At 75.2% G+C, this 45,579-nt stretch carries 38 protein-coding genes and 1 pseudogene; 21 read left to right on the top strand and 18 right to left on the bottom strand.

Annotation, left to right across the window (positions count from 1 at the left end; genetic code table 11):
- Window positions 1-168: 168 nt before the first annotated feature.
- A pseudogene (locus tag ACZ6AQ_RS28185) lies at window positions 169-307 on the top strand (peptidase C39 family protein); the annotation flags it as partial.
- Between the two features lie 479 nt (window positions 308-786).
- Entirely contained in the window at window positions 787-936 is a 150-nt protein-coding gene (locus ACZ6AQ_RS28180; protein ID WP_468763512.1) for an SCO1431 family membrane protein, read from the top strand.
- 855 nt (window positions 937-1,791) lie between these two features.
- Here the strand turns inward: ACZ6AQ_RS28180 and ACZ6AQ_RS28175 are convergent.
- Window positions 1,792-2,160, bottom strand: coding sequence for a hypothetical protein (locus tag ACZ6AQ_RS28175; RefSeq protein ID WP_468763510.1), 369 nt, complete (start codon window positions 2,158-2,160; stop codon window positions 1,792-1,794).
- 225 nt (window positions 2,161-2,385) lie between these two features.
- On the opposite strand from ACZ6AQ_RS28175, the gene ACZ6AQ_RS28170 reads away from it, so the two are divergent.
- The 4 genes from ACZ6AQ_RS28170 (at window position 2,386) to fxsA (ending at window position 6,490) form a co-directional block, all read left to right on the top strand.
- On the top strand, window positions 2,386-2,826 hold the full coding sequence (locus ACZ6AQ_RS28170) for an Lrp/AsnC family transcriptional regulator (protein WP_015032222.1): 441 nt from the start codon (window positions 2,386-2,388) through the stop codon (window positions 2,824-2,826).
- A 118-nt stretch (window positions 2,827-2,944) separates the two neighbouring features.
- Window positions 2,945-4,588, top strand: a complete 1,644-nt coding sequence (locus ACZ6AQ_RS28165) for an amidohydrolase (protein WP_468763508.1) — start codon at window positions 2,945-2,947, stop codon at window positions 4,586-4,588.
- Between the two features lie 435 nt (window positions 4,589-5,023).
- On the top strand, window positions 5,024-5,800 hold the full coding sequence (locus ACZ6AQ_RS28160) for a polyprenol monophosphomannose synthase (RefSeq protein ID WP_468763507.1): 777 nt from the start codon (window positions 5,024-5,026) through the stop codon (window positions 5,798-5,800).
- Between the two features lie 90 nt (window positions 5,801-5,890).
- Entirely contained in the window at window positions 5,891-6,490 is a 600-nt protein-coding gene (gene fxsA / locus ACZ6AQ_RS28155) for an FxsA family membrane protein (RefSeq protein WP_468763505.1), read from the top strand.
- Window positions 6,491-6,616: 126 nt separating this feature from the next.
- On the opposite strand, the gene ACZ6AQ_RS28150 is transcribed toward fxsA, so the two are convergent.
- The 4 genes from ACZ6AQ_RS28150 to yczE all read right to left on the bottom strand — a co-directional run bounded on the left by ACZ6AQ_RS28150 (window position 6,617) and on the right by yczE (window position 10,191).
- Window positions 6,617-6,991, bottom strand: coding sequence for an RNA polymerase-binding protein RbpA (locus tag ACZ6AQ_RS28150; protein ID WP_026278069.1), 375 nt, complete (start codon window positions 6,989-6,991; stop codon window positions 6,617-6,619).
- A gap of 254 nt (window positions 6,992-7,245) precedes the next feature.
- Entirely contained in the window at window positions 7,246-8,610 is a 1,365-nt protein-coding gene (locus tag ACZ6AQ_RS28145) for an MFS transporter (protein ID WP_468763503.1), read from the bottom strand.
- 73 nt (window positions 8,611-8,683) lie between these two features.
- The gene (locus ACZ6AQ_RS28140; protein ID WP_468763502.1) at window positions 8,684-9,448 is read right to left on the bottom strand and encodes a glycerophosphodiester phosphodiesterase family protein; all 765 of its coding nucleotides are present in this window, start codon (window positions 9,446-9,448) and stop codon (window positions 8,684-8,686) included.
- Window positions 9,445-10,191, bottom strand: a complete 747-nt coding sequence (gene yczE / locus ACZ6AQ_RS28135) for a membrane protein YczE (protein ID WP_468763500.1) — start codon at window positions 10,189-10,191, stop codon at window positions 9,445-9,447. Before yczE ends, ACZ6AQ_RS28140 begins: the two co-directional genes overlap by 4 nt.
- Before the next feature lie 102 nt (window positions 10,192-10,293).
- On the opposite strand from yczE, the gene ACZ6AQ_RS28130 reads away from it, so the two are divergent.
- Window positions 10,294-11,790 carry an SCO1417 family PLP biosynthesis transcription factor gene (locus tag ACZ6AQ_RS28130; protein ID WP_468763499.1) on the top strand — a complete coding sequence of 499 codons (1,497 nt, stop codon included), beginning with the start codon at window positions 10,294-10,296 and terminating at the stop codon, window positions 11,788-11,790.
- A 40-nt stretch (window positions 11,791-11,830) separates the two neighbouring features.
- Here ACZ6AQ_RS28130 and ACZ6AQ_RS28125 read toward each other — a convergent pair whose 3' ends face one another.
- Window positions 11,831-13,498 carry a hypothetical protein gene (locus tag ACZ6AQ_RS28125; RefSeq protein ID WP_468763497.1) on the bottom strand — a complete coding sequence of 556 codons (1,668 nt, stop codon included), beginning with the start codon at window positions 13,496-13,498 and terminating at the stop codon, window positions 11,831-11,833.
- A 37-nt stretch (window positions 13,499-13,535) separates the two neighbouring features.
- Window positions 13,536-13,730, bottom strand: a complete 195-nt coding sequence (locus tag ACZ6AQ_RS28120; protein ID WP_030215129.1) for a hypothetical protein — start codon at window positions 13,728-13,730, stop codon at window positions 13,536-13,538.
- A gap of 309 nt (window positions 13,731-14,039) precedes the next feature.
- Here ACZ6AQ_RS28120 and ACZ6AQ_RS28115 point away from each other — a divergent pair, with 309 nt between their 5' ends.
- On the top strand, window positions 14,040-14,432 hold the full coding sequence (locus ACZ6AQ_RS28115) for an ankyrin repeat domain-containing protein (RefSeq protein WP_388698690.1): 393 nt from the start codon (window positions 14,040-14,042) through the stop codon (window positions 14,430-14,432).
- Window positions 14,433-14,711: 279 nt separating this feature from the next.
- Window positions 14,712-16,127 carry a HEAT repeat domain-containing protein gene (locus tag ACZ6AQ_RS28110; protein ID WP_388698693.1) on the top strand — a complete coding sequence of 472 codons (1,416 nt, stop codon included), beginning with the start codon at window positions 14,712-14,714 and terminating at the stop codon, window positions 16,125-16,127.
- Between the two features lie 135 nt (window positions 16,128-16,262).
- Here the strand turns inward: ACZ6AQ_RS28110 and ACZ6AQ_RS28105 are convergent, their stop codons facing one another.
- From ACZ6AQ_RS28105 to ACZ6AQ_RS28095, 3 genes are all read right to left on the bottom strand, one after another.
- Window positions 16,263-17,126, bottom strand: coding sequence for a 5-oxoprolinase subunit C family protein (locus tag ACZ6AQ_RS28105; RefSeq protein WP_468763495.1), 864 nt, complete (start codon window positions 17,124-17,126; stop codon window positions 16,263-16,265).
- Window positions 17,123-17,758 (bottom strand): 5-oxoprolinase subunit PxpB, encoded by a 636-nt coding sequence (pxpB, locus tag ACZ6AQ_RS28100; RefSeq protein ID WP_468763493.1) that lies wholly within the window; start codon window positions 17,756-17,758, stop codon window positions 17,123-17,125. The genes ACZ6AQ_RS28105 and pxpB overlap by 4 nt, the downstream gene beginning before the upstream one ends.
- Window positions 17,759-17,832: 74 nt before the next feature.
- On the bottom strand, window positions 17,833-18,603 hold the full coding sequence (locus ACZ6AQ_RS28095; RefSeq protein WP_468763491.1) for a LamB/YcsF family protein: 771 nt from the start codon (window positions 18,601-18,603) through the stop codon (window positions 17,833-17,835).
- Window positions 18,604-18,776: 173 nt separating this feature from the next.
- Between ACZ6AQ_RS28095 and ACZ6AQ_RS28090 the strand changes: the two genes are divergently transcribed.
- The 4 genes from ACZ6AQ_RS28090 to ACZ6AQ_RS28075 all read left to right on the top strand — a co-directional run bounded on the left by ACZ6AQ_RS28090 (window position 18,777) and on the right by ACZ6AQ_RS28075 (window position 27,277).
- Window positions 18,777-19,544, top strand: a complete 768-nt coding sequence (locus tag ACZ6AQ_RS28090; RefSeq protein ID WP_468763490.1) for a GntR family transcriptional regulator — start codon at window positions 18,777-18,779, stop codon at window positions 19,542-19,544.
- A gap of 10 nt (window positions 19,545-19,554) precedes the next feature.
- A complete protein-coding gene (locus tag ACZ6AQ_RS28085) occupies window positions 19,555-21,099 on the top strand; it encodes a hypothetical protein (protein ID WP_468763488.1) in 1,545 nt (514 codons plus the stop codon).
- 571 nt (window positions 21,100-21,670) lie between these two features.
- Window positions 21,671-22,582 carry a hypothetical protein gene (locus tag ACZ6AQ_RS28080; protein WP_388698707.1) on the top strand — a complete coding sequence of 304 codons (912 nt, stop codon included), beginning with the start codon at window positions 21,671-21,673 and terminating at the stop codon, window positions 22,580-22,582.
- 63 nt (window positions 22,583-22,645) lie between these two features.
- Window positions 22,646-27,277, top strand: coding sequence for a coiled-coil domain-containing protein (locus ACZ6AQ_RS28075; protein ID WP_468763486.1), 4,632 nt, complete (start codon window positions 22,646-22,648; stop codon window positions 27,275-27,277).
- A gap of 138 nt (window positions 27,278-27,415) precedes the next feature.
- On the opposite strand, the gene ACZ6AQ_RS28070 is transcribed toward ACZ6AQ_RS28075, so the two are convergent.
- Complete coding sequence (locus tag ACZ6AQ_RS28070) at window positions 27,416-27,784, bottom strand: hypothetical protein (protein ID WP_468763485.1); 369 nt, start codon at window positions 27,782-27,784, stop codon at window positions 27,416-27,418.
- Between the two features lie 434 nt (window positions 27,785-28,218).
- Between ACZ6AQ_RS28070 and ACZ6AQ_RS28065 the strand changes: the two genes are divergently transcribed.
- From ACZ6AQ_RS28065 to ACZ6AQ_RS28050, 4 genes are read left to right on the top strand one after another with little or no spacing between them, the layout of a single operon-like run.
- Window positions 28,219-31,050 (top strand): sensor histidine kinase, encoded by a 2,832-nt coding sequence (locus ACZ6AQ_RS28065; protein ID WP_468763483.1) that lies wholly within the window; start codon window positions 28,219-28,221, stop codon window positions 31,048-31,050.
- Window positions 31,047-31,484 (top strand): roadblock/LC7 domain-containing protein, encoded by a 438-nt coding sequence (locus ACZ6AQ_RS28060; RefSeq protein WP_468763481.1) that lies wholly within the window; start codon window positions 31,047-31,049, stop codon window positions 31,482-31,484. The genes ACZ6AQ_RS28065 and ACZ6AQ_RS28060 overlap by 4 nt, the downstream gene beginning before the upstream one ends.
- 10 nt (window positions 31,485-31,494) lie before the next feature.
- Complete coding sequence (locus ACZ6AQ_RS28055) at window positions 31,495-31,920, top strand: DUF742 domain-containing protein (protein WP_468763479.1); 426 nt, start codon at window positions 31,495-31,497, stop codon at window positions 31,918-31,920.
- A complete protein-coding gene (locus ACZ6AQ_RS28050) occupies window positions 31,901-32,506 on the top strand; it encodes a GTP-binding protein (protein WP_388698722.1) in 606 nt (201 codons plus the stop codon). The genes ACZ6AQ_RS28055 and ACZ6AQ_RS28050 overlap by 20 nt, the downstream gene beginning before the upstream one ends.
- A gap of 42 nt (window positions 32,507-32,548) precedes the next feature.
- Here ACZ6AQ_RS28050 and ACZ6AQ_RS28045 read toward each other — a convergent pair whose 3' ends face one another.
- On the bottom strand, window positions 32,549-33,397 hold the full coding sequence (locus tag ACZ6AQ_RS28045) for a M15 family metallopeptidase (protein WP_468763478.1): 849 nt from the start codon (window positions 33,395-33,397) through the stop codon (window positions 32,549-32,551).
- Here ACZ6AQ_RS28045 and ACZ6AQ_RS28040 point away from each other — a divergent pair.
- A complete protein-coding gene (locus ACZ6AQ_RS28040) occupies window positions 33,396-33,956 on the top strand; it encodes an NUDIX domain-containing protein (RefSeq protein ID WP_468763476.1) in 561 nt (186 codons plus the stop codon). The two genes, ACZ6AQ_RS28045 and ACZ6AQ_RS28040, sit on opposite strands and share 2 nt — an antisense overlap.
- A 155-nt stretch (window positions 33,957-34,111) precedes the next feature.
- Here ACZ6AQ_RS28040 and ACZ6AQ_RS28035 read toward each other — a convergent pair whose 3' ends face one another.
- Window positions 34,112-36,481: a glycoside hydrolase family 31 protein gene (locus ACZ6AQ_RS28035; protein ID WP_468763474.1), complete on the bottom strand. Its 2,370-nt coding sequence runs from the start codon at window positions 36,479-36,481 to the stop codon at window positions 34,112-34,114.
- Between the two features lie 214 nt (window positions 36,482-36,695).
- Between ACZ6AQ_RS28035 and ACZ6AQ_RS28030 the strand changes: the two genes are divergently transcribed.
- Entirely contained in the window at window positions 36,696-38,666 is a 1,971-nt protein-coding gene (locus ACZ6AQ_RS28030) for an acetoacetate--CoA ligase (protein ID WP_468763472.1), read from the top strand.
- Window positions 38,667-38,731: 65 nt separating this feature from the next.
- On the opposite strand, the gene ACZ6AQ_RS28025 is transcribed toward ACZ6AQ_RS28030, so the two are convergent.
- Complete coding sequence (locus ACZ6AQ_RS28025; RefSeq protein WP_468763471.1) at window positions 38,732-38,953, bottom strand: hypothetical protein; 222 nt, start codon at window positions 38,951-38,953, stop codon at window positions 38,732-38,734.
- Window positions 38,954-39,152: 199 nt separating this feature from the next.
- Window positions 39,153-40,472 carry a GntR family transcriptional regulator gene (locus ACZ6AQ_RS28020; RefSeq protein ID WP_468763469.1) on the bottom strand — a complete coding sequence of 440 codons (1,320 nt, stop codon included), beginning with the start codon at window positions 40,470-40,472 and terminating at the stop codon, window positions 39,153-39,155.
- 88 nt (window positions 40,473-40,560) lie between these two features.
- On the opposite strand from ACZ6AQ_RS28020, the gene ACZ6AQ_RS28015 reads away from it, so the two are divergent.
- Both ACZ6AQ_RS28015 and ACZ6AQ_RS28010 read left to right on the top strand, forming a co-directional pair.
- On the top strand, window positions 40,561-41,868 hold the full coding sequence (locus tag ACZ6AQ_RS28015; RefSeq protein ID WP_468763467.1) for an MFS transporter: 1,308 nt from the start codon (window positions 40,561-40,563) through the stop codon (window positions 41,866-41,868).
- A 23-nt stretch (window positions 41,869-41,891) separates the two neighbouring features.
- Window positions 41,892-42,794, top strand: a complete 903-nt coding sequence (locus ACZ6AQ_RS28010; RefSeq protein WP_468763466.1) for a hypothetical protein — start codon at window positions 41,892-41,894, stop codon at window positions 42,792-42,794.
- Window positions 42,795-42,864: 70 nt separating this feature from the next.
- On the opposite strand, the gene ptsP is transcribed toward ACZ6AQ_RS28010, so the two are convergent.
- The 3 genes from ptsP to ACZ6AQ_RS27995 form a co-directional block, all read right to left on the bottom strand.
- The gene (gene ptsP, locus ACZ6AQ_RS28005) at window positions 42,865-44,535 is read right to left on the bottom strand and encodes a phosphoenolpyruvate--protein phosphotransferase (RefSeq protein WP_468763464.1); all 1,671 of its coding nucleotides are present in this window, start codon (window positions 44,533-44,535) and stop codon (window positions 42,865-42,867) included.
- A gap of 81 nt (window positions 44,536-44,616) precedes the next feature.
- Entirely contained in the window at window positions 44,617-45,066 is a 450-nt protein-coding gene (locus ACZ6AQ_RS28000; protein ID WP_388700366.1) for a PTS sugar transporter subunit IIA, read from the bottom strand.
- 252 nt (window positions 45,067-45,318) lie between these two features.
- The coding region (locus ACZ6AQ_RS27995; RefSeq protein WP_468763463.1) for a hypothetical protein at window positions 45,319-45,579 on the bottom strand (261 nt) is incomplete at its 5' end.

Below are 45,579 nucleotides of genomic sequence, written 5' to 3'. Positions count from 1 at the left end.
CGTCGTCATGGCCCCGAGGAAGATCGCCCCGCAGATCATCGAGTTCATCAAGGGATGAGCTTGTCGTTCGAGCGGTTCGGCGGCGCTGGGCACCCCTCCTAGCACTCGAAGCGGAGCACGGTGTTTGTGAGGGAGAGCGCCGCGTGGCGAGCGGCACCCTCCCATTTGGAGAACATCTGGCTGCGTACGAAGAGGTACGACGCGAACGGCAAGGTCAGAAGCGGTACGGGCGGCGTCTGCTACGTCTTCTGGCCGGTCAGGACGGCGTCGAGTCAGCACCGCGCTGCGGTCGCTCGGTCTGCTGTGAGCGTGTGCGGCCCGATCCGCCCTCCACGCTCCCGCTCATGGCCCCGATCCCGCTCCTCGGCCCGGCGGTCGTCCGGCCCGGCGCGACCACGGCCGCCCTGTGCTTCCCCGGCTGATCGCCGCGCCGGTCCCGTATCCGACGGCCTTCGCCGTCACCGGTACCGTTGGCGTCTCCCTGAATGAACGACCGACTCGTGAACGCCGGCGATCCCGACAGTGCCGGAAGGCCCGGCAGAAGTCCGCGCGATACGTGCCGCCCCGCGCGGAGGGCATCCGGTTCCGGACCGCGGCGCACAACGCGCGCGGGAAAGTGGTGTCCGGCACAGGCGGGGTCCGCCGCCTCCGCTCCCCGACCGCCTCCCGGCCGCTCGGCGCAAGGCTCCCGGAGCTCTCGGCCCCCTCCGGCGCGGCGGCCGGGCCCGGGGGGACGTGACGGACATCTCTACCCCCGGGCCGCCCTCGTGACGCATGGTGGTCGCCATGACTTCCACCACCTACGGCCTCGCCCTCCTCCGCGCCCGGACGGGCGGTCCCCGGGACGACGACGGCCCCAAGCTCCTGGAGCACGTCCTCGGCTGGACCCTGGTCGTGCTGCTCGCCGTCCTCGTCACCCGGGCCGGCCTCATGTGACGGCTCCCGCTGTCCGGCGGAGCCCCGCGCGGGCGCCCGGCGGACACGGGGTCGCACGGCGATCGTCCCCGTGGAGCGCGGTGCCCGCGCGAGGTGAAGGCGTCCCGGACCGCCGGGGTCCCTCAGATCCGGCGAGCGGTCATCGTCTGTCACCCGATCGGACCAGGGACCCGTTGACGCGGACGGTCCGGTCCGCCCAGACGGGACCGGCCGCGAGCCGGGTCCACTCCTGGTCGCGGTGGCCGGGCAGGGTGCGTCCCTGGCTCGCCCAGAGGGCCAGTACGTCCTGGTAGATGGGCGGATGGGCCGGGACGGGAGCCGGGGCGGGGAGGGGGACGGAGACCGGAACCGGCGGAGGGGCCGGGACGGAGGGCGGCGGGGGGCCGGGAACGGGCTGCCTCGCCGTGGCCGGCTGGTGCCGCGCCTGGGCCTGTGGCTGTGCCCGGCCCCCCGGACCGGTCCGCGCCCGTTCCTCCGGCCGCGACCGCGCCCCGGCCTCCCCCTGCGCCGGTACGGGCACGGGGACAGGCGCCGGAACCGGGAGAGGAACCGATTCTTCACCGTGCGGTTCGGCCTGACGGTGCCGACCGTAACCGCTGGAAGTCTTGTGCAGCGTGGTCATGCCCCGACCAACGCGCTCCGGTCCCCGGGGGTCACCGTCGAGCGGAATCGGGCGACAGTTCGCCCGGTACCCGGGACGGAACCCCGGCGCCGCCGCGGCGCCTCACGCGGCGGGCCCGCCCCGGGCGGGATCCTTCCCGTACCGCACCGCGGCGTCCTCGTGACGCGGCGCAGCACAGCACGGCGCGACACGGCACGTCGCGCTACGGAGGAGGGGTGGGGCGGCCGGTGGTCTCAGGCCGCGCGGCGCATCTGCGGCACCCGGATCGGGCGCGAGCCCGGACCGCCGACGTGCGAGAAGGGCTGCGTGCGCCAGTCGAGGCCCTGGGGGAGCGTCAGGAGCAGCGCGGTGTCCTGCTCCTGGACCTCCAGGGTGTCGTCCGCCGGACGCGCCCCGGAGGCCGCGAGCCCCGTGCCCGGGCAGACCGTGAGGACGAAGGGGTTCCACGGCGTGGGGCAGAGGGCGTGCTCCGGCAGCACCTCCTCGTCCGCGAGCAGCGCGATGGGCTGCACGCACTCCGGGCAGATGACCCGGAACATCTCAAAGGTGTCGTACGCGTCGAGCTCGTCGGACGTGTCGACCGAATCAACAGGCTCCTGCATGGAGAATCTCCCCCTCGGGTGGGTCGGCCGGATCTGTGCGGCCTCGACCACAGCAAGCACTTCCCATACGGAACTCCGCATAACCGTGAGACGACGGTTCGGGACCGGACCATACGTGTGGCGTTCGTCACACCATCGTCGCAGGTGCCCCGCAGCCGCCCATAGCGCCCCATACGGGTCGGCCCCGGCTGTGCCCCGGCCCTTCCGGGCCACTAGGGTCACCGCATGGAGGAGCTGGATCGTCAGATCGTGGAGTTGCTCGTCAAGGACGGGCGCATGAGCTACACCGACCTGGGCAAGGCCACCGGCCTGTCCACGTCGGCCGTGCATCAGCGCGTCCGCCGCCTGGAGCAGCGCGGTGTCATCCGCGGCTACGCCGCCGTCGTCGACCCGGAGGCCGTGGGCCTGCCGCTCACCGCCTTCATCTCGGTCAAACCCTTCGACCCCAGCGCTCCCGACGACACCCCCGACCGGCTCGCCGACATCCCCGAGATCGAGGCGTGCCACAGCGTCGCGGGCGACGAGAACTACATCCTCAAGGTCCGGGTGGCCACCCCGCTGGAGCTGGAGCACCTGCTCAGCCGCATCCGGTCCCAGGCCGGCGTGTCCAGCCGCACGACGGTCGTCCTCTCCACCCCGTACGAGGCCAGGCCGCCGCGCGTCTGACCCGTCCTCGCGCACGCGGTCCACCCGTCCTCGCGCACGCGGTCCACCCGCCCTCGCGCACGCGGGCCGACGGGGACCTGCCGGACAAACCGGAACCCCCAGGTCCTAGCCTGGGGGCATGAGTGAGCCCCTGCCTGTCGCGTCTCCCGGCGAACACCGCACCGTGCTGCTGCGCGGTGGAGAAGTCCACAGCCCCGCCGACCCCTTCGCCACCGCCATGGTGGTGGAGCGCGGGCACGTCGCCTGGGTGGGTTCGGAAGGCGCGGCCGACGCCTTCGCCCCGGGCGTGGACGAGGTGGTCGACCTGGAGGGCGCGCTCGTCACCCCCGCGTTCGTCGACGCGCACGTGCACACCACCGCCACCGGCATCGCCCTCACCGGGCTCGACCTCTCCTCCGCCGCCTCGCTCGCCGCGGCGGCGGAGCTGATCCGGGCCCACGCCGCCGCCCGGCCCGACGACCGCGTCCTCATCGGCCACGGCTGGGACGCCTCCCGCTGGCCCGAGCGCCGTCCGCCCACCCGTGAGGAGCTCGACGGCCTCACCGGAGGCCGCCCGCTCTACCTGACGCGGATCGACGTCCACTCGGCCGTCGTCACCACCGCCCTGCTCGACCTCGTGCCCGGCGTCCGGGACCTCGACGGGTTCCACGACGGCCGGCGGCCGCTCACCGGCGACGCCCACCACGCCGTGCGCGCCGCCGCCTTCGGCGCGGTGTCGGCGCGCCAGCGCACCGAGGCCCAGCGCGCCGCCCGCGCCCGGGCCGCCTCCCTCGGCATCGGCACCCTGCACGAGTGCGGCGGTCCGCGGATCTCCTCCGAGGAGGACTTCACCGGCCTGCTCGACCTGGCCCGCGAGGAGGCCGGACCCCGGGTCGTCGGCTACTGGGCCGACCTCGACGTGGAGCGGGCGCGGGCCCTCGGCGCGCTCGGCGCCGCCGGGGACCTGTTCGTGGACGGTTCCCTCGGCTCCCACACGGCCTGCCTCCACGAGCCGTACGCCGACCACGCCGGCCCGGGGCACACCGGCGTCGCCCACCTGGACGCGGCCACCGTCGCCCTCCACGTCGTGGCCTGCACCGAGGCGGGCCTCCAGGCCGGTTTCCACGCCATCGGGGACGCCGCCGTCACCGCGGTCGTCGAGGGTTTCGCGGCCGCCGCCGAGAAGCTCGGTCCCGCCCGCGTCCGGGCCGCCCGGCACCGTGTCGAGCACGCGGAGATGCTCACCCCCGAGACGATCGCCGCCTTCGCCGAACTGGGCCTCACCGCCTCCGTCCAGCCCGCCTTCGACGCCCTCTGGGGCGGCGAGGAGGGCATGTACGCCGACCGGCTCGGCGCCGAACGGGCCCGCACCCTCAACCCGTACGCGGCGCTGCTGCGCGCCGGTGTGCCGCTGGCCTTCGGCTCCGACAGCCCCGTCACCCCGCTCGACCCCTGGGGGACCGTCAGGGCCGCGGCCTTCCACCGGACCCCCGAGCACCGCGTCTCCGTCCGCGCCGCCTTCACCGCCCACACCCGGGGCGGCTGGCGGGCCGCCGGCCGCGACGACGCCGGGACGCTCGTCCCCGGCGCCCCCGCCGACTACGCGGTCTGGCGCACCGAGGAACTCGTCGTCCAGGCGCCCGACGACCGGGTCGCCCGCTGGTCCACCGACCCGCGCTCCGGTACGCCCGGCCTGCCCGACCTGTCGCCCGGCGCCGAACTCCCCCTCTGCCTGCGCACGGTGGTGAACGGACGGACGGTGTTCGCGCGGCCGGGCGAGTGACACGGGGCGTCCCGCCCCTCCGGCTCCGTTCGGCGCGCTCCTCCCCGACCTGCGGGTCTCCCCTCCGACCTGGCCTTTCGGGGAGGGCTCGCAGGCCGGAGGGGTATTGACAGTCGCCCGCAGGGGACGGGTAGGTTCTCCGAGTCCACCACAGGACGTCCGACCGGACCGCGCCTCCGCGCCGTGACCGAGCGCCGCCCGCGCCCCGGTCACCGGGAAGGCCCCTCCGGCGGAAGGTGCGACCCGGGTGGGGCCCGGACGTTCAGTAGACAACGGCTCCCGGTCGACCCGCAGCCAGCGGCTCCCGGACCGGACCGAAGGACGTCGGGCCCCGCACCGCACCGGACGTGGCCCGCCCCGTCCGACCCGCCGCGCCGGAGCACTCCGGGGACCTCGCTATGGTGGGGGCCTGCGTTTGTATCCGAAGGGGCAGTAGTGAACGACGGTGGCCAGAGGCGTTACGGCCCGCTCGGCAAGGCATTGGTGATCATTCCGACCTACAACGAGGCGGAGAACATCAAGCCGATCGTCGCGCGGGTGCGGGAAGCCGTACCCGAGGCGCACGTTCTCGTCGCCGACGACAACAGCCCCGACGGCACGGGCAAGCTCGCGGACGAGGTCGCGTCCGGGGACGACCACGTGCACGTCCTGCACCGCAAGGGCAAGGAGGGGCTCGGCGCCGCCTACCTCGCCGGCTTCCGGTGGGGCATCGAGCACGGCTACGGCGTCCTCGTCGAGATGGACGCCGACGGTTCCCACCAGCCCGAGGAGCTTCCCCGGCTGCTCACCGCCCTCAAGGGCGCGGACCTGGTGCTCGGCTCCCGCTGGGTCCCCGGCGGCCGGATCGTGAACTGGCCCAAGTCCCGCGAGTTCATCTCCCGGGGCGGCAGCCTCTACTCGCGCGTGATGCTCGACGTGCCGATCCGCGACGTCACCGGCGGCTACCGGGCCTTCCGCAAGGAGACCCTGGAGGGCCTGGGCCTGGAGGACGTCGCCTCGGCCGGCTACTGCTTCCAGGTGGACCTGGCCCGCCGCGCGGTCGCCGCGGGCTTCCACGTCGTGGAGGTCCCCATCACCTTCGTGGAGCGCGAGGTCGGCGACTCGAAGATGAGCCGCGACATCCTCGTGGAGGCGCTGTGGCGGGTCACCGGCTGGGGCCTGACGGCGCGGGCGGAGAAGGTCGGCAGGATGCTCGGCCGCAAGTCCTCCTGACCTCCCGGTGACCTCCCGGGACTGCTCGTCCCGGTCGTCCCGGTCGTTCCTTTACGCCGTTCCGGCGCGGCGCCGGGCACACTGGTGACCATGACGACCGGCGCACCGCCTCCCCATGCCCCCAAGAAGCGCTCCCGCGCGCGTACGCTCCTCCCGCTCGCCGTCGCCGCCTGGCTGGTCCTGGAGATCTGGCTGCTCACGGTGGTGGCGGACGCGGCGGGCGGCTGGGCCGTCCTCGCCCTGCTCGTCGGTGGCGCCGTCCTCGGCGCCGCCGTCGTCAAGAGGGCCGGCCGCCGCGCCTTCCGGAACCTCGCCTCCACCTTCCAGCAGGCCCAGGAGGCCGTGCGGGCGGGCGGAGCGCCCGCCGCGCCGGAACGGACCGGCGCGGAGGACCGCAACGGCTTCCTGATGCTGGGCGGCCTGCTCCTGATGCTCCCCGGACCGCTCTCGGACGCGGCCGGCCTGCTCCTGCTGATCCCCCCGGTCCGCTCGTTCCTGGGGCGGTACGCGGAGAGGGCCGTCGAGCGCCGGATGAACGCCGTGTCCCCCGGAAGCCTCCAGGGCGCCTTCCGGCAGGCCCGCATCCACCGGCCGGACGGGAAGGTGGTCCCGGGCGAGGTCGTCCGCGAGGACACCCCCGGGGAGCCGCGCCGGCCCGACGGGGCGGCCCGTCCGCCCCTGACGCCCTGATCCGCCGACGCCCCGATCCGCCCGCGTGCCCGCCGGACGACGGCCCGGAGGGCACGCGGAAACGCCGCGGGGCCCGGTACACGGTTCGTGTACCGGGCCCCGCGGCGTCGGTCGTCCGGTGGCCCGCTAGGCGGACTTGCGGCTGTCGCGCGGATGCACGGCGATGTTCATGGCGCCGGAACGCAGGACGGCCAGCCTCTCGGCGAGGACCTCCTCCAGCTCCTCGCGGGTGCGCCGCTCCATGAGCATGTCCCAGTGCGTACGCGCCGGCTTGCCCTTCTTCTCCTCGGGGCCGTCCCCGTCCACCAGGAGTGCCTGGCTTCCGCAGACCTTGCACTCCCACTCCGGCGGAATCTCCGCCTCCACCGAGAAGGGCATCTCGAAACGATGCCCCTTCTCGCATGCGTACTCCACCGCCTGGCGCGGGGCCAGATCGATGCCGCGGTCGGTCTCGTAGCTCGTCACCACGAGGCGCGTGCCGCGAAGAGCTCGCTCACTCATGAATCGTGCCTCCCGGGCTTGTCGCCCACAGGACAGATGTCGCTGTCGTCGTTATCCGGTCAACGTCCGGTCGGCGGTAAAGATTCCCGTGCGGGACATGCGTCGCCCGTCGTGCCGCCCCTTGTTGTACCCACCAGTGCCCGTTTTGTCACATCTGACAGCAGGTGCGACTCGGTGTTTTCACCAGAGCAGCATGCAGTAACGGTCCGCCTGGCAGGCCAAACGCGTACACTACCGCCCTTTCACCGCCACGTCTAAATACGCTCCGGTACCGGATTCCCCGCCGCCTCGACCGCGCGCCGCACGGGGACCCGCGCGAGGAGGACGAAGCCCGCGACGAAGAAGACCACCAGGGAGATGATGGCATCCCGGTAGCTTCCGGTCAGCTGATACGCGAGACCGAACACGAGCGGACCGAGCCAGCTGAGCCCCCGGTCGCTCATCTCGTACGCCGAGAAGTACTCCGCCTCCTTGCCGCGCGGCACCAGGTGCGAGAACAGCGACCGCGACAGGGCCTGGCTGCCGCCCAGGACCAGGCCGATCGCGGCCGCCAGGGAGAAGAAGAAGAGCGGCGCGCCGGCCGACAGGACGCAGGCCGCCACCAGGATCGCCGTCCAGACCGCCAGCGATCCCAGGATCGTCCGCTTGGCGCCGTACACCCGGGCGAGCCGTCCCATGCCGAGGGCGCCCGCCACCGCGAGCACCTGGACCAGCAGGACCGCCGTGATGAGCGTGGTCTGGTCGAGGCCCAGCTCCTCCGAGCCGTACACGGACGCCTGCGAGATCACCGTCTGCACGCCGTCGTTGTAGACCAGGTACGCGAGGAGGAAGGAGAGCGTCAGCGGATGCCGGCGCATGTCCTTCAGGGTGGCCCGCAACTGGCGCCAGCCGCCGCCGACCGCGCCCCGGCCGGCCCGCTCCTCCGGGGAGGCCCGCCGGTCGCGCAGCCGCCGCAGGGGGACGAGCGTGAACGCGCCCCACCACACGCCGGCCGAGGCCAGGCAGATCCGGACCGCCTCGCCCTCGGTCAGGCCGAAGGAGTCGTGTCCCGAGTAGAGGACCAGGTCCAGGACGAGGACCAGCGCGCCGGAGGTGTAGCCGAAGGCCCAGCCGCGCGAGGAGACCGCGTCCCGCTCGTCGGGCTCCGCGATCTGCGGCAGGTAGGCGTTGTAGAGGACCATCGAGACCGACAGCGAGGCGTTCGCCACGACCAGCAGGAAGGCGCCGAGGAGGTAGCGGTCGCCGTCCAGGAGGAACATCGCCGCCGTGGCCGCCGCCCCCAGGTACGCGCTCGCCGCGAGCAGCGGCTTCTTCCGGCCCGTGCGGTCCGCCGCCGCGCCCGCCAGCGGCATCGCCAGGACCGCGACCACGATCGAGGCCGACACGGAGTACGCGAAGAGCGAGCCCGCCCGCACGGGTATGCCCAGTGGGTGGACGAACCCCTCCGGGTCGGCCGCCGCCCGTGCCACCGAGGTCAGGTACGGGCCCAGGAACACGGTGAGCACGCTCGTCGAGTACACCGAGCACGCGAAGTCGTAGAAGTACCAGCCCCGCCGCTCGCGCCGCCGTCCGGCGGGACCGGCGGCGTACTCCTCCGGCTCGGTGGTGCCAGCGGTCACGGCCGCGCCCCCTCGTTCGTCCCCGTGGGCCCGTGCCCCCGGCGGTCCGTCCCCGTGCCGCCCCGGCGCGCGGTCAGGTCCACGCGCCCCGTTCGGTCAGGACCGAACGCAGCGTCTCCAGGTGATCGGTCATGATGCCATCCACCCCCAGGTCGAGGAGAGAGCGCATCCGGGCCGGATCGTTCACGGTCCACACGTGGACCTGGAGCCCCCGCGCGTGCGCCTCCCGGACGAACCTCCGGTCGACTACCCGGACCCCGCCCCGGCGCTCCGGGACCTGCGCCGCCACCGCCCCGGCCCGCAGGGCCGCCGGGACGCCGAGGGAGCGCAGCCGCAGGCCGATCACCCCGCGCACCCCGTACGAGGTGGCGAGCCGGGGACCGGCCAGGCGGTGCGCCCGTGCCACCCGGGCCTCGCTGAAGGAGCCCACGCAGACCCGGTCCCAGGCGTTCGTCCGGCGGATCAGGCCGATCAGCGGCTCCAGGGCCGGCTCCGCCTTGAGGTCCACGTTCCAGCGGGCCTCCGGGAACTCCTCCAGGAGGTCGGCGAAGAGCGGCAGCGGCTCCCGGCCCGCCACCCGGGCCTCGCGCACCGCCGCCCACGGCAGGTCGCGGATGCGCCCCGCGGCGTCGGTCACCCGGTCGAGGGTCGCGTCGTGGAAGGCGACGAGCACGCCGTCGGCGGTCGTGTGGACGTCGGTCTCGAAGTAGCGGTAGCCCGCCGCGGCGGCCCGGCGGAAGGCGGTCGCGGTGTTCTCCAGGCCGTCCGCCGTGCCGCCGCGATGGGCGAACGGCAGGGGGACGGGGTGGTCGAGGTAGGGGTGGCGTACGCGGGTCACCGCCGCAGTATGGACCCTTCCGGCGACTCGGGGACGACCGCGGGGGAACCGGTGGCCGGCGCCCCGCCGGTGCCGTGCTCCGGCCCGGGAGCGGCCGGGGCGGCCGGCGGCGGGACGGCGGTGGTCCCGGCGTCCGGCTCCGGGATCGCGAAGCGGCGCAGGAAGAACTGCGCGAGCGGCCCGATGGCGAGCGCGTACAGCACCGTGCCGACGCCCACCGACCCGCCGAGCAGGAAACCGGTCGCCACCACGGCCACTTCGAGCGCCGTCCGCACGAGGCGGATGGAGCGGCCGGTGAGCCGGTGCAGGCCGGTCATCAGGCCGTCGCGCGGTCCCGGACCGAACCGCGCCGCGATGTAGAGGCCGGTCGCGACCCCGTTGAGGACGATTCCGAGCACGAGCAGCGGCACCCGCACGGCCAGGGCGTCGGCGTCCGGCACCAGGGCCAGGGTGCCGTCCATGGCCAGGCCGATCACGAAGACGTTGGAGACCGTGCCGAGTCCGGGCCGCTGGCGGATCGGGATCCACAGCAGCAGGACCACCGCCCCCACCACGATCGACACCACGCCGATCGTCAGCCCGGTCTTCCCCGCCAGGCCCTGGTGGAGGACGCCCCAGGGCTCCAGGCCGAGGGCGCCGCGCACCAGCAGCGCCGAACTGACCCCGTACAGCGTCAGGCCCGCGTAGAGCTGGACGAGCCGGCGGGTGAGGTGCCGGCCGCGGAGGCCGGAGGCGATGGACAAGGGACTTCCCCCAGAGTGGTGAAGGTGGACTGGCTCATGACACTCTGTGGCGGGAGATCGAGGGTCAACCATGGCCAATCCGAGGAAGGTGGACTGATTTCCATGGCTCAGTGGACTTCGGCGGTGGGGCCCGCCCAGCTCGCCCGGCAACTCCAGGCGCAGCAGACCCGGCCCGCCGGACCCGGCGCCCGCAGGCCCCCCGCCTACCGCGCGCTCGCCGACGGCATCCGCCTGCTCGTCCTGGAGGGCCGGGTCCCGGTCGCGGCCCGCCTGCCCGCCGAGCGGGAACTCGCCCTCGCCCTCGCCGTCAGCCGTACGACGGTGGCCGCCGCCTACGAGGCGCTCCGCACCGAGGGCTTCCTCGAATCGCGGCGCGGCGCCGGCAGCTGGACCGCCGTCCCGGCCGGGAACCCGCTGCCGGCGCGCGGCCTCGAACCGCTGCCGCCCGAGTCCCTGGGCTCCATGATCGACCTCGGCTGCGCGGCCCTGCCCGCGCCCGAGCCGTGGCTGACCCGGGGCGTCCGGGGCGCCCTGGAGGAGCTGCCGCCCTACGCCCACACCCACGGCGACTATCCGGCGGGGCTGCCCGCGCTGCGGCAGATGCTCGCCGACCGGTACACCGCCCGCGGCATCCCCACCATGCCCGAGCAGATCATGGTCACGACCGGCGCCATGGGGGCGATGGACGCCATCTGCCACCTCTTCGCCGGACGCGGCGAGCGCATCGCCGTCGAGTCCCCCTCGTACGCCAACATCCTCCAGCTGATGCGCGAGGCCGGGGCCCGGCTCGTGCCCGTCGCCATGTCCGAGGGGCTGGGGAGCTGGGACCTGGGCCGCTGGCGCCAGGTGCTGCGGGACGCGGCGCCCCGCCTCGCGTACGTCGTCGCCGACTTCCACAACCCGACCGGCGCGCTCGCCGACGAGGACCAGCGGCGGCAGCTGGTGGAGGCGGCCCGTTCGGCCGGGACGGTGCTGGTCGTGGACGAGACCATGACGGAGCTGCGCCTCGACGACGTGGAGATGCCCCGGCCGGTCTGCGCCTTCGACCCGGCCGGCTCCACCGTCCTGACGGTCGGTTCGGCCAGCAAGGCGTTCTGGGCGGGCATGCGCATCGGCTGGGTCCGGGCCGCACCCGACGTCATCCGCTCCCTGGTGGCCGCCCGCGCGTACGCGGACCTCGGCACCCCCGTCCTGGAACAGCTCGGCGTGAACTGGCTCATGCGGACGGGCGGCTGGGAGGAGGCCGTGGGCCTCCGGCGCGACCAGGCGAGGCGGAACCGGGACGCGCTCGTGGCCGCCGTCCGCAGGGAGCTCCCGGAGTGGGAGTTCGTGGTGCCGAGCGGCGGGCTGACGCTCTGGGTGCGCACCGGCGGCCTCTCGGGCTCCCGGCTCGCCGAGGCGGGCGAGCGGGTCGGCGTCCGGGTGCCCTCCGGGCCGCGCTTCGGCGTCGACGGCGCCTTCGAGGGCTTCGTCCGGCTGCCCTTCACGGTCGGCGGGGCGGTCGCCGACGAGGCGGCCGCCCGGCTCGCCGCCGCGGCCCGCCTGGTCGAGTCGGGGGCGGGCGGGGGGACGGAGCCGCCGCGGTCGTTCGTGGCGTAGGGGCCCGCCCGGCACGGACCGCGCGGTCCGTGCCGGGCGCTCAGCCCTCGGCGGGGACCGGCGCGTGGAACGGGGCCGGGCCCGGGTCCGCTTCGGCGCGGGGGGCCGGGGACGGCGCGGGCGCGGCGGGGACCTTCTCGAACACCGTCGTGACCGGGGCCGCGGCCGGGACGGGCCCGGCCGCCTCCGTGACGGGGACCGGCCGCCGCTCGGGGAGCAGGTCGAGGACCGCCCGCCGGTGCGCGTCGCTCGTCGCGTCGTCGTACGGATCGGGCGTCGCCGGCACCTGGAGCCGTACGACCGGCCCGTTGCCCAGGCGCGCGTAGCCGCGCCCCGGGGGGACGTCGGGCGTCGGCGTGGTGTGCGGTTCGGCGCCGAGGACGGCCGTGATCTGTCCGGGCGTCGCGGGGCCGAGGACGAGCCGGGCCCCGGTGTGGCTCCGTACCTCCTCGCCCAGCGTGTCCGCGTCGTCGAACTGTTCGGCCACCACCACCGTGACCTGGGCGGCCCGCCCGTGCCGCAGGGGCACCCGGAGCAGCTCCTGCGGGTCGGGGCGGCCGTCCGCGGCGGCCAGGTGGCCGAGGACGCCCGGCCGGTCGAGGAGGATCCAGAGCGGCCGCCGGACGTCCTCGGGGACGGGGAGCCCCGCCTGCCGGGCGCGGTTCGCGGCGACCAGACGCCGTTCGGTCTCGCGCGCCGCCCACTCCAGGCTCTCCAGGGCGCCGGAGAGCCCGCACTCGACGGCGAGCACCCCGGCGCGGCCGGCCAGGCACGCGTACTCGCCCGTCCCGCCGCCCTCGACGATCAGGACGTCGCCGTGGGGGAGGGCCTGGAGCGCGATCGAACGCAACAGGGAGGTGGTGCCGCTGCCCGGCCGGCCCACGGCGAGCAGGTGCGGTTCGGTGGAGCGGGGTCCGGTGCGCCAGACGACGGCCGGCGCGTCCTCCGTCGTGCCGTCCGTGGAGACCACGGGCACGGTCCGGCGGGCGGCGTCGGCGTCGGTGAAGCCGAGGACGGTCTCGCCCGGCACGGTGACGAACCGCTGGGCGGCGATCGTGGTGGGCAGGGCGGGCAGCACGTTCAGGACGAGCCGGTTGCCCTCCTCGTCCCAGTCGAAGCGGTACTCGCGCCCGCGCCCGGACTTGACGTGCAGCAACTGCTCGACGCGGGCGCGGGCGGCCGGTTCCCCGTCGGTGAAGTACGGGGGGTAGGCGATCCGCAGCCGGGTGAGCCGCCCGTCCCCGTCGAAGGCGTGCTCCTCGAAGACGGCGCTCCAGTCGCCCCCGTGGGAGAAGAGCGGGGAGGGGTCCTCGGGGACGGAGAAGTACGGGACCAGGGCCTCGTACAGGCCCTTGAGCCGGGCGGTCTCCGCGTCGCCCGGCCCGGTCCCGGCGACGGGACGCACACGCCCCTTCCACGCGGCGGCGCCCATGAGCGCGACGAGCGCGAGGAGCGGTCCGTACGGCACGAGGGCGATGCCCAGGACGCAGGCCGCGACCGCGAACAGCGCGGGACCACGCCGCTCCTTCGGGGTCGCGGCCCACCTGGCGCGCGCGCTCGCGGCCAGCTTCCGCAGACCGCGGAAGACCGTGATCAGCGGATGGAGCACGTCGGTGGCGCTGTCGGCGGCCGTGCGCGCGATCTCTCGACTGCGGGCGATCTGCGCGCTGCCGCTGCTCAGAATGCGGGGGAGTGGTCGCCGGGCCACGTCGTACTCCTGAAGGGGTGGGAGGGGCTGGGGGGCGTCAGAACTTGATCCCGCCCAGAAGGCCGGCGAGGCTCTGCCCGCCCGCCGTGATGCTCGGGGCGATGGCGGTGCCGGCCAGGTAGAAGCCGAAGAGCGAGCAGACGAGGGCGTGCGAGGCCTTGAGCCCGTCCTTCTTGAAGAACAGGAAGCAGATGATGCCGAGCAGCACGACGCCTGAGATGGACAGGATCATGGGGTGTTCTCCTGGTCGAGGGGACAGTCACCACGAGTTGTTCCAGTTTCACGCCGAGTGTCTATGTGACTAAAGGTGCATAGGAGTGAAAAATCGGTGTTTTCACCCGGGCGGCGGACGGCGGGCGCCCGGCCGGCTGGCGAAACGGCGGGAGCGCGCTAAAGGCGGCTCCGGGCGGAGCGGGGCGCCGTGATCTCCGTCTCCCTCGGACGCGGTCGCGCCCCCGGACGGGCAGTACCCTGTCGATTCACCCGTACGGCCGCGCCCGGCGTGCGGGCCGGCAGGACACGAGAGAGGCGGTTCCACCCGATGAGCGAGACTCCGGACCCCGAGGTCATCGAACTGGCGTCCAAGGTCTTCGACCTCGCGCGCACGGGGGACGCCGAAGCCCTCGCCGCCCACGTCGACGCGGGCGTCCCCGCGAACCTCACCAACGACAGGGGCGACACCCTCGTCATGCTCGCCTCCTACCACGGCCACGCCGCCGCGGTCACGGCCCTCCTGGAGCGGGGCGCCGACGCCGACCGCCCCAACGACCGCGGCCAGACCCCGCTCGCCGGGGCCGTCTTCAAGGGGGAGGAGGACGTGATCCGCGCCCTCGTCGCCGGCGGGGCGAATCCGGAAGCCGGGACTCCGTCCGCCGTCGACACCGCCCGGATGTTCGGCAAGGCCCACCTCCTGGAGCTCTTCGGAACCCGGTGACCGGAGCTCTCCGGAACCCGGTGAACGGAGCCTGAACCCCAGGTGAGGGCAGCGTCGTAAATGTGGTCGCGGTGGCGAAATGGGTGGGTCATCATGACGTCGGGCCCGGGGGACCGGGCCATCGACGAGAGGCAGAGGAAGATGGTCACTGGCAAGCGCAGGACGACGAGCGGCCCGACGCGTCACCGCACGGCCTAGGCGTACACACGTGTACCGCCTGAACCGGTCCGTCCCGGTGTCCCCCGGTCGTGTCGACAGCTTGATGTGAGGCGCCCTCCCATGTTCGATCCAGTCATAGCGCCGAGCGGAACCCTGCTCGGCCTGCTGCAGCGGGGCCGCGGCGACGGCACCCTGCACGCGCTCGCCGCGCCCCGCGCCGAAGCCCTCGCGGCCCTCGACCACTGCGTCCTCGACGACCCCCGCCACGACTGGCGCGTCGAGAACCGCTCCCTCTACTACGCCCGGCTCTACCTGGACCTCCACGGCGGTCTGGACGAGATCGAGGCGCACCTGTTCGGCGCCGAGGACCACCTCGACACCGAGGAGTCCCGGACCGGGCTCGCGCTCGCCGTCCTCGGCCACCTCGCCTCCTACGGACGCCAGGACGCCCTGCCGCTGCTCCGGCGGTACGCGGCGACCGGCGCCAACTGGGCCTGGGCCCTGGACGAACTGGCCCTCCGCGACGACGACGCCGGGCTCCGCGCGCTCGCCCCCTCCGTCCTGGCCCGCTTCCCGGCCGGTCCGGAGGGCGACGCCGAACTGGCCCGCACCGTGCGCGACGCCTTCGAGCCCCGTCCCTGGCGCCTGTGGGCCGAGGACCGGCGCGACGGAATCGGCGCCCGGGTCGCCGCCGCCATGGAGCGGGGCTCCTTCGACCGCTGGCAGCGCCAGATGCGCCCCGCCGGACCCCGCCCCGGCTGGAGCGTGCGCGCGGTCCTCGACTGGGCGCAGGAGGGGTACGAGCGCGGTGCCGTCCTCCACGGCCCCGCCGCCCGCTGCCTCACCGCGGTCGCCGGCCCCGAGGACCGGCCCGAACTCCTCGCCGCCGCCCGCGACGGCGCCGAAGGGGCCCGGGGCGCCGCCCTCCACCACCTCGCCGCGTCGCGGGACCCCGCCGTCCTCGACCTGGTCGAGTACGCCGTCGACGGCGGCTCCCGCCCGGTCGCCGAGGCGGCCGTCGCCGCCTACCGGCGCATGTGCGGCGAGGAGGCCGTCGCCCGCGCCCGCGTGTGGGTCCGGCGCACCGACGCCCTCGGCGCCGCCGCCGCCGAGGTACTGGCCTGCCGCGGCACCGCCCAGGACTCCCCCTCCGTCCTCGGCGCCCTGCGCGCGACCGTGCGTTCCGAGGGGCCCGACGCCCCCGAACTGGCCTGCCTCGCCGACGGCGCCGGACGCCTCGGCATCGCCTGCGCGGCCCCCGTGCTGCGCCACGTCTACCGCGAGACGGCCTCCTCCCGGCTGCGCGGCCGCGTGGCCCTCGCCCTCGCCGCCACCGACCCCACCTTCGCGACCGGGTTCGCCGTCGAATGCCTCTGGGACTGCGAGGAGACCACCCGCGAGATCGCGGCCCAGCACGCCGGGACCGGTGACGCCCGCGTCGCCGACCGGCTGCGCCGCCTCGCCGCCGACCCGGCCGAGGAGGTCGAGGTCCAGCGGGCGGTGCGGAACCGGATAGGGCCGGACCTGCAGGTCTGACGGGACGGGCGGGTACGACGGGACGGGCGGGCACCCGCCCTCCCCTCCTCCGGGGCCGGGGCGTCCTCCCGGCGCCGGCACCGGCCCGTACCCGGGGACCCGCCGCCGGAAGGAGGCGGGGCGGAGTCGCCGCGCTCACCGCACCGGTACGAACCGCACCGCCGTCCCCGGCACCGCCTGGGCCGCCGCGCCGAGGTCGGCCTCCCGGACGACCCCGACCACCGGGTAGCCCCCGGTCGTCGGATGGTCCGCGAGGAAGACCACCGGGCGCCCGTCCGGCGGCACCTGGACCGCGCCGAGCACCATGCCCTCGCTCGCCGGCTCCCCGGGCAGGGCCCGCTCCAGGGCCGGCCCCTCCAGCCGCAGCCCGATCCGGTTGCTCGCCGGGGACACCCGGTACGCGCGCGTGGTGAGGGTCCGGAGGGCGCCGGGCGTGAACCAGGCGTCGCGGGGCCCGAACCGGACCCGCAGGACGAGCACCTCCGGCGGCCCCGGCCAGGGAGGGACGTCGACCGGCCCCGGCGCGTCCGTGCCCGGTCCCAGCGGCAGCACGTCCTCCCCGCCCAGCGGCGCCGGGCCGAGACCGGACAGCAGGTCGGTGGAGCGGCTGCCCAGCACCGGCTCGACCCCGATCCCGCCGCCGAACGCCACGTACGCGCGCAGTCCGCGCACGGCGGGACCGACGTCGAGCACCGATCCGGCCGCCACCCGGAACGCCGTGCCCCAGGGCGCCGGGCGCCCGTCCACCCGGACCGCACAGGGCGCGCCGCCCACCGCCGCGGTCACCGCGCGTCCGGGCCGCACCGCGCAGCCGTCGAGGGTGGTCTCCAGGACCGCCGCCCCCTCCGCGTTGCCGACGAGCCGGTTGACGAGCCGTACGGCCACCGGGTCCAGCGCGCCCGAACGGGGCACGCCCAGGTGCGCGTACCCCGGGCGTCCCAGGTCCTGCACGGTGGTCAGCGCCCCCGCCCGGACCACGGCGAGGGACCCGCCGGTCACCTCCCGCCCCCCGGCGCGGAACTCTCCGCGACGAACCGCACCCGCGTGCCGGGGGAGAGGAGCGCGGCCGGCTCCCGCCCGGCGTCCCAGAGCACGGCGTCCGTGGTCCCGATCAGTTGCCAGCCGCCGGGGGAGGGGCGCGGGTACACCCCCGTGTACGGTCCCGCCAGGCCGACCGAACCCGCCGGAACGACGGTGCGCGGAGTGTCCCGGCGGGGGACCCCGTACCGTTCGCCGAGCCCCGTCAGATAGCCGAAGCCCGGCGCGAACCCGCAGAAGGCGACCCTGAACTCGGCCGCCGTGTGGATCCGTACGACCGCCTCGGCGGACACGCCCCAGAGCGCGGCGACCTCCGCGAGATCGGGTCCGTCGTAACGCACCGGCACCTCCACCGCCCTGCTCGTGCGCGGGGGGACGGGGGCCACCTCCCAGCCCGGCAGTTCGGCCGCGAGCCGGTCCGGGTCCGCCACCCCGTCGAGCAGCACGGTCCGCGCCGCCGGGACGACCTCCCGCACGGCGGGAAGGGTCCCGGCCGCCCGCCGCCGCAGCACCTCGGCGTGGAACGCCTCCGTCTCGGGCCCGCCGTCCAGCTCCACGAGGAGGGCCCGCTCGCCCACGCGCAGCACGCGCACGCGTGCGTCCGGCGAACGGCTCCCGTTCCCGTTCCGGTCCCCGACCCCGCCTCCGTTCCCGTTCCCGTTCCCGCTCACGCGAATGCCTCCACCCGTACGCCCGAGGACTCCAGGCCCTCCCGCACCCGCCGGACCAGCTCCACCGCGCCCGGGGTGTCCCCGTGCAGACAGAGCGACCGGGCCCGGACGGCCACCCGACCGCCGCGGTGCGCGGTGACCACGCCGAACCGCGCCACGGACACCGACCGCTCGACGACCTCGGCGGGATCACTGACGACCGCGCCCTCCAGCCCGCGCGGCAGCAGGGTGCCGTCCGCCCGGTAGGCCCGGTCCCCGAACGCCTCCGGGACGACCGGCAGTCCGGCCGCCGCGGCGGTCTCGTGCAGCCGGGAGCCGGGCAGCCCCAGGACCGGCAGGGCCCGGTCCGCGAGCAGGACGCCCTCGACGACCGCCGCCGCCTGCTCCTCGTCCCGGACCACCCGGTTGTAGAGCGCGCCGTGCGGCTTCACGTACGCGACCCGGGAGCCCGCCGCCCGGGCGAACACCTCCAGGGCGCCGATCTGGTACGCCACCTCGGCGGCCAGCTCCGCCGCCGGGACGTCCATCGACCGCCGGCCGAACCCGGCCAGGTCGCGGTAGGACACCTGGGCCCCGATCCGCACCCCGCGCGCGGCGGCCAGCTCGCACACGCGCCGCATGGTGGCCGGATCCCCCGCGTGGAAGCCGCAGGCCACGTTGGCGCTGGTGACCAGGGACAGGAGCGCCTCGTCGTCGGTCAGCGTCCAGCGGCCGAAGCCCTCGCCGAGATCGGCGTTGAGGTCGATCGACACCCGGTTCGTGCTCATCTGCGCCTCGCGGGGTGGGGCGTGCCCGGAGGACACGGCGGACCGTGGGACGCCCTCAACGTAGAGGATTGTTGAACGATCCGACAAGGAGCCGATTGTCCCGCCCGGTGCCGTGCGGTTGACTCGGCGGCGGACGCCGGGAGACCGCCGGCGACGGAGCGGGAGGAGGCGCCGTGGCAGGGGGCGGAGCGGAGGACCTGGCGCGCGACCGCGCGCTGCTCGGGCGCACGAGCACGGCGGAACGGGTCGCGGACGTCCTGCGCACCCGCATCGCCGAGGGGTGCTTCCCTCCCGGCACCCGGCTCTCCGAGGAGGCCGTCGGCGGAGCCCTCGGGGTGTCCCGCAACACCCTCCGGGAGGCGTTCCGCCTCCTCACCCACGAGCGCCTGCTGGTCCACGAGCTGAACCGCGGCGTCTTCGTCCGCGTCCTCGCCGCCGAGGACGTGACCGACATCTACCGCACCCGCGCCCTCGTCGAACGCGCCGTGGTACGCGGCCTCGGACGGCCCCCGTACGCCCTCGACGGCCTCGCCGCGGCCGTCGGGGCGGGCGAGGCCGCCGCCCGCGCCGGCGGCTGGGACGGCGTCTCCACCGCCAACATCCACTTCCACCGCGCACTCGTCGCCCTCGCCGGCAGCGCGCGCACCGACGCGTTGATGCGGGGCGTCCTCGCCGAACTCCGCCTCGCCCTCCACCTCGTGGACGACCCGCGCGCCCTCCACGAGCCGTTCCTCGCTCGCAACCGGGAGATCCTGGACGCCCTGCGCGCCGGCGAACGCGGCACGGCGGAGCGCCTTCTCGTCCGCTACCTGGACGACTCCCGCACCCGGGTCCTGGCCGCCCGCGCCCGGACCGCCGGCGCCCCGCCGGACCCCGGGGGCCGCCCCCCGGAGTCCGGCCGCGTCCGCACGGTTTCGACCGTTGTCAGGGGGAGGACCTAATCTGTGCACCGTGACTTCGCCTGCCTCGACGGACCTCGTTCCGCCCCAGCTCAGCGCGGGGCCGCGGCCCGCGCAGGGCCCGGCCGCCGACGAAGGGCTCGCGCGGCGGCTCCGCGCGCTCGCGTGCACCGCCCCGCTGCACGACCTCGACGTCCGCAAGGCGAACCTGGCGGGTGAGTACACGGTCTACGCGATGGCCGAGGTGGCCCTCGCCGCGATCGACCTGATCACGCTCACCATGGACTTCGACACCGGCGCCGACCACGAGCAGATCGTCGCCCGCCTGCTGCCCCGCGTCGCCGCCCAGGCCCCCTCCCGTCCCGCCGCCGAGCACGAGCGCGTGGCCCGCTGGGTCCTGGAGAACCTGATCAACGTCGGCAGCGTCGACCGCGGCTTCCGCGCCGTCTACGGCACCTTCGGGCCCGACGGCGTCTACGTCCGCAGGGACTACGACTTCAAGTTGATCGAGGAGGTCCCGGGATACGGGGGCGGGATCTACCTCCGCACCACCGACGAGGCCGTCAACGTCCTGGTCGGGGCCCTCGACACCGACGTCACCAGCGCCCAGATCGCCGCCGAGGTGAAGCTGGAGGTCCTCATCGACCGGGGCCGCCTCGCCGACGCGCAACTCGCCGCCGAGCAGGCCCGGTACCGGACCGTGCAGTACGCCGAGACCCTCCGCAGGACCCTGGAGGCCACCCGGCGCAACGTCCGCGCCGTGGACTGGCTCCACACGGTCCCCGACATGATCGCCGAGGCGCTCGACCACGTGGCCGACCGCTACCGCCACGAGAACGCCATCCTCACCAACATCCGCAGGGTGCGCGACGAGGCCGAGGCCGCCACCGACGCGAAGACGGCGGAGCACAAGCGGCGCGCCGCCGAACTCGTGGACATCGTCAAGGACTGCATCCGGCGCCACACCCAGCTCCAGTCCCGTCTCCTGGAGGCCGGGCCGCTCTTCCGCGCCGAGCAGGACCGCCAGGCGTTCGCCGCCCCCGCCGCCTCCGCCGGACTGGACCTGTACGGGCAGCTGCTCGCCCCGCTCCTCACGCTCCCCGTCGAGGGGGCCACCCGTGCCACCGACGCCTTCTTCGCCCACGGCACCGGGCTGCGCACCCCCGCCTCCGTCCGCCTCGGGGACCTGGTGGACCTGCTCCTCACCCCGCCCGTCGAGCGCGAGCACCTCGGCGCGGAGATGCCCGAGCCCGACCTGATCGCCACCCCCGACGACTCCCGCTTCAGCGAGGAGCAGCTCGCGACCGCCCTGCGCCTGCTCGACCTGGAGCACGACGCCCCGCGCCGCCTCTCCGGACTGCTCGCGGACGCCCGCCGGCTCGACCCCGACCTGCCGTACCTGGTCGCCCTCCTCGCCGTCCACGCGGCGAGCCCCCCGGTCGGCACCGCCTACCGCCAGGGCGAGGAGCGCCTGCTCTTCGCCGTGGACGACGGCACCCCGCTGGACGACCCCGAGTTCGGCGGCGCCGACCTCGTCGTGGGAACGGCGCTCCTCGACGCGGCGGGCATGGCCGCCGGCCGTTCGGAGGCGACGTGAACCCCGTCCCGCCCGTGGCGCCCCCGGCCCGGACCGCTCCCGCCGGGGCCGCCGACTCCTCCGCCCCCACGGCCCCGCCGCCCGCCGGCCCGGTTTCCGCGCCGGAGCCCGCTCCGGGAGCGGGGCCCGGAGCGGAGGCGGGACGCGCACCGGAGGAGGGCCCCGGCGCGGGAGCAAGGCCCCTCCCGGAGGCGGAGTCCGCCCCGGAGGCGGAGTCCGGCGCGGAAGCGGGGTCCGTCCCGGGGGAGGGGCGTGCCCCCGGCCTCCGTCTGTCGCCCGTGCCCGTGGCGCCGCCCGCCGGCCCGTCCGCCGGCCCGCGCGGCGGGACCGGGGAGCGTCCCCCGCGCGCCCGTCCCGCCGTCGTCCCCGTGCCCGCACCGTCCCGCCCCGGGCCCGCGCCACGCCGGGGCGGCCCCCCTGCCGTACGGGCCGTGCGGCTCACGGACGAGCCGCCCGCGCCCGCCGGACGTCCGGGTCCCCCCGCCGCCCCGGCGGCCGTCACCCCCGTCCCGCTGCCCCTGCCCGCCCGCCGTCCCGTACCGACCGAGAGCCGTCCCGAGGAGCCCCAGCCGTGAGCGAAACCCACGCCGAGCACGCCGACGCGTGGAACGAGCAGGAGCCCCCGCGGTCCCCGGCCGTCCCCGCCGCGTCCGGCGGCCCCGCGGTCACCCCCGCCGACGCCGCCGACGCGGCCCGGCTCGTCTCCTTCGGCCTCCAGCCCAAACTGCTCCCGGCCCGCGACGCCGAATACGCCGAACTCCTCCGCCGCTACCGCGAGGACCCCGCCTTCGCGCGCCTCGCCGACGCCGTCGCCACCGGCCTCGGCCTGATCGTCCTGGAGGTCTCCCCGCGCGCGGGGATGGCCGTCACGGCGGGCGAGGACTCCGTCTTCGCCGTCCGCATGGGCGACTACGCCCGCCGCGCCTCCACCGACTCCGCCGACCGGTTCCTCCACGGCCTGGCCCACCTCGCCGTCGCCGCCATGGCCTTCCCCCGCCCCGAGGACCTCGCCGACGACTCGTACATCGGCCGGTTCACCGTCAACGGCGTCGACGCCTTCGTGCGCCAGGCGTGCCTCCGCCTGGAGCGGCGCGCCGAGGAGGAGGGCGAGAACACCGACCCGGCCTCCGACGCCCCCGGCCTGGAGGCCGCCTGGCGGATCTACGCCCGCCGCAGCGCCACCGGCGCCACCAAGGACGCCCGCAGGCTCGCCGGCTCCACCACCGGCATCGTCGGCAAGGCCGCCGCGTTCCTCACCGAATCCGGCTTCCTCCAGCGCACCGGCGACGAGGGCGGCGGCTCCTACCGCACCACGGCCCGCTACCAGCTCCAGGTCCGCGACATGGCCGGGTCCGCCGCCATGGCCGAACTCCTCGCGCTCGGCGTCGTCCCCGTCAGCGACGGCTCCGCGACCCTCCTGCCGCCGCCCGAGGGCGACGACCTGGAGCTCGCGGCCGACGCGGGCCTCCCGTTCCACGCGTAACCCCGCCCGTCCCCGGCGCGGTCCCGCCGCCCCACCGACCTTCCCAGCACGAGAGTCCCCGCCATGTACGAGCTGTCCCGGGTCCGCCTCTACTCCATCGGCCCCGCCGGCGCGCGCTACGCCGACACGGTCCTGGACCTGCGCGGAGTCGGCGCCCCCGTGCCCCACCCCGCCCCCGCCCAGGCGGAGTTCTTCGAGGACGAGCCGGTCGGCCCGCCGCGCCGCCCCGCCCCCGCCGGCGTGCTCTTCCTGGAGAACGGCGGCGGCAAGTCCGTCCTCCTCAAGCTGATCTTCTCGGTCATGCTCCCCGGCCACCGCAACACCCTCGGCGGCGCCAGTTCCGGCGTGCTGCGCAAGTTCCTCCTCGCCGACGACTGCGGCCACGTCGCCCTGGAATGGCAGCACACCCTCACCGGCGAACTCGTCGTCGTCGGCAAGGCCAGCGAGTGGCGCGGCCGCCAGGTCTCCAACGACCCCCGGAAGTTCGCCGAGGCGTGGTACTCCTTCCGGCCGGGACCCGGACTCGGCCTGGACAACCTCCCCGTGGCCGAGGCGACCTCCGTCCGCCCGCCCGCGGAGGGCGTCTCCGGGGCCCGCGGCCGCCGCCGCACCATGAAGGGCTTCCGCGACGCGCTGACCGAGGCCGGGAAGGCGTACCCCCACCTGGAGGTGGTCTGGGAAGAGATCCACGACCGCTGGAACGAACACCTCGGCGACCTCGGCCTCGACCCCGAACTCTTCCGCTACCAGCGCGAGATGAACGCCGACGAGGGCGAGGCCGCCGGCCTCTTCGCGGTCAAGAAGGACTCCGACTTCACCGACCTGCTGCTGCGCGCCGTCACCGACACCCGGGACACCGACGGCCTCGCCGACCTCGTCGGCGGCTTCGGCGACAAGCTCGGCCGCCGCGCCGAACTCACCGCCGAACGCGACTTCACCGCCGGCTCCGTGGACCTCCTGGGCCGGATCGTCGAGGCCACCGGAGTCCGGGCCCGCGCGCGTGAGGTCCACACCGCCGCCGAGCGCCGGACCCGCACCCTCGCCCGCCGGCTCTCCGCCCGCGCCGCCGGGGAACGCGGCCGGGGCGCCGAACTCGCCCAGGGGGTCACCTCCGCCGCCCACGCCGTCGCCGAGGCCGAGGAGGCCCGGGGCCGCAGCGCCCTCATCGCCGCCGAACTCGCCTACCGGCACGCCTCGCTGGCCCTGGCCGCCGCCGAGAAGGGCGCGGCCTCCCAGCGCCGCGAACTGACCGACGCCCGTACCCTGCACGCCGCCTGGCAGGCCGCCGAGACCGTGCTCCGCCACCGCGCCGCAGCCGACCGCTCCGCCCGCGTGGCCGCCGCCATCCGCGAGGCCGAACGGGACGCCGCCCCGGCCCTGGCGGCCCGCGCCGAGGCCGCCGCCGACCTCGTACGGGCCCTGGCCGCCGCCGCCGAGGAGGGCGAGCGGCACGCCGCCGAGGAGGAGGAGCGCTCCACCGTCCTCCAGGAGGCGGGCGAGGCCGCCCACCGCGACGCCACCGCCGCCGCGACCGAGGCCCAGCGCGCCCGCAGCGAGGCCGGCCACCTGCGCCAGCGGCTCGCCGAGGTCGAGCAGGAGACCACCGAGGCGGTACGGGCCGGCTGGCTCGACGACACCGCCCCCGACGCCGACCCGGCCCGCGCCGCGCTCGCCGCCAGCGACGCCGAGAAGACGGCGGTCGCCGCCTGGGACACCGCCCGCGAGGCCGCCCGTGCCGCCGCCGACCGCGCGCGCGAGGCCGCCGGGGCCGAGTCCCGCGCCGAACTCGCCGCCGCCCGCGCGGCCGACGCGGCCACCGCCGCCGGGAACGCCCACGACGCGGAGCGCCGCGCCGCCGAGTCCCTGGCCTCCGAGGAGCGCCTGGCGGAACTCCTGAGCCTGCCCTCGGGCGAGCGGACCGAGGACGGCTCCGCGAAGTCCGCGCCCGCCCCCCACGAGGGACCGCTCACCGCCGCCGACCTCGACCGGTACGCCGACGAACTGCGCTCCCTGCTCGACCGGGCCGTCGCCTCCGCCGAACGGCAGCTCTTCGACCTGCGCACCGCCGCCGCCGACGACTCCCGCATCCTCGGCGCCCTCGGCGACGGGGGTCTGCTGCCGCCGGGCCCCGACGTCCTCGCCACCGTCGAGCACCTCGGCGAGCACGGCATCCCCGCCCTCCCCGGCTGGCGCTACCTCGCCCAGGCCGTGGACCCCGCCGACCACGCGCGCGTGCTCGCCGCCCGCCCCGAACTGGTCGACGGCGTCGTGATCACCGACCCCGTCTCGTACGGGCGCGCCCGCGAGGTCCTCGCCACCGCCGCCCTGCTGCCCCGCTCCGCCGTCGCCGTCGGCACCGCCGCCGCCCTGCTCGCCCCCGTACCGGCGCGCGAGGCGGACGGGGACGGCGGGGTCTTCCTCGTACCGCCGAACCCCGCCATGCACGACGAGCACGCGGCCGACGAGGAACGCCACGCCCTGCGCGCGCGTGCCGCCGCCCGCGACGAGGAGATCCGCGCCCTCGCCGCCCGTCTCGCCGGTGACCGTTCCCTCGCCGCCCGGATCGGTGCCTGGCGCGCCGACTGCCCGCCCGGCATGCTCGCCGAACTGGCGACCGCCGCCGAGGCCGCCCGCGAGACCGCCGAAGCGGCGGCCGCGGCCCTCGAGGAGGCCCGCACGGTCCGGGCCGAGGCCGACGAGACCGCGGCCGAGGCGGCCCGGGTCCGCGACGAGCGCCAGGAGGCCGCCCAGCGCGCCCGCCGGGCCGCCGACGCCCTCGCGGGCCTGGCGTTCCGGCTCCGGGAACGGTCCGCCTGGCAGGCCAGGCTCCGCGAACTCGCCGACGACGCCGCCGAGGCCGAGGCCCGCGCCCAGACCTGTCTGGAGCGCGCCCGCGCCGCCGACGAGGACCGCCGCGCGGCCCAGCGCGCCGCCGACGACGCCCACCGCACCGCCCGCGCCCTGCGGGCCGAACGCGCCGAGATCGCGGGCGCCCCCGATCCGCTCCCCGAGGCGGCCGCGGCCGCGCCCCGTACCGCCCTGCCCACCCTCCGCGAGGCGTACCGGGCCGCGTCCCAGCTCTACGAGAAGGTCGGCGTCGGCGCCGATCTGCGCGCCGAGCAGGCCCGCGCCGAGAGCGACGAGTCCGCCGCCCTCGCCGAGCTGAACCGCCTCACCAACAAGGTCCGCACCCGCGCCGAACAGCTCCTGGAGTCCACCGACGGCGCCGACGGCCCGTCCCGCCAGGCCGCCGCCGCCCGCGCCGAGTCCCTGGTCCAGATGCTGGAGACCCGCGCCTCGGAGGCGAGCGAGAAGCTGGGCCGGCTCCGCGGCGAGGCCGAGCGCCTCGCCCCCGAGGACGGAGCGGCCCACACCGAACTGCCCGAGGAGCTGGTGCCCGCCGACGCCGAGCGCGCCCAGGCCCTCCTGCGCACCGCGACCGCCGAACTCGCCGCCCGCAGCGCCGCCCTGGAGTCGGCCCGCGCCGCCCACGCCGGACTGCTCCGGGACCACCGGGCCGCCGAGGACGCGGCCGGCGGCTTCGACGAGACGGCCGCCCTCCTGAGGGACCTGCTCCGCGACCACGCGGACGAGGAGGCGGAGGAGACCGGGCCGTACTCCGGCACCCTGGAGGAGGCCCGCACGGCGGCCGCCGAGGCGCGCCGGGCGCTGCGCGGCCGGACGGCCGAGCTGTCCGCCGCCGACGCGGCCGTGCGCGAGGCGAGCGACGTCCTCGTCCGGCACGCCAACTCCACCCGTTACGAGCAGGTGCGCACCCCGGCCCGCCAGCAGATCCGCGAACTCCCGGCGTCCGCGCTCCCCGAGCACGCCGCCCGGTGGGCCGAGGCGTTCGCGCCCCGGCTGCGGGTCCTCACCGACGAGCTGGCGCAGCTGGAGCGCAACCGGGACTCGATCGTGGACCGGCTGCGCGGCCTCGTGGAGTCCTCCCTCGCCACCCTCCGCTCGGCCCAGCGGCTCTCCCGGCTCCCCGAGGGCCTCGGGGAGTGGTCCGGCCAGGAGTTCCTGCGCATCCGCTTCGAGGAGCCCGACCAGGCCACCCTCGCGGAGCGGCTCGGCGAGGTCGTGGACGAGGCCACCCGCGCCGCCGTGAAGAAGAACTCCGACCTGCGCCGCGACGGCATGTCGCTGCTGCTGCGGGGCGTCCAGGCGGCCCTGGAGCCCCGGGGCGTCTCCGTGGAGATCCTCAAGCCGGACGCGGTGCTGCGCGCCGAGCGGGTGCCCGTCGGGCAGATGGGCGACGTCTTCTCCGGCGGCCAGCTGCTCACCGCCGCCATCGCCCTGTACTGCACGATGGCGGCGCTCCGCTCCAACGACCGGGGCCGCGACAGGCACCGGCACGCGGGCACCCTGTTCCTGGACAACCCGATCGGCCGGGCCAACGCCACGTACCTCCTGGAGCTCCAGCGGGCCGTGTCGGACGCGCTGGGCGTCCAGCTCCTGTACACGACGGGTCTGTTCGACACGACGGCGCTCGCGGAGTTCCCGCTGGTGATCAGGCTCCGGAACGACGCCGACCTGCGGGCCGGCCTGAAGTACATCAGCGTGGAGGAGCACCTGCGCCCCGGCCTGCCGCAGCCCGACCCGGAGGGCGAGCCGGTCCACGGCGAGATCACGGCGACGCGGATGTTCCGCCGCCACCGGTCCGACGAGCCCGCGCCGGCGGAGACCCCGTAGAGGGTCCCGGCGGGAAGGGGAGGGGCCCGTCTCCCGCCGGCACGTTCCGGCGGGAGACGGGCCCCTCCCCGTTCTCCGTTTCCCGTGACGCGGTCCCGGTCCGCTCCCGTACGTCCCGGTCCGCTCGCCCGGGTCGTCTCAGGCCGCTTCGGACAGCGGCGCCGACTCCGCCCGGCCCTCGCCGCGCCGGGGTCGCGGCGCCGGACGCGCCGTGCTGCTCGGCTCCGACACCACGCCGTTGCGCTGGCGCCACACCTGACGGGTGATCCAGATGTCCAGGACGCTCCAGGTGGCCACGATCGTCGAGGCCACCGCGGTGAGGGTGACCGGAAAGGCCAGCCACGAGCCCGCGAGACTGCAGAAGAACGCCACCACCGCCTGGACGAGGGTCACCGACGTGATCATCACGGCCCGTACGGCGGCGTCGCGCACCGGGTCGGGCATGCGCCGCCGTCCCCGCTCGTCCTCCACCCACAACTGCCCCGACGGCCGCGCCTCGTGTTCCATTGTCCTGTCACTCCCCACCGCTGAACGACTCCAGGGACGGCTGCCCGTTGCGAGCGCCTTTACGCGGACGGAACCCCCCTACCCATGGACGTGCGGCAGAGGGAAAAGGTTTCGCCCCCTCCGGGGACAACGCGGCCCCCGGACGACCGGAACGCGTAATTCCAGCCATCTCCGCATACCGGTGGAGACATTGTCCCACCAGGTGTCCTGCGCCACAGTGGCCGACCCCGCCTACCCGGATAGCAGGACATCTCATGATCGCCGCTCACTCGGCAGGCTGAAAATAGCCCGGAGACGCCTACGGAACGGCCGTGATGCAGTAGTAGGCTCGCGCCGCCGTTTGTTGGAACTCAAGGTCGACGCCGCGTCCCGACGCGGGACGTCACGAACGTGAAGGGCCCTCGTGACGCGCGGGGACCGAGCTGGGGGAGGCCATGCGCTTTCGCGGGAAGTCCATCCGCAGGAAGATCGTGGCGTTGCTGCTCGTCCCCCTCGTCTCCCTCACCGGACTGTGGGGCTTCGCCACGGTCCTCACGGGCCGCGAGGCCGACCAGCTCCTCGACGTCGGCTACATCGTCGACAAGGTCGGCCACCCCCTGGAGGACACCGCCCGGGTCATCCAGCTCGAACGCCGGCAGTCGCTCGTCTACCTCGCCGACCCCCGGGGCTCCGAGGCCCTCGACTCCCTGCGCGACGCCCGCCGGGCCACCGACCGGCAGATCGACCGCGTCCGCGCCAACGCCGCCGACCCCGGCGTCCGCGAGGAGATGCGGCCCGTCACCACCCAGCGCCTGAACACCCTCCTCGAAGCGTTCGACGGCCTCGAACCGCTCCGCCGCTCCGTGGAACAGCGCAGCGTCGGCCGCATGCAGGCCCTCGACTTCTACAACCGGCTCGTCGACCCCTGCCACAACTTCCTCCTCACCCTCCACGCCCTGGAGAACGTGGAGATGGACAAGCAGGCCCGCGCCCTCGTCGGCGTCACCCGCGCCCGCGAACTGCTCTCCCGCGAGGACGCCCTCGTGCTCTCCGCACTCGTCGCGGACCGCGTCACCGCGCAGGAGATACGCGCGATGACCGACCTCGTCGCCAACCGCCGGCAGCTCTACGAGATCAACCTCGAACTCCTGCCCGCCGCCGAGCGCGGCCGCTTCGAGACGTTCTGGCGCGGCCCCGAGACCCTGCCGCTGCGCACCGCCGAGAACGCCCTCGTCGAACAGGGCCCCACCGACAGCCCGCGCGCCGTCACCGCCGCCCGCTGGCAGGAGAGGGCGAACCCCGTCCTCGACGTCCTCGCCCGCGAGGACACCGCCGCCGGCGACCGCTACCAGGACCGCGTCCGGCCCGCCGCGTACAGCGTCCTCCTCAAGGTCGGCATCGCCGGCGTCCTCGGTTTCCTCGCCCTGCTCGCCTCGGTCTTCATCTCCGTCCGCATCGGCCGCCGGCTCGTCCGCGACCTGCGCCGCCTCCAGAAGGAGGCCCAGGAGGTCTCCGGCGTACGGCTGCCCAGCGTCATGCGCAGGCTCGCCGCCGGCGAACAGGTCGACGTCACCACCGAAGTGCCCCACCTGCGCTACGGCGAGGACGAGGTCGGCCAGGTCGGCCAGGCCCTCAACACCCTCCAGCGCGCCGCCGTCGAGGCCGCCGTCAAGCAGGCGGAGCTGCGCCGCGGGGTCTCCGAGGTCTTCGTCAACCTCGCCCGCCGCAACCAGGTCCTCCTCCACCGCCAGCTCACCCTCCTCGACACCATGGAGCGGCGCACCGAGGACACCGACGAGCTGGCCGACCTCTTCCGGCTCGACCACCTCACCACCCGCATGCGCCGGCACGCCGAGGGCCTGGTCATCCTGTCCGGCGCCGCCCCCTCCCGTCAGTGGCGCAAGCCCGTCCAGCTCATGGACGTCGTCCGCGCCGCCGTCGCCGAGGTCGAGGACTACGAGCGGATCGAGGTGCGCCGGCTGCCCCGCCTCGGCGTGGGCGGCTCCGCCGTCGCGGACCTCACCCACCTCGTCGCCGAACTCCTCGAGAACGCCACCGTCTTCTCGCCCCCGCACACCGCCGTCCAGGTCCTCGGCGAGCGGGTCGCCAACGGCTTCACCCTGGAGATCCACGACCGGGGCCTCGGCATGAACCCCGACGCCCTGCTCGACGCCAACCTCCGCCTCGCCGAGACCCCCGATTTCGAACTCTCGGACACCGACCGTCTCGGCCTCTTCGTGGTCAGCCGCCTCGCCCAGCGCCAGAACGTCCGGGTCTCGCTCCAGACCTCGCCGTACGGGGGGACCACCGCGGTCGTCTTCATCCCGGCCGCGCTGCTCACCGACGCGCCCGAGACGGAGGGCGCCGGCTTCCGGCTCGACCGCAAGGGGCCCCGCGCCGACGGCGGCACCACCGCCCTGCCCACCCGGCGCCCGGCGCTCGCCAGGGTCCCCGACGTCACCGACGCGCCCGGCCCCGTCGACGGCCCCGTCGAGCTGGAGGCCCCGCTCGGCGGCGACGGGTTCGACGCGCTCCTCGACCGGTCCGCGGACCTCCTCGACACCGAGAGCGAGCGCGGCGGCCTGTTCAGGCCCCGGAGCCGCCGCGCCGCCCCCGGCGAGCAGCACGAGCAGGCCCGGGACCGGGCCGACGGCCACGCCGGGGAGGGCGCGTCCGGCCACCGCTCCGTACCGCTGCCGCGCCGCCGCGTCCCCACCCTCGTCGCGGACCACGGCCGCCGCGTCGACGGGCCCGACCGCACCCGCCCGGCCCCGGACGGCCCCGGCCCGTCCCCCGACCGCGCCCGCCCCGCGACGGACGGCGTCCACCCGCTTTCCGGCCGGTCGCACCCCGCCGCCGACGGCGCGGACGGCCCCGCCCTCGTCCCCGTGCCGTCGCGGCGGCCCGTACCGCCGCGGGGCCCCGCGCGGCCGGAAGGGCCCGTACCCCCCGGGGAGCCCGCCCGCCCGGAAGGCCGCTCCGTACGGCCGGAGGACCCCGCGCCGCCGGAGGCGCCGGTCCCCTTCGACGGGCTGCCCCGCCGCGTCCGCCAGGCCAGCCTCGCGCCCCAGCTGCGCGCGGACGACCGCCCGGCGGGCGGTGCCGAAGCCGCCCGCGCGGCCACCGGGTCCGCGCCCGGCGGACCGGACCCCTTCGAACGCGACGCCGAGGAGGTCCGTGCCCGGATGGCCGCCATGCAGCGCGGATGGCAGCGCGGACGACGGCACACCACCGGCCCTGACGACCCGACAGCACCAGGAACGACACCCGAGGGGGACGGTCGATGACCGCACCGAACGCCGCAGCACCCAGCACGACCTCCGGAAACGGCGAACTGAACTGGCTCCTCGACGAACTCGTCCAGCGCGTCGGCTCCATCCGGAAGGCCCTGGTGCTCTCCGGCGACGGCCTTCCCACCGGCGCCTCCCAGGACCTGACCCGCGAGGACGGTGAGCACCTGGCCGCCGTCGCCTCCGGCTTCCACAGCCTGGCCAAGGGCGTCGGCCGCCACTTCGAGGCGGGCGCGGTGCGCCAGACGGTCGTCGAGCTGGAGGACGCCTTCCTCTTCGTCACGGCCGCCGGGGACGGCAGCTGCCTGGCGGTGCTCGCGGACGCCGACTCCGACGTCGGCCAGGTCGCCTACGAGATGACGCTGATGGTGAAGCGGGTCGGGGCCCACCTCGCGACGGCCCCCCGGACCGGACTGCCCTCGGGAGGGTGAGTGGGACGGCATGAGTGACGAAGCCGAACGGAACCGGCCGGCGGTGGGGCACGACCCGCGCCCCCACCACTGGTTCGACGACGAGGCCGGGCCGGTGGTCCGCCCGTACGCGATGACCCGCGGCCGGACGAGCGCCGCCACCCGCCACCGGCTCGACCTGATCGCGCTGGTCGTTCCCGAACCCGCCGCCGAAGACCCCGGCCGGGACCAGACGCTCTCCCCGGAACACGTGGAGATCGTCGAACGCTGCTCCGCGCAGCCCCAGTCGATCGCCGAGCTCGCCGCCGGACTCGACCTCCCCGTAGGGGTGGTCCGGGTCCTCGTCGGCGACCTCGTCGAGGACGAACTCGTCCATGTGACCCGCCCCGTTCCGCCGGCCGAGCTGCCGGATGTGAACATCCTCCGCGAGGTGATCAATGGCCTTCGGGCGCTCTAGCCGCACCAAGCCCTTCGTCGAACCGGTGACCCTGAAGATCCTCGTCGCCGGCGGGTTCGGGGTCGGCAAGACGACGCTGGTGGGCGCGGTCAGCGAGATCAGGCCCCTGCGGACCGAGGAGGTCCTCAGCGAGGCGGGACGGCCCGTCGACGACCTGCACGGCGTCGAGGCCAAGACGACCACCACCGTCGCCATGGACTTCGGCCGCATCACCCTCCGCGAGGACCTCGTCCTGTACCTGTTCGGCACCCCGGGCCAGGACCGCTTCTGGTTCCTCTGGGACGAGCTGGCCCAGGGGGCCCTGGGCGCGGTCGTCCTCGCGGACACCCGCCGCCTGGAGGACAGCTTCGCCGCCATCGACTACTTCGAGCGGCGCGGCATCCCCTTCACGGTGGCCGTCAACTGCTTCGAGGGCGCCCAGCGGTTCCCCGCCGAGAGCGTGCGCGGCGCGCTCGACCTCGACCCCGAGGTGGAGCTGCTGATGTGCGACGCCCGGGACCGGGAGTCCGTGAAGAACGTCCTCGTGGCGGTCGTCGAGAACGCCCTCGTCCTCGCGGACCGCGCCCACGCGGCCGCCACCTCCTGACCCCGGTGGAGGGTCCCCGGCCGGGGACCCTCCACCGGGGGCTCAGTGCCCGGCCACCGACCGCCGCGCCACCGGGAAGTCGAAGAACGTGTCCGGGAACGGCTCCGGTTTGAACGTGAAGTGCCACCACTCCTCCGGCAGGTTCACGAACCCCTGCTCGGCGAGCACCCCCCTGAGCAGCTGCCGGTTCGCCCGCTGCTCGCCCGTGACCCGCGGGTCGTCGGTGTGCGAGAGGGTGTCGAAGCAGTCGTAACCCGTCCCCATGTCCACGGAGTCGTCGGGGAAGCGCTCCTCCTTCGGCGCGTAGCACTCCACCAGCCGCTCGCCCGGCCGGTACGCGCGCGTGGGCCGCGCCGGCAGCCGCACGATCGTCAGGTCCACCGTCGAACCCCGGCTGTGCCCGGACTTCTCCGCGATGTAACCGTCCGCGAACAGCCTCGACTTGTCGACCCGCGGATAGAACTCCTCCTTCATCCGCTCGTCCTCCGGGTCCTTCGCCCACCGCACGAAGTGGTCGACGGCCCGCTGCGGCCGGTAGCAGTCGTACACCTTCAGCGTGTAGCCCCGGGCGAGCAGCCGCGTCTGCGCCCGGCGCAGCGCCTCCGCCGCCGGCCGGGTCAGGACGCACAGCGGCTGCCGGTAACCGTCCACCCGCTCGCCCACGAAGTTGTGCGCCGTCGCGTAGCGCATCTCCTGGAGGATCGTCGGATCGACGGAGGAGAGGGCCACGAACTCCCGCGGCGCCTTCGGCTCGGGCGCGGCCGAGGCCGGGGGAGCGGAGGCCGCGACGGAGCCGGTGACGGCGAGCAGTCCGGCGGCGGCCGTGACGGCGAGGGTACGGAGGGCGGAAGCGAGCTTCGCCGGTCCTGTCAGTCCTGTCAGTCCTGTCATGAACACCGTCTATCAGTTCCGGCGGCGCCGGGAAAGGGCGATCGCGTACGGTCGGACGGTGAAGGACTCCCACTGCTCCTCCTGCGGTGCGCCGTATCCGTCCGGCGCGTCCTGGCCCCGCACCTGTCCGCGCTGCGGCCACACCGCCCACCGCAATCCGCTGCCCGTCGCCGTCGCCCTCCTGCCCGCCGCGGACGCGGACGGCACGGGCCTCGTCGTCATCACCCGCGCCATCGAGCCCCACCGGGGCGGGGTGGCGCTTCCCGGCGGCTTCATCGACCACGGCGAGGACTGGCGGACCGCCGTCGTCCGCGAACTGCGCGAGGAGACCGGCATCGGGGCCGTCGCGGAAGAGGTCCGCCTCGCCGACGCGATGAGCTCGCCCGCCGGCCACCTCCTCCTCTTCGGCCTCCTCCCGTCCCGCCCGGCCGCCGCCCTCCCCGCCCCGGCCCCGACGGACGAGACCCACGGCCACCACCTGCTCAGGGGCCCGGAGGAACTGGCCTTCCCGCTCCACACGGAGGCGGTGCGGAAGTGGTTCGCGGGAGAGTACGGCTGAGGGAAGGCGGACCGGGGACGCGCCCGGCCCGCGCCGCGCACCCGGGCTCGTACCGCCGCCCGCTCGGACCCGCCCGGTGGACGCGGGGCCCCGTGCGCCGGGCTCCCCGCGCCGGCGGAAGGGGGCACGGACCCGGCGGGCCCCGCGCCGGTCCGTCAGAGCCCCCGCACCCGCACCGGCAGCCCCGCCGCCTCCACCCCGTCGCCCGTCACCCGCTCCACCACCACCCGGCCGTCCGACCTGCGCGACTGGTACCGCTCCATCCCGGCCGGCTCCCAGCCGTCCCCCGTGTCCCGTACGACGAGCCCCCCGCCCGTCCGCCCCTCGGCGGGCGCCCACACCTCCAGGGCGAGCCCGGCGTCCCCGTCCCGCACCGGAAGCACCGCACCGGCCCTGGCGAGGACCGGCACCCGCGACAGCGGCGCGTCGAGCAACACCTGCCCGGGCCCCTCGTACGCCCGCCCCGTCGCCGTGTCGTACCAGCGTCCGCGCGGCAGCCGTACCGCCCGCCGGTCGGCACCGCGCGTCAGGACCGGTGCCACGAGCAGCGAGTCGCCGAGCAGGAACGCGTCCTCGCAGTCCCGCAGCGCCCGGTCCTCCGGCGTCCCCCACCACACCGGCCGGACGTACGGCGCGCCCGTCGCCCGGGCGAGCCGCGCCAGGGTGACGAAGTACGGCCGCAGCCGCTCGCGTTCGGCCAGCGCCGCGCGCGCGTGCTCCAGGACCTCGGGCCCGTACTCCCACGGCTCGCGCGGACCGGGGCCGTCCCCCGCCCGCGTGCCGAACAGCGGGAGCCACGCCGCCAGCTGGTATTGGCGCAGGAACAGCTCCGGCGACGGCCCGTCACCGGGACCGCCCGCGAGGGGACCCGCGTACGGCACCCCGCACAGTCCGAGCCCCAGGACCAGGGCGAGCGAGGCGCGCAGCCCCGGCCACCCCGCCGGCGTGCCGTCCGCCCAGGTGCCCCCGTACCGCTGCATGCCCGCCCAGCCGGAACGCGAGAGCACGAAGGGCCGCTCCCCGGGCCGCGCCCGGCACAGCCCCTCGTACCCGGCCCGCGCCATCGTCAGGCCGTACACGTTGTGCGCCTCCCGGTGGTCGCCGCCCCGGCCGTCCAGCGCGTGCCGCGCCGAACGCGGCAGCGCCGGGTCGCCGGACGGGACGGGACGGGACGGCTCGTTCCGGTCGTACGCCACCCCGGAGCAGCCCTGCCGGAGCCGCTCCCCGCACAACCCGCCCCACCACTCCCGCACCGACGGATCGGTGAAGTCCGGGTAGGCGCACGCGCCCGTCCGCGCCGTCCCGAGGACCTCCCCGCCCCGGGCACCCCGGACGAAGGCGTCCACCGCGCGCCCGCCGTCGTACACCGGGTTCCCGGGCTCCGCCCGCACCGCCGGAACCACGACCGGCACCAGCCGTACGTCCCGCTCCCGCAGCTCCGCCGCGAGCCCGGCCGGATCGCGCGGACCGGGGAGCCGCCGCCGGCCCCCGTCCCGCCCTCCGCCTTGCCGCTCCCCGTCGTCCAGATGGACGGCGGAGAGCGGCAGGCCCCGCTCCCGGTACTCGTCCACCGCCCTCAACGCCTCCGCCGTGCCGCCCGGCCCCCCGCGCGCGTACTGCGGGCCGAGCGCCCAGGACGGCGGGAGCGCGGGCGCGCCCGTCAGCGCCGCCCAGCCGTGCAGCACGCGCGCGGGGGTGCCGACCACCACCCAGCAGCGCAGCGGGCCGCCCTCCATCCGGAGCTCGCCGGTACCCGGCCGGTCGTGCCCGGACCCGGCACCCTCCTCACCCTCCGCCAGGGTGACCCGGCCGTCCCAGGAGTTGTCGTGGAACGCCAGGTGCGTACCGGCGTCCGAGACCACGAACTGCACCGGCATGGTGACGGACGGCGGTTCGCCGCCGGAGGCCGCCGTGTTCCACAGCCGGTACGAGCCGTCCCGCAGCCGGGGGCCGTCCGGCCGTCCGCCCAGCCCGAAGAAGCGCGCGTCGGCCGGGACCTCGCTGCGCTGCGCCCAGCGCGCGGTCCCGGCGCCCTCCGGAGCCCCCGGGGCGCCCCCGTCCGCCACGGGCTCCCACCAGCGCGGCGGCAGGTCCCGCCGGAGCATCAGCCCGCCCGGCGTGCGGATCTCCACCGCCCCGTACCGGGAGACCGCCACCGTCACCCGTTCCGACACGATCCGCCACCCGCCGTCCGTGTCCGGCTCCAGGGACGCCCGGGGGTCCGGCTCGGGCGTCCCGCCGGCCAGGGCGTACGAGGGCAGCGGCCCGGCGCCGTCCCACCCCCAGAAGACCGTGCCGCCCGCCGACACACACAGGCGCAGCGACGACCGCGCGAACCGGATCGTCCCGCCGCCCGGCGCGGGCTCCGCCGCCGTCGCGGGCCCCGGCACCCGGGCCCGCTCCGCCCCCCGGAGCGGCAGCCCCCACGCGTCCGTACGACGCGGCCGCCACACCGAGCGCACCGCCCGCAGGCCCCCCGCGGAACCGAACACCTTCACCGAACGCAGCAGTCCACGACCGTTCATGCAGCTCACCCTGCCATCCGCCGGAGGCACCGGAAGCTCCGTTCAGCCGCCGTTCACCCGTGGTGGGGGCACATGTTCAACCGGCCGACCATGGGCGGGCAGACCTGGTGCGAAAGACGATCACATGGCATCGTCCTGTCAGCCGTGTCACGCGCACACCCCAGCACGTGCGCGGGACACACGCAGACCCCGCGTACAGCCAGGGAGCCGCCCCATGACATCAGCGCAGACCGAGCCGCTCTGGCAGCCGGACGAGGAACGCATCGCCACGGCCGCCGTCACCCGCTTCCAGTCCTGGGCCGCCGAACACCACGGCGCCCCGGCCGGGGGAGGGTACCCGGCGCTCCACCGCTGGTCGGTCGAGGAACTCGAAGCGTTCTGGCGGGCGGTCGTCGAATGGTTCGGCATCCGCTTCTCCACCCCGTACGAGCGGGTCCTGGGCGACCGCTCGATGCCCGGCGCCGACTGGTTCCGCGGGGCCACCCTCAACTACGCCGAGCACGCCCTGCGCACCGCCGACGAGCGCCCCCACGACACGGCCCTGCTCCATGTGGACGAGACACATGAGCCCACACCGGTCACCTGGGCCGAGCTCCGCCGCCAGGTCGGCTCCCTGGCCGCCGAACTGCGCGCCCTCGGCGTACGCCCCGGCGACCGGGTCAGCGGCTACCTGCCCAACGTCCCGCAGTCCGTCGTGGCCCTCCTCGCCACCGCCGCCGTCGGCGGCGTGTGGACCTCCTGCGCCCCGGACTTCGGTGCCCGCAGCGTCCTCGACCGCTTCCAGCAGGTCGAGCCGGTCGTCCTCTTCACCGTCGACGGCTACCGCTACGGCGGCAAGGAGCACGACCGCCGCGACACCGCCGCCGAACTGCGCGCCGAACTCCCGACCCTCCGCGCGGTCGTCCACGTCCCGCTCCTGGGCACCCCGGCCCCCGAAGGGACCCTCGCCTGGGACGACCTGGTCGCCTCCGACGCCGAACCGGTCTACGAGCAGGTCCCCTTCTCCCACCCCCTGTGGGTCCTGTACTCCTCCGGCACCACCGGCCTGCCGAAGGCCATCGTCCAGTCCCAGGGCGGCATCCTCGTCGAGCACGTCAAGCAGCTGGGCCTCCACTGCGACCTCGGCCCCGACGACGTGTTCTTCTGGTACACCTCCACCGGCTGGATGATGTGGAACTTCCTCGTCTCCGGCCTGCTCACCGGAACGACGATCGTCCTGTACGACGGCAGCCCCGGTCACCCCGACACCGCCGCCCAGTGGCGCGTCGCCGAACGCACCCGCGCCACCCTGTACGGCACCTCCGCCGCGTACGTGATGGCCTGCGCCAAGGCGGACGTGCACCCCGGCCGGGACTTCGACCTCTCGGCCGTGAAGTGCGTCGCCACCACCGGCTCCCCGCTGCCCCCCGACGGCTTCCGCTGGCTCCACGACGAGGTCCGCGAGAACCTCTGGATCGCCTCCGTCAGCGGCGGCACGGACGTTTGCTCCTGCTTCGCCGGAGCCGTCCCCACTCTCCCGGTCCACGTCGGCGAACTCCAGGCGGCCGGTCTCGGCACCGACCTCCAGGCATGGGACCCCTCCGGCAGGCCCGTCGTCGGCGAGGTCGGCGAACTCGTCGTCACCAACCCCATGCCGTCCATGCCGATCCACTTCTGGAACGACCCCGACGGCAGCCGCTACCGCGACAGCTACTTCGAGATGTTCCCGGGCGCGTGGCGCCACGGCGACTGGATCACGATCACCGACCACGGTTCGGTCGTCATCCACGGACGCTCCGACTCCACCCTCAACCGGCAGGGCGTCCGCATGGGGAGCGCCGACATCTACGAGGCCGTGGAACGCCTCCCGGAGATCCGCGAGTCCCTGGTCATCGGCCTGGAGGAGCCGGACGGCGGCTACTGGATGCCGCTCTTCGTCCACCTGGCGGAGGGCGCCGCCCTCGACGCCGAACTGGTCGACCGCATCAAGCGGACCATCCGCGCCGAACTCTCGCCGCGCCACGTCCCCGACGAGATCATCGAGGTCCCGGGCGTCCCGCACACCCTCACCGGCAAGCGCATCGAGGTCCCGGTCAAGCGCCTCCTCCAGGGCACCCCCCTGGCCAAGGCCGTCAACGCCGGCTCGGTCGACGACCTCGGCCTCCTCCACTTCTACGAGACGCTGGCCGCCAACCGCCGGGGCTAGAGGGTTCGTCCGGACGGGCCGGCCACCGGTTCCGGGCGCGCCGGCGCCCGGACCGGTGGGACCGGTCAGACCCAGATGGACAGGCGGGCCGTGGTGGGGGTGGCGTCACAGAAGTAGCCGACCGCCTGGCCCCGGGCCACGTACCCCTGTCCGGCCGCGTCGCAGGCGGCGGCGCTCGGGTACATGCCGACGTAGACGTACCCGGCGGCCTGGGCGGACGGGGCGAGCGTCAGGGCGGCCGCGGCCATCAGGCCGGTCAGGCTCAGGGTCGAAATCACTTTGCGCATGGGTGTGTTGCTGCCTTCCTGTTCCGGTGGCAGGCACTCCGGCCGTGATGATCCGGTGCCCGGCGAGCAGCTTCCTTCACGGCCGGGCCGGAGGGCAATGGTCGAGACCACATCAATGCGGCCGGAAGCCGTCGGAGCGGCCCCGGCCCGGCTCCGGTGAACTCCACCCTCCCTCCGTACGCGCCCCGTCCCCCGGGCCTCACCCCCCGTACGTCGCCTGCCCGTCACCCAGGACCTCCGCGAAGTCCGCCGCGAGCCGTGCCGCGTCGGAGGGTGCGAGCGTCGCCGTCGTGATCCGCACCGCGGGCGGGGCCGCGATCCGGAACCGCGCCCCCGCTGCCACCCACCAGCCCCGCGTCCGCAGCCCGTTGACCACGGCGGACTCGTCCCGCACCGGCACCCACACGTTCAGCCCGCTCGCGCCGACCGCCCGGATCCGGTACGTGCCGAGCGCGCCGATCAGCGCCGCGCGCCGCTCCGCGTACGCCTCCTCGCCGGCCGCCACCAGCGCGCGCACCGCCCCGTCGGTGAACAGGCCGGCCACGGTCTCCTGGAGGACGTGACTGACCCAGCCCGACGTCATCAGCATCCGGCCGTCGTGCCGCGCCAGGGTCACCGCGTCGCACGCGACCCCGGCCCACCGCAGGTCGATCCCGAGGTGCTTCGACACCGTCCGCACCTGCGCCCACCGGTCGAGCCCGGCCGCGGCGAGCGTGTGCGCGGCGACCCCGCCGATCTCGGCGTTGTGGTCGTCCTCGACGACGAGCACGTCGGGGAACTCCCGCACCACCGCCACCAGCGCGTCCCGCCGCGACCGGGTGAAGAACGCCCCGGTCGGACACTGGCCCCGGGGGCTGCACACCACCGCGCGCGCCCCGCTCCGCAGCGCCCTCCGCAGCGACTCCGGTACGAGCCCCTCGCCGTCCACCGCCACCGGCACCGTCCGCAGCCCGAGCGCGGGCACCAGGTCGAGCAGGTGATGGAAGCCAGGGTCCTCCACGGCCACGGCGTCCCCGGGCCGCAGCTCCGTCGAGAGCAGACGTGCGACGCAGTCGAGCGCCCCGTGCGCGAACGTCACGTGCCGCGCGGGCACCCCGTCGCGCTCGAACCACGCCCGGGTCAGGGCTTCGAGGGACGCGAGGCGGGGCGAGGCGCGGTGGGAGCCGTACACGGGGGCGACGGCCGCCGGCGGCCGCAGTACGGGGAGGAAGTCCGGGTCCGGGTGCCCGCCGGCGAGGTCCACCAGGCCCTCCGGGACGCGCGGGGGACGCCGGGAGGTCACCGACGGCGCCTCGGCCACCACCGTCCCGCCCCGGCCCCGGGTGACGACCAGGCCCCGCCGCCGCAGCTCCTTGTAGGCCGTGGCGACGGTCCCCGGACTGACCCCCAACTCGTCCGCGAGCCGCCGCACCGGCGGCAGCGCGTTCCCCGGTGCGAGCCGGCCCTCGGTCACGCCCCGCTCCACGGATGCGGCGATCCCCTTGGCCGTGACGCCTTCGATCACATATTGTGCTGTCACGTAAAGCATTATGTATCGATACAAACGTAGGCGCAAGGCGCCCCGCGCGAACCACCGCGACGGGACGCCGCGCACCCCAGGGGGACCCATGAGCCGTACCACCCGACCCGCCCGGACGCTTCCCGCACCCAGGACCCCCTTCAAGGACCGCGTCCCCGGCGGCGCGGACGGCCGCCGCATGCTCCTCGTCGGCTTCATCGACAAGTGCGGCACCGGACTCTGGTCCACCGCCATGGCCCTCTACTTCACCTACGTCACGGGCCTCGGGCTCGGCCAGGTCGGCCTCCTCGTCGCCCTCTCCGGCGCGGCGGGCATCGCCGGCGCCCCGCTCGGCGGACGCCTCGCCGACCGCTTCCCCCTGGTCCGCGTCATCATCTGCGCCCAACTCCTGCGCGCCGCTGCCCTCCTGGCCCTCCTCACCACCGACCACTACCTCCTCCTCGTCCTCTTCTCCGCCGCCGGAGCCCTCCCCGACCGCGCCACCAACGTCCTCACCAAGCTCTACGCCGCCCGTGTCGCCGGCCCCGAACGCGTCCGCTACCAGGCCATCAACCGCACCACCGCCAACATCGGCTGGACCCTCGGCGGCCTCGGGGCGGCGGCGGCGCTCGCCGTCGGCTCCACCACCGCCTTCCAGCTCCTGCTCGTCGGCGACGCCCTCTCCTACCTGGTCATGGCGGCTCTCACCCTCCGCTGCGCCGAACCTCCCGCCCCCGCCTCCCGCGTAGCCGCCGCCTCCACCGGTACCGGCACCGCCCCCGCCACCACGCCCCCCAGCCCCTGGCGCGACCGGAGCTTCCTCGCCTTCACGGCGGGGGAGGGCGTCTTCTTCCTCCATGACTCGATCCTCCAGGTCGCCCTGCCGCTCTGGATCGTCCACGCCACCGACGCCCCCGTGGGCCTCGCCCCGCTCCTCCTGGTCGCCAACAGCGCCCTCGTCGTGCTCTTCCAGGTACCGCTCTCCCGCTTCGGCGCCACCACCGACGCCGCCCGCCGCCTGCTCGCCCCCCTCGCGGTCCTCTTCGCCGTCGGCACCCTCGCGGTCTGCGCCTCCGCCCTCGGCGGCCGCACCCTGGCCGTCACCGCCCTGATCACCGCGGCCGTCGCCCTCACCTTCGCCGAAATGATCCACACCATCGCCTCCTGGGAGATCTCCGTCGCCCTCGCCCCCGACGACGCCCAGGGCGCCTACCTCGGAGTCCACGGCCTCGCCCAGTCCACCCAGCGCTTCGCGGGCCCCCTCCTCATGACCGGTCTCGTCTCCGCCGGCCCCTTCGCCTGGCCCTTCCTCGGCGCCGCCCTCGTCGCCACCGCCGCCGCACAGAACCGCCTCGTCCGCCGACACCTCTCCGGATCGTCACTGTCAGTGGCGAAGGTTACGGTGAGTGAGAACTGATCGGACCGTCACCAGGGGGAGACATGACACGGACCGGAACCACCACGGCGAGCCTCCGCCGCGCACTGCGCCGAGAGATCCCCAGTACCGTCGGCCTCCTCGCCGACGAGCGGGACTTCGCGGCCATGCGGCGCTACCGCACCTTCACCTTCGACGACCACCTCACCTACCTCCGCGAGGTCGAGTCCCTTCTCAGGACCCTCGCCACCCGGGGCGGACACACGACCGTCGCCCTCTTCGACCCCGAGGAGTACGCGGCCTGGTGCGCCGAGACCGGCATCGACCCCGACCTCCCCGCGAGCCGCAGCTGCTTCACCGCCCACCTCGCCGCCATCGGCGCCCACGTCACCTACACCGGACAGCCCCTCACCGCCCTCCTCCCCGAACTCGTCGACACCGCCGTCCGCCAGGCCACCTGGGAGTACGCCACCACCGTCCTCGCCACCGCCGGCGACTGCGCGAGCTGCGGCGAGGACATCGGGGAAGCCGCCTACGAACGCGCCGCGCGCATGCTCGTCCGCCTCCTCGAAGCCGCCGGGGCGGGGGTCCACCATCTCGTCTGCAGCGTCTCCGCCGCCGACGACCAGCTCCTCGCCGTCCTCCGCGGCGACGGCACCGTGCCGCCGGAGGACACCGCGGCGACCGCCCCCGCCGCGGAGTTCACCGCCGTGCTCGCCACCGGCATCGCCCTCGCGGCACCCGGCGGAGTCGTCCTGCGCACCACCGCCCCCGGTGCCCCGGACCGGCTCCACGGCTGGCGCCTCACCGACGGCACCCTGACCCCCCTCACCGAGGCCGAGGTCTTCTCCGCCTACTGCACCGACGCCCGCACGGGAGAACCCCTCTCCCCGGAGCCCGGGGTCGAGTACCGTGCCGGCTTCCCCCTCGCCCCCGACCCCGGGGACGACTGGACCGCCCACCACTGACCCCGCCCACGACGAAGGGGCTCCCCGCCACCTCCGTGACGGAAAGCCCCTTCGTCGTCCACCCGGGAGATCACTCTCCGGACAGCACCGCCTGGGCGGCCAGCCGCGCGCCGTGCGCCGTGTCCGCGGTCCGCGCCGCGGCGGCGGCCCGCTCGCACTGCGCCAGCGAGTACTTGGCCAGCGTCGCCCGCACGTACGGGATCGACGCCGCGCCCATCGAGAGGGAGGTGACCCCCAGACCCGTCAGCACACACGCCAGCAGCGGGTCCGAGGCGGCCTCGCCGCAGACACCACAGCTCTTGCCCTCGGCCTTGGCCGCCTCGGCGGACAGCGCCACCAGGTCGAGCAGCGCCGGCTGCCACGGGTCCTGGAGCCGGGACACCGCGCCGACCTGCCGGTCGGCCGCGAAGGTGTACTGCGCCAGGTCGTTGGTACCGAGCGACAGGAACTCGACCTCCTGGAGGATCGAGCGCGCCCGCAGCGCGGCCGACGGGATCTCGACCATCGCGCCGTACTTCGCCCGCAGCCCCGCCTCGCGGCACGCGTCGGCGAACGCCTTCGCGTCCGTACGGTCGGCCACCATCGGCGCCATGACCTCGAGGTAGACCGGCAGCCCCTCGGCCGCCTTCGCCAGCGCGGTCAGCTGGGTCCGCAGCACCTCCGGGTGGTCGAGCAGCGACCGCAGCCCCCGCACGCCGAGCGCCGGGTTCGGCTCGTCCGCCGGCGTCAGGAAGTCCAGCGGCTTGTCGGCGCCGGCGTCGAGCACCCGCACGACCACCCGGCCCTCGGGGAACGCCTCCAGGACCTTGCGGTAGGCGTCGACCTGCTTCTCCTCGGAGGGAGCCTTCCCGCTGTCGTCCAGGAAGAGGAACTCCGTACGGAACAGGCCGACACCCTCCGCACCGGCCTCCACCGCCGCCGGCACGTCCGCCGGGCCGCCGACGTTGGCGAGCAGCGGCACCTTGTGCCCGTCCGAGGTCGCGCCCGGCCCGGTGGATGCGGTCAGGGCCGCCTTGCGCTCGGCGGCGGCCGCGGTCAGCGCCGCCTTCTTCTCCTCGCTCGGGTCCACGAAGAGCTCCCCGGTGGAACCGTCGACCGCGATGAGCGTGCCCTCGGCCAGCTCGCCCGCGCCCGGCAGCGCCACGATGGCCGGCACGCCCAGCGCCCGCGCGAGGATCGCGCTGTGGCTGGTCGGCCCGCCCTCCTCGGTCACGAACCCGAGCACGAGGGCCGGGTCGAGCAGCGCCGTGTCGGCGGGCGCCAGGTCCCGCGCGATCAGGACGTAGGGCTCGTCACTGTCCGGCACGCCCGGCATCGGTACGCCGAGCAGCCGCGCGACGATCCGGTTCCGCACGTCGTCCAGGTCGGCGACCCGGCCCGCCATGTACTCGCCGGCCCCGGCGAGCAGCTCCCGGTAGTGCGAGAAGGCGTCGTAGACGCCGCGCTCGGCCGTGCTGCCGACCGCGATCCGGCGGTCGACGTCGGCGATGAGTTCCGGGTCCTGAGCGATCATCGCCTGGGCCTCCAGCACCGCCTGGGCCTCGCCGCCGGCGAGGTTGCCCCGGGCGACCAGGTCGGCGGCCACCGCTTCCACGGCCTGACGGGCGCGCCCCTGTTCGCGCTCCGCCTCCTCGGCCGGAATCGACTTGGCCGGCGGTTCCAGGACCGCGGTGCCCATGTGCCGGACCTCGCCGATCGCCACTCCGTGGCTGACGCCGACGCCTCGCAGCGTTGTCTCCATCTCACCCGTCTCCGATTGAGCGACGGCCCCGGCCGCCGCGTTGAATGTCGAACTCGCGGTCGTCACAGCGGACGGACCGGCTCAGCTCCAGGCGAAGAGGTGGTCGCCGGCCTTCACGTCGCCTTCCTCGGCGACCTCGGAAAGGGAGTCCGCGGTGGCCTCCAGGGCCACGACGGGACAGATGGGGGACTTGCCGGCGGCCTCGACCTCGGCCGGGTTCCAGCGCACGACGGCCTGTCCGCGCGTCACGGTGTCCCCCTTGTTCACGAGCAGCTCGAAGCCCTGCCCGTTGAGCTGGACGGTGTCGATGCCGAGATGGGTCAGCACACCGTGTCCCTCGCCGTCGACGACGACGAAGGCGTGCGGGTGCATGGACACGATGACCCCGTCGACGGGCGAGACGACCTCGGAGGGCTCGCGTACGGGATCGATGGCGGTACCGGGACCGACCATCGCACCGGAGAAGACCGGGTCGGGAACTGCGGCGAGACCGATGGCGCGTCCGGCAAGCGGCGACGTCACGGTTGTCATGGGAAGCCTCCCAGGGGCGGAGATGGTGTGGCGCCGTCACTACCTGTCCTGGACGGCGTACTGTTCAGAAGCGTATGTCATGAGAAGTCCCGGTTCCGCACGAGACGTACCAGTTGGGCGGAGCTAGGGACCACCAGCAACGATTTGCCTCCTCTGGCGGTGGGATGTACTGTCGTACTTCTGCTCGACCCCCATGCGGCCTTGAGTCGCGGGTCGGCAGCACCTGCCAAGCCAGATCCTAACCCCAGTGGTCTACACCTCTGCGTGCTCGCAGCGGGACGTGGTCAGGGGGACCGAGAAAGCCTGGTAATGTTTGAACCCGCCGGGAACGGAAAGCGCGAAAGCGAATTCCGGCCCCGGAAACCCGCTCCAGCGGGTGGCAGAAACGGAAAACGAATCTGCTAAGCTGGAAACACGAAAGACCGAAGGGAAAAGCCCGGAGGAAAGCCCGGTGAGGGTGAGTACGAAGGAAGCGTCCGTTCCTTGAGAACTCAACAGCGTGCCAAAAATCAA

Source organism: Streptomyces sp. NPDC041191 (assembly GCF_055591945.1).
This window is presented reverse-complemented; position numbering and strand designations above follow the sequence as displayed.

Bases quoted from the DNA above. Each gene is read 5' to 3' on its own strand.
- ACZ6AQ_RS28180 (WP_468763512.1), top strand. From the start codon at position 787: ATGACTTCCACCACCTACGGCCTCGCCCTCCTCCGCGCCCGGACGGGC.
- ACZ6AQ_RS28175 (WP_468763510.1), bottom strand. From the start codon at position 2,160: ATGCAGGAGCCTGTTGATTCGGTCGACACGTCCGACGAGCTCGACGCG.
- ACZ6AQ_RS28170 (WP_015032222.1), top strand. From the start codon at position 2,386: ATGGAGGAGCTGGATCGTCAGATCGTGGAGTTGCTCGTCAAGGACGGG.
- ACZ6AQ_RS28165 (WP_468763508.1), top strand. From the start codon at position 2,945: ATGAGTGAGCCCCTGCCTGTCGCGTCTCCCGGCGAACACCGCACCGTG.
- fxsA (WP_468763505.1), top strand. From the start codon at position 5,891: ATGACGACCGGCGCACCGCCTCCCCATGCCCCCAAGAAGCGCTCCCGC.
- ACZ6AQ_RS28150 (WP_026278069.1), bottom strand. From the start codon at position 6,991: ATGAGTGAGCGAGCTCTTCGCGGCACGCGCCTCGTGGTGACGAGCTAC.
- ACZ6AQ_RS28130 (WP_468763499.1), top strand. From the start codon at position 10,294: ATGGCTCAGTGGACTTCGGCGGTGGGGCCCGCCCAGCTCGCCCGGCAA.
- ACZ6AQ_RS28120 (WP_030215129.1), bottom strand. From the start codon at position 13,730: ATGATCCTGTCCATCTCAGGCGTCGTGCTGCTCGGCATCATCTGCTTC.
- ACZ6AQ_RS28115 (WP_388698690.1), top strand. From the start codon at position 14,040: ATGAGCGAGACTCCGGACCCCGAGGTCATCGAACTGGCGTCCAAGGTC.
- ACZ6AQ_RS28110 (WP_388698693.1), top strand. From the start codon at position 14,712: ATGTTCGATCCAGTCATAGCGCCGAGCGGAACCCTGCTCGGCCTGCTG.
- ACZ6AQ_RS28095 (WP_468763491.1), bottom strand. From the start codon at position 18,603: ATGAGCACGAACCGGGTGTCGATCGACCTCAACGCCGATCTCGGCGAG.
- ACZ6AQ_RS28075 (WP_468763486.1), top strand. From the start codon at position 22,646: ATGTACGAGCTGTCCCGGGTCCGCCTCTACTCCATCGGCCCCGCCGGC.
- ACZ6AQ_RS28070 (WP_468763485.1), bottom strand. From the start codon at position 27,784: ATGGAACACGAGGCGCGGCCGTCGGGGCAGTTGTGGGTGGAGGACGAG.
- ACZ6AQ_RS28065 (WP_468763483.1), top strand. From the start codon at position 28,219: ATGCGCTTTCGCGGGAAGTCCATCCGCAGGAAGATCGTGGCGTTGCTG.
- ACZ6AQ_RS28060 (WP_468763481.1), top strand. From the start codon at position 31,047: ATGACCGCACCGAACGCCGCAGCACCCAGCACGACCTCCGGAAACGGC.
- ACZ6AQ_RS28055 (WP_468763479.1), top strand. From the start codon at position 31,495: ATGAGTGACGAAGCCGAACGGAACCGGCCGGCGGTGGGGCACGACCCG.
- ACZ6AQ_RS28050 (WP_388698722.1), top strand. From the start codon at position 31,901: ATGGCCTTCGGGCGCTCTAGCCGCACCAAGCCCTTCGTCGAACCGGTG.
- ACZ6AQ_RS28040 (WP_468763476.1), top strand. From the start codon at position 33,396: ATGAACACCGTCTATCAGTTCCGGCGGCGCCGGGAAAGGGCGATCGCG.
- ACZ6AQ_RS28045 (WP_468763478.1), bottom strand. From the start codon at position 33,397: ATGACAGGACTGACAGGACTGACAGGACCGGCGAAGCTCGCTTCCGCC.
- ACZ6AQ_RS28035 (WP_468763474.1), bottom strand. From the start codon at position 36,481: ATGAACGGTCGTGGACTGCTGCGTTCGGTGAAGGTGTTCGGTTCCGCG.
- ACZ6AQ_RS28030 (WP_468763472.1), top strand. From the start codon at position 36,696: ATGACATCAGCGCAGACCGAGCCGCTCTGGCAGCCGGACGAGGAACGC.
- ACZ6AQ_RS28025 (WP_468763471.1), bottom strand. From the start codon at position 38,953: ATGCGCAAAGTGATTTCGACCCTGAGCCTGACCGGCCTGATGGCCGCG.
- ACZ6AQ_RS28015 (WP_468763467.1), top strand. From the start codon at position 40,561: ATGAGCCGTACCACCCGACCCGCCCGGACGCTTCCCGCACCCAGGACC.
- ACZ6AQ_RS28010 (WP_468763466.1), top strand. From the start codon at position 41,892: ATGACACGGACCGGAACCACCACGGCGAGCCTCCGCCGCGCACTGCGC.
- ptsP (WP_468763464.1), bottom strand. From the start codon at position 44,535: ATGGAGACAACGCTGCGAGGCGTCGGCGTCAGCCACGGAGTGGCGATC.
- ACZ6AQ_RS28000 (WP_388700366.1), bottom strand. From the start codon at position 45,066: ATGACAACCGTGACGTCGCCGCTTGCCGGACGCGCCATCGGTCTCGCC.